The sequence below is a fragment of the Micromonospora sp. NPDC048898 genome, from assembly GCF_043198035.1.
Lineage (GTDB): Bacteria > Actinomycetota > Actinomycetes > Mycobacteriales > Micromonosporaceae > Micromonospora.
The window spans coordinates 57,672-115,342 of record NZ_JBICUF010000015.1 but is presented as its reverse complement, the minus strand read 5'-3'; the positions used below and the strand labels follow the sequence as shown (position 1 = coordinate 115,342).

Annotated in this window: 49 protein-coding genes (2 of these 49 cut by a window edge); 20 read left to right on the top strand and 29 right to left on the bottom strand. The window is 69.6% G+C overall.

What is annotated here, in order from left to right; translation table 11 throughout:
• A protein-coding gene (locus ACGFIQ_RS29245) for a hypothetical protein (RefSeq protein ID WP_393248709.1) crosses the window boundary here: on the top strand, positions 1 to 1,024 show its 3' portion. The gene continues 224 nt to the left of window position 1, outside the view; only the last 1,024 of its 1,248 coding nucleotides appear in the window; the start codon falls outside the window, past its left edge; its stop codon occupies positions 1,022 to 1,024.
• A gap of 490 nt (positions 1,025 to 1,514) precedes the next feature.
• Positions 1,515 to 3,269 carry a family 43 glycosylhydrolase gene (locus ACGFIQ_RS29240; RefSeq protein ID WP_393248708.1) on the top strand — a complete coding sequence of 585 codons (1,755 nt, stop codon included), beginning with the start codon at positions 1,515 to 1,517 and terminating at the stop codon, positions 3,267 to 3,269.
• 70 nt (positions 3,270 to 3,339) lie between these two features.
• On the opposite strand, the gene ACGFIQ_RS29235 is transcribed toward ACGFIQ_RS29240, so the two are convergent.
• Positions 3,340 to 6,372: an immunoglobulin-like domain-containing protein gene (locus tag ACGFIQ_RS29235; RefSeq protein WP_393248707.1), complete on the bottom strand. Its 3,033-nt coding sequence runs from the start codon at positions 6,370 to 6,372 to the stop codon at positions 3,340 to 3,342.
• Between the two features lie 159 nt (positions 6,373 to 6,531).
• Entirely contained in the window at positions 6,532 to 7,992 is a 1,461-nt protein-coding gene (locus ACGFIQ_RS29230) for a DHA2 family efflux MFS transporter permease subunit (protein WP_393248706.1), read from the bottom strand.
• A gap of 93 nt (positions 7,993 to 8,085) precedes the next feature.
• Between ACGFIQ_RS29230 and ACGFIQ_RS29225 the strand changes: the two genes are divergently transcribed.
• The 5 genes from ACGFIQ_RS29225 to ACGFIQ_RS29205 all read left to right on the top strand — a co-directional run bounded on the left by ACGFIQ_RS29225 (position 8,086) and on the right by ACGFIQ_RS29205 (position 14,101).
• Positions 8,086 to 8,685, top strand: coding sequence for a TetR/AcrR family transcriptional regulator (locus tag ACGFIQ_RS29225; protein WP_393248705.1), 600 nt, complete (start codon positions 8,086 to 8,088; stop codon positions 8,683 to 8,685).
• A 178-nt stretch (positions 8,686 to 8,863) separates the two neighbouring features.
• Positions 8,864 to 10,519, top strand: coding sequence for a serine/threonine protein kinase (locus ACGFIQ_RS29220; RefSeq protein ID WP_393248704.1), 1,656 nt, complete (start codon positions 8,864 to 8,866; stop codon positions 10,517 to 10,519).
• Positions 10,520 to 10,705: 186 nt separating this feature from the next.
• Positions 10,706 to 12,211 carry an alpha/beta hydrolase gene (locus tag ACGFIQ_RS29215; RefSeq protein WP_393248703.1) on the top strand — a complete coding sequence of 502 codons (1,506 nt, stop codon included), beginning with the start codon at positions 10,706 to 10,708 and terminating at the stop codon, positions 12,209 to 12,211.
• Between the two features lie 28 nt (positions 12,212 to 12,239).
• Positions 12,240 to 13,451 carry a sensor histidine kinase gene (locus ACGFIQ_RS29210; protein ID WP_393248702.1) on the top strand — a complete coding sequence of 404 codons (1,212 nt, stop codon included), beginning with the start codon at positions 12,240 to 12,242 and terminating at the stop codon, positions 13,449 to 13,451.
• The gene (locus ACGFIQ_RS29205; protein WP_393248701.1) at positions 13,448 to 14,101 is read left to right on the top strand and encodes a response regulator; all 654 of its coding nucleotides are present in this window, start codon (positions 13,448 to 13,450) and stop codon (positions 14,099 to 14,101) included. The genes ACGFIQ_RS29210 and ACGFIQ_RS29205 overlap by 4 nt, the downstream gene beginning before the upstream one ends.
• 198 nt (positions 14,102 to 14,299) lie before the next feature.
• Here ACGFIQ_RS29205 and ACGFIQ_RS29200 read toward each other — a convergent pair whose 3' ends face one another.
• The 6 genes from ACGFIQ_RS29200 to ACGFIQ_RS29175 form a co-directional block, all read right to left on the bottom strand.
• Positions 14,300 to 15,463, bottom strand: coding sequence for an epoxide hydrolase family protein (locus ACGFIQ_RS29200; protein WP_393248700.1), 1,164 nt, complete (start codon positions 15,461 to 15,463; stop codon positions 14,300 to 14,302).
• 74 nt (positions 15,464 to 15,537) lie between these two features.
• Positions 15,538 to 16,230, bottom strand: coding sequence for a DUF998 domain-containing protein (locus tag ACGFIQ_RS29195; protein WP_393248699.1), 693 nt, complete (start codon positions 16,228 to 16,230; stop codon positions 15,538 to 15,540).
• Positions 16,227 to 17,468, bottom strand: a complete 1,242-nt coding sequence (locus ACGFIQ_RS29190) for a low temperature requirement protein A (protein ID WP_393248777.1) — start codon at positions 17,466 to 17,468, stop codon at positions 16,227 to 16,229. Before ACGFIQ_RS29190 ends, ACGFIQ_RS29195 begins: the two co-directional genes overlap by 4 nt.
• A gap of 53 nt (positions 17,469 to 17,521) precedes the next feature.
• Positions 17,522 to 18,109: a TetR/AcrR family transcriptional regulator gene (locus tag ACGFIQ_RS29185; protein WP_393248698.1), complete on the bottom strand. Its 588-nt coding sequence runs from the start codon at positions 18,107 to 18,109 to the stop codon at positions 17,522 to 17,524.
• A complete protein-coding gene (locus ACGFIQ_RS29180) occupies positions 18,102 to 18,938 on the bottom strand; it encodes an alpha/beta fold hydrolase (protein ID WP_393248697.1) in 837 nt (278 codons plus the stop codon). Before ACGFIQ_RS29180 ends, ACGFIQ_RS29185 begins: the two co-directional genes overlap by 8 nt.
• A gap of 132 nt (positions 18,939 to 19,070) precedes the next feature.
• Positions 19,071 to 19,409 carry an ArsR/SmtB family transcription factor gene (locus tag ACGFIQ_RS29175; protein ID WP_393248696.1) on the bottom strand — a complete coding sequence of 113 codons (339 nt, stop codon included), beginning with the start codon at positions 19,407 to 19,409 and terminating at the stop codon, positions 19,071 to 19,073.
• A 65-nt stretch (positions 19,410 to 19,474) separates the two neighbouring features.
• Between ACGFIQ_RS29175 and ACGFIQ_RS29170 the strand changes: the two genes are divergently transcribed.
• Positions 19,475 to 19,759 carry a DUF1330 domain-containing protein gene (locus ACGFIQ_RS29170; protein ID WP_393248695.1) on the top strand — a complete coding sequence of 95 codons (285 nt, stop codon included), beginning with the start codon at positions 19,475 to 19,477 and terminating at the stop codon, positions 19,757 to 19,759.
• A gap of 27 nt (positions 19,760 to 19,786) precedes the next feature.
• On the opposite strand, the gene ACGFIQ_RS29165 is transcribed toward ACGFIQ_RS29170, so the two are convergent.
• Positions 19,787 to 20,440, bottom strand: coding sequence for a TetR/AcrR family transcriptional regulator (locus tag ACGFIQ_RS29165; protein ID WP_393248694.1), 654 nt, complete (start codon positions 20,438 to 20,440; stop codon positions 19,787 to 19,789).
• A gap of 164 nt (positions 20,441 to 20,604) precedes the next feature.
• Between ACGFIQ_RS29165 and ACGFIQ_RS29160 the strand changes: the two genes are divergently transcribed.
• Complete coding sequence (locus tag ACGFIQ_RS29160; protein ID WP_393248693.1) at positions 20,605 to 21,351, top strand: SDR family NAD(P)-dependent oxidoreductase; 747 nt, start codon at positions 20,605 to 20,607, stop codon at positions 21,349 to 21,351.
• 279 nt (positions 21,352 to 21,630) lie between these two features.
• On the opposite strand, the gene ACGFIQ_RS29155 is transcribed toward ACGFIQ_RS29160, so the two are convergent.
• Positions 21,631 to 22,305 carry an NADPH-dependent F420 reductase gene (locus tag ACGFIQ_RS29155; protein ID WP_393248692.1) on the bottom strand — a complete coding sequence of 225 codons (675 nt, stop codon included), beginning with the start codon at positions 22,303 to 22,305 and terminating at the stop codon, positions 21,631 to 21,633.
• Positions 22,306 to 22,562: 257 nt separating this feature from the next.
• Between ACGFIQ_RS29155 and ACGFIQ_RS29150 the strand changes: the two genes are divergently transcribed.
• Positions 22,563 to 23,969, top strand: a complete 1,407-nt coding sequence (locus ACGFIQ_RS29150) for an MFS transporter (RefSeq protein ID WP_393248691.1) — start codon at positions 22,563 to 22,565, stop codon at positions 23,967 to 23,969.
• 100 nt (positions 23,970 to 24,069) lie between these two features.
• On the opposite strand, the gene ACGFIQ_RS29145 is transcribed toward ACGFIQ_RS29150, so the two are convergent.
• The 6 genes from ACGFIQ_RS29145 to ACGFIQ_RS29120 form a co-directional block, all read right to left on the bottom strand.
• On the bottom strand, positions 24,070 to 24,891 hold the full coding sequence (locus tag ACGFIQ_RS29145; protein WP_393248690.1) for an SDR family NAD(P)-dependent oxidoreductase: 822 nt from the start codon (positions 24,889 to 24,891) through the stop codon (positions 24,070 to 24,072).
• A 144-nt stretch (positions 24,892 to 25,035) separates the two neighbouring features.
• Positions 25,036 to 26,823, bottom strand: coding sequence for an alpha-amylase family glycosyl hydrolase (locus tag ACGFIQ_RS29140; RefSeq protein WP_393248689.1), 1,788 nt, complete (start codon positions 26,821 to 26,823; stop codon positions 25,036 to 25,038).
• On the bottom strand, positions 26,820 to 28,205 hold the full coding sequence (locus tag ACGFIQ_RS29135; RefSeq protein WP_393248688.1) for a hypothetical protein: 1,386 nt from the start codon (positions 28,203 to 28,205) through the stop codon (positions 26,820 to 26,822). The genes ACGFIQ_RS29140 and ACGFIQ_RS29135 overlap by 4 nt, the downstream gene beginning before the upstream one ends.
• Positions 28,198 to 29,913: a maltose alpha-D-glucosyltransferase gene (gene treS, locus ACGFIQ_RS29130; RefSeq protein WP_393248687.1), complete on the bottom strand. Its 1,716-nt coding sequence runs from the start codon at positions 29,911 to 29,913 to the stop codon at positions 28,198 to 28,200. Before treS ends, ACGFIQ_RS29135 begins: the two co-directional genes overlap by 8 nt.
• Positions 29,910 to 31,874 (bottom strand): maltotransferase domain-containing protein, encoded by a 1,965-nt coding sequence (locus ACGFIQ_RS29125; RefSeq protein WP_393248686.1) that lies wholly within the window; start codon positions 31,872 to 31,874, stop codon positions 29,910 to 29,912. Before ACGFIQ_RS29125 ends, treS begins: the two co-directional genes overlap by 4 nt.
• A gap of 114 nt (positions 31,875 to 31,988) precedes the next feature.
• A complete protein-coding gene (locus tag ACGFIQ_RS29120) occupies positions 31,989 to 32,822 on the bottom strand; it encodes a helix-turn-helix transcriptional regulator (protein WP_393248685.1) in 834 nt (277 codons plus the stop codon).
• Between the two features lie 373 nt (positions 32,823 to 33,195).
• On the opposite strand from ACGFIQ_RS29120, the gene ACGFIQ_RS29115 reads away from it, so the two are divergent.
• From ACGFIQ_RS29115 to ACGFIQ_RS29075, 9 genes are all read left to right on the top strand, one after another.
• Entirely contained in the window at positions 33,196 to 34,023 is an 828-nt protein-coding gene (locus ACGFIQ_RS29115; RefSeq protein WP_357073741.1) for a type 1 glutamine amidotransferase domain-containing protein, read from the top strand.
• Positions 34,020 to 35,663 carry a thiamine pyrophosphate-binding protein gene (locus tag ACGFIQ_RS29110; protein WP_393248684.1) on the top strand — a complete coding sequence of 548 codons (1,644 nt, stop codon included), beginning with the start codon at positions 34,020 to 34,022 and terminating at the stop codon, positions 35,661 to 35,663. The genes ACGFIQ_RS29115 and ACGFIQ_RS29110 overlap by 4 nt, the downstream gene beginning before the upstream one ends.
• Before the next feature lie 25 nt (positions 35,664 to 35,688).
• Entirely contained in the window at positions 35,689 to 36,123 is a 435-nt protein-coding gene (locus ACGFIQ_RS29105) for a nuclear transport factor 2 family protein (RefSeq protein ID WP_393248683.1), read from the top strand.
• 79 nt (positions 36,124 to 36,202) lie between these two features.
• Positions 36,203 to 36,661 (top strand): nuclear transport factor 2 family protein, encoded by a 459-nt coding sequence (locus tag ACGFIQ_RS29100; protein WP_393248682.1) that lies wholly within the window; start codon positions 36,203 to 36,205, stop codon positions 36,659 to 36,661.
• A gap of 67 nt (positions 36,662 to 36,728) precedes the next feature.
• The gene (locus ACGFIQ_RS29095) at positions 36,729 to 37,343 is read left to right on the top strand and encodes a DJ-1/PfpI family protein (protein WP_393248681.1); all 615 of its coding nucleotides are present in this window, start codon (positions 36,729 to 36,731) and stop codon (positions 37,341 to 37,343) included.
• Positions 37,340 to 37,777, top strand: a complete 438-nt coding sequence (locus tag ACGFIQ_RS29090) for a VOC family protein (protein WP_393248680.1) — start codon at positions 37,340 to 37,342, stop codon at positions 37,775 to 37,777. Before ACGFIQ_RS29095 ends, ACGFIQ_RS29090 begins: the two co-directional genes overlap by 4 nt.
• Positions 37,767 to 39,611 carry an AGE family epimerase/isomerase gene (locus tag ACGFIQ_RS29085; RefSeq protein WP_393248679.1) on the top strand — a complete coding sequence of 615 codons (1,845 nt, stop codon included), beginning with the start codon at positions 37,767 to 37,769 and terminating at the stop codon, positions 39,609 to 39,611. Before ACGFIQ_RS29090 ends, ACGFIQ_RS29085 begins: the two co-directional genes overlap by 11 nt.
• Entirely contained in the window at positions 39,601 to 40,530 is a 930-nt protein-coding gene (locus tag ACGFIQ_RS29080; protein ID WP_393248678.1) for a hypothetical protein, read from the top strand. The genes ACGFIQ_RS29085 and ACGFIQ_RS29080 overlap by 11 nt, the downstream gene beginning before the upstream one ends.
• A 105-nt stretch (positions 40,531 to 40,635) precedes the next feature.
• Positions 40,636 to 41,820, top strand: a complete 1,185-nt coding sequence (locus ACGFIQ_RS29075; protein ID WP_393248677.1) for an IS701 family transposase — start codon at positions 40,636 to 40,638, stop codon at positions 41,818 to 41,820.
• 75 nt (positions 41,821 to 41,895) lie between these two features.
• Here ACGFIQ_RS29075 and ACGFIQ_RS29070 read toward each other — a convergent pair whose 3' ends face one another.
• Positions 41,896 to 42,729, bottom strand: coding sequence for an SDR family NAD(P)-dependent oxidoreductase (locus tag ACGFIQ_RS29070; RefSeq protein ID WP_393248676.1), 834 nt, complete (start codon positions 42,727 to 42,729; stop codon positions 41,896 to 41,898).
• 59 nt (positions 42,730 to 42,788) lie between these two features.
• Complete coding sequence (locus ACGFIQ_RS29065; RefSeq protein WP_357073771.1) at positions 42,789 to 43,175, bottom strand: helix-turn-helix domain-containing protein; 387 nt, start codon at positions 43,173 to 43,175, stop codon at positions 42,789 to 42,791.
• 635 nt (positions 43,176 to 43,810) lie between these two features.
• Here ACGFIQ_RS29065 and ACGFIQ_RS29060 point away from each other — a divergent pair.
• Positions 43,811 to 45,631: a S8 family serine peptidase gene (locus tag ACGFIQ_RS29060; protein ID WP_393248675.1), complete on the top strand. Its 1,821-nt coding sequence runs from the start codon at positions 43,811 to 43,813 to the stop codon at positions 45,629 to 45,631.
• Positions 45,632 to 45,692: 61 nt separating this feature from the next.
• On the opposite strand, the gene ACGFIQ_RS29055 is transcribed toward ACGFIQ_RS29060, so the two are convergent.
• From ACGFIQ_RS29055 to ACGFIQ_RS29005, 11 genes are all read right to left on the bottom strand, one after another.
• Complete coding sequence (locus ACGFIQ_RS29055; RefSeq protein ID WP_393248674.1) at positions 45,693 to 47,000, bottom strand: sulfate adenylyltransferase subunit 1; 1,308 nt, start codon at positions 46,998 to 47,000, stop codon at positions 45,693 to 45,695.
• Positions 47,000 to 47,911 (bottom strand): sulfate adenylyltransferase subunit CysD, encoded by a 912-nt coding sequence (gene cysD / locus ACGFIQ_RS29050; RefSeq protein ID WP_393248776.1) that lies wholly within the window; start codon positions 47,909 to 47,911, stop codon positions 47,000 to 47,002. Before cysD ends, ACGFIQ_RS29055 begins: the two co-directional genes overlap by 1 nt.
• A 20-nt stretch (positions 47,912 to 47,931) precedes the next feature.
• Complete coding sequence (locus ACGFIQ_RS29045; protein WP_393248673.1) at positions 47,932 to 48,789, bottom strand: 3'(2'),5'-bisphosphate nucleotidase CysQ; 858 nt, start codon at positions 48,787 to 48,789, stop codon at positions 47,932 to 47,934.
• Positions 48,790 to 48,826: 37 nt separating this feature from the next.
• On the bottom strand, positions 48,827 to 49,657 hold the full coding sequence (locus ACGFIQ_RS29040) for an ABC transporter permease (RefSeq protein ID WP_393248672.1): 831 nt from the start codon (positions 49,655 to 49,657) through the stop codon (positions 48,827 to 48,829).
• Positions 49,654 to 50,793, bottom strand: coding sequence for an ABC transporter ATP-binding protein (locus ACGFIQ_RS29035; protein WP_393248671.1), 1,140 nt, complete (start codon positions 50,791 to 50,793; stop codon positions 49,654 to 49,656). The genes ACGFIQ_RS29040 and ACGFIQ_RS29035 overlap by 4 nt, the downstream gene beginning before the upstream one ends.
• A gap of 47 nt (positions 50,794 to 50,840) precedes the next feature.
• Positions 50,841 to 51,863 carry an alpha/beta hydrolase family esterase gene (locus tag ACGFIQ_RS29030; protein WP_393248670.1) on the bottom strand — a complete coding sequence of 341 codons (1,023 nt, stop codon included), beginning with the start codon at positions 51,861 to 51,863 and terminating at the stop codon, positions 50,841 to 50,843.
• A 114-nt stretch (positions 51,864 to 51,977) separates the two neighbouring features.
• A complete protein-coding gene (locus tag ACGFIQ_RS29025) occupies positions 51,978 to 53,795 on the bottom strand; it encodes a hypothetical protein (protein ID WP_393248669.1) in 1,818 nt (605 codons plus the stop codon).
• A 54-nt stretch (positions 53,796 to 53,849) separates the two neighbouring features.
• The gene (locus ACGFIQ_RS29020; RefSeq protein WP_393248668.1) at positions 53,850 to 54,812 is read right to left on the bottom strand and encodes a sulfotransferase domain-containing protein; all 963 of its coding nucleotides are present in this window, start codon (positions 54,810 to 54,812) and stop codon (positions 53,850 to 53,852) included.
• A gap of 26 nt (positions 54,813 to 54,838) precedes the next feature.
• Positions 54,839 to 55,678, bottom strand: coding sequence for an alpha/beta fold hydrolase (locus ACGFIQ_RS29015; protein WP_393248775.1), 840 nt, complete (start codon positions 55,676 to 55,678; stop codon positions 54,839 to 54,841).
• A gap of 2 nt (positions 55,679 to 55,680) precedes the next feature.
• Positions 55,681 to 56,025, bottom strand: coding sequence for an acyl carrier protein (locus ACGFIQ_RS29010; RefSeq protein WP_393248667.1), 345 nt, complete (start codon positions 56,023 to 56,025; stop codon positions 55,681 to 55,683).
• Positions 56,026 to 56,063: 38 nt separating this feature from the next.
• Positions 56,064 to 57,671, bottom strand: partial view of a beta-ketoacyl synthase N-terminal-like domain-containing protein gene (locus ACGFIQ_RS29005; protein WP_393248666.1) — the final stretch only. Its footprint extends 3,165 nt past the window's final position; only the last 1,608 of its 4,773 coding nucleotides appear in the window; its start codon lies off the right edge, out of view; it ends in the stop codon at positions 56,064 to 56,066.

Sequence of the window (57,671 nt, the reverse complement as noted above, 5' to 3'; positions counted from 1 at the left end):
CGCCGACAAGCGGGAGAGGATGGGCCTGAAGCCGTCCCTCGCACAGCAGTTGGTCGCGGACGCGATCGACCCGTCGCTCTACCAGTGCCAGGACACCCGGTTCACCACGTACACACAGGGCCTGCTCGAAGGCGTCGACCTGGACACCCTGCTGGTCCTGCTCATCTTTGGCGTCCTGGACTACCCGGCCTACGACGCGCTCATCTACGGCCAGCCCAACAACGAGGCGGACTACGGCCTGCCCGCCAGCCACAAGGGCACGTTGAAGCGGACCTTCAAGGACGCACAGCAGTTCTGGGACGTCAACCTGTTCGACGTCAAGCTCATGGCCATGCAGAACGATATGTTGCAGGATCCCGTGCGAGTAGCTCGGATGGTCTCCTTCATCTGGGGACTGGACGAGGAGCAGGCGGCAGCGACCGCAGCCGAGATCATGGCCATCATCGGCTCCGTCCCCGCGCTCGACGCAGGACGCAACCCGATCTTCACCCTGAACGCCTACGCCTTCACGGCCGAGGGTGCGGCCGACCCGCTGTTGCGTGACGTCCCGGACAAGGTCGTTTTCGGCGAGGGCATGCTCGCCGCGATCGACGCACTCGGCCTGGGAACAGCCGGCGCGCGCGCGATCCTCGCCCACGAGATGGCCCACCACGTTCAATTCGAACAGGGCCTGTTCGACAGCCCGCTGACCGGCGCCGAGGCGACCCGCCGCACCGAACTGATGGCCGACGGCTTCGGCACCTACTTCGCCACCCACCCGCGCGGGCTCAACTTCAACGGGGTCCAAACCCACCGGGCGCAACAGACGTTCTACGAGGTCGGCGACTGCTACTTCGACGACCCCAGCCACCACGGCACCCCAAACCAGCGCCTGCGGGCCTCGGTCTGGGGCGCCCAGGTCGCCCAGCAGGCCACGGGCATCCGGCCCATCCTGCCGTCGATGAACCTCTTCAACCGATTCGAGCGCAAGCTCCCGGCGTTGATCAAGCCAGACGCGCGCCCGGAACCGGCCGGCCGCCTCTGACCTGTCGTACCCCCGGTGGGCCGTCGGAATCCGGACGGCCCACCGGGGCGCTTATGCACGACTTTGGGCCTGGTAGCGCGTGCGGAACAGGCAGAGCAGCTTTTCGCCGCCGCTGCCGTGGTGGCGGTAGCTGGCGATCCGTTCGCGCCGACCGGAGTGGTCGGCTGCACCACCCCACAGCCCGACACCATGATCAGCCTAGCCGTGTCGCATTGATGCTCTTGACATGCTCCAAATAGCACCGTTAACATCACTGAAACGTTGTTAGCGCTAACAGCCGCAGGTCGCTGATCCGTGCCGGACGAGACCGAGTCGATGGGCGTGTGCGCTGGAGCCCACTGGTCGAGCGGAAAGCTCTCTCCCACCCTTCGTGATCACCATCGAACGATGCCGCAGATCCAGCAATTAACACGTCAGGCCGGCTATTCGTAATTCGGACAGTGCTGCCCGCTGTCAGCGCTAGACACGCCCAGACGGAAGGTGGGACCTAATGGTTATCGAGAGGACTGCCGGCAATCGACGTCGAGGTATAGCGGCTATTGTCCTTGCTCTCGCGGTAGGAATGGGCGTGGGTCAACTGACGCCGATCGTGCCGGCCTCGGCGGAGAAGCCCGTGCCGCCGGCTCCACCCGGCGCCGGACCGCAAACCCCGTCCGCCAAGGTGCCACTGGCCGGCGTCGACATGGCTCAGACATACGTGAACCCGATCAATCTGCCCGGGATGGCCGTGCGCAACATCGTAGGGACCATGCCGCCTACGGACGAGAATGTCGCAGACACTTCGCAGATCCCGGCCAGCTTGAACCTGGAGACGTGGACGGCGGCGTCCGGGCGGACTCTCGCGAGCCGATCCACCGTCGGGTTCTCCAGAATTTCCGAGAACTCCGCACGGACCGGGGCGGACTGGTCCGCTCTGAACGTCGACGGGACCATCTATCTCTATGCATCAGGTGCCATGCAGAACGCACCGAACAACAACCGCACTGTCTGGTCCACCACCGACTACCTCACCTGGACGCCCCACGAGATGAACCTGGGCCTGGTCGCACCAACCGTCGTGCAGCTCGGCGACAAGTTCTACATGGCCGGCAACAACACGCCGGTCTATCAGGCGGACTCGCCCACCGGGCCGTGGACCAGCATGGGCAGTTTCCTGCGCCCGAGCGGCCAGACCCTGAGCGTTGGCGACGTGCAGTTCTTCCCGGACACGGACGGCCGGCTGTACCTGACGTACAACATCGGCTCGCCGATCATGGGCGTCGAACTCGACCCGAACAACCCTCGGCAGCTCATCAGCGACCCGGTCGTGCTCTGGACCTTCGACCCGCGCCAGGAGTGGCAGCACATCGGTGACAACAAGGCGACCTACACGCATGGGTACGTGGAGGGTTCGCAGCTGTTCAAGGTGCGGGACACGTACTACCTCTCGGTCGCATCCGGTGGCACGGAGTTCACCACGTACGCGACCGGCGTGATGACGTCAAAGAAGCCACTGTCCGGGTACAAGGTCACTCAGCAGAACCCGATCGGCTACGGAAACAACCACCCAAGTGCGGTATATCCGAACGCTGGGCACGGCAGTTTCGTACTCGACAGGTCCGGCAACCTGGTGTTCTTCTACACCTATGTCATCGCGTACGAGGAGTTCTTCGAGCGGCGACTGGGGATGGACATCTGCAACGTGATTCCCGCCGGTCCGAAACGGGGAGCGATCGATTGCGAGTTGTCCAACACGCCGCAGCTGGCCCCGGGGAAGAAGATCTCGGGCAGGGACGACACCGGACTCTACAACGTGGCCACCAACAGTCAGGCGTACTGGGCGAGCAGCTATGCGCCCGGGCGCAACCCGTACTACGGAAGCGACCGCTCCCTATCCACCTGGTGGGAGCCGGCGGACGGCGATACCGCGCCCACGTACATCAGGGGCTTCGGGACCGTTTTCCACATCTCCGCCGCGCAGATCCAGTGGAAGGAACTCGGACGCACGTTCACCAAGGACAACGCGGTGCGGTACACGCTGGAGTACAAGGACATCCCCACCAACACGTGGCGAACCTTGGTCGACAGGAGTACGAACTCCACCGCGTACACGGCTGACTACGTCACCTTCGATCGGGTGCTGACGAACGCGGTCAGGCTGAAGGTCCTGGGTACGACCGAGAACGTCAAGGTCGGAGTCCACGAACTGAACGTTTTCGGGGAGAACTACAACCTGGCCGTCGAGAAGGGCATGCTCACTCGATAGTCCGGTTGCTGGGCCGTGCAGTAGGAGCGGGCGAGATCAACAGATCTCGCCCGCTCCTACCTGTGCTGCATTAGGGGTGCCCACGCGGCTTGCGCACCGTCAACTTCTGGTAATTGGCGGCGTGGGGCTGGTAGGTCGGGTTGCCGGAGTAGGCAACGTGGACCCGGTAGGCCCCGGGCTGCAGATCGGCGGTCGGCAGTTCGACGACGGCCCTACCGTCCGCCAGTGGCACGACGTGCGCGGTGCCGCCGAAGGTGACGGTGACCTCGCCGGTCGGGGTCGGAGCGTGGTGCTTGCGCCCGCCCGCCGGCCCAACGCTCACGTTCAATCTGAACGTGTCCCCGCGAACGACCGATGCCGGCGCGGCCTTCGCCTGGACCTTGACGGCGGCCGGGCCGGAAGGCACCCCGAACGACGCCGTACCCACCGACGCCTTCAGGTAGTCGAAGCCGAGGTACTCGGCCTTGACCGTCCGGGCACCCGCCGGCAGACCTGTCGGCAGCGTGACCGTGGCTTTGCCGTCGCTCAGGTGGGCGAGCTTCGACCACGAGCCGATGCTGAGCCGCACCTGACCGCCGGTCTCGAACCCGTCAGCCGCGGTGACTGTCACGGTGGCCGTGGTCGTCTGCGCGCCGCTGGCGTACGGCTCGACAGCCACCTCGGTGGTGGTCGTGACGTCGCTGTTCGGGATTCCGCGGATATCGTTCCACTCGCGAACGGTCAGCGGGATCACGGTGCCGTGACGCGGACGGACGACACCCGCGTTGGTCATCGTGATCGCCTTGGCGTTCCAGGTCGGGGCCTCGATGTTCTCGTGACACGCGGCCTGGTATCCGCCACCGTTCGTGTACCGGTCACCCCAGAGGTAGAACTGGCCGGGGCAGGAGGTGTCACCGGGGTTCGCCTTGAAGATGACCGGTCCCTCGTACCCCTGGTTGGCGACCCAGGTCGTGCGCCCCAGAGCCGGCGCGACCAGTGTCCAGTTGTTGATGTTGCTGTCCAGGAAGTCGGTGTGCTTCTCCGAGAAGATGTCCGAGCCCTGGTTGCCAGCCTCGTTCTTGGTCACCCGGTAGTAGTGGTCACCGACCCGGATCGCGGTCGTGTCGATCCGCGACAGCGGGGCCGGATCCTGCCAGACCTGGGGAGCGGAGAACGTCTGGAAGTCTCGCGTCGTGGCATACCACATCTGCGCGTTGCCCTGACCGGTGCGGTTCACCGGGTCGCTCCACAGCGACTGCGCCCAGAACACGACGTAGGCGCCGATCTCCTCGACCCACAGCGACTCTGGTGCGAAGGCGTTGCCCGCGTTGTCGGGCGCGACCTTCACGTGCCGCTGAGGGGTCCAGTTCACCAGATCGTGCGACTCGAACACCTCGATGTACTGGGTGTCGTTGATGGCGTACCCACCCTGGTCGTACCAGTTCAGGTCGGTGGCGATCATATAGAACGTGTCGCCGTCGGGGGAGCGGACGATGTGCGGGTCACGAAGCCCCTGGTCGCCCAGTTGCGAGATGAGCGACGGCCGACCTCCGGTCAGACCGGTCCAGTCCAGAGCGGTGTTTCCGTTGGACGTCGCGAACATGATCTGCTCGCCGTCGGCAATTCCCTCGCCCTTGAAGTACCCCATGAAGTACCGCTCGTACTCCTCGGAACGCGGCATGGCGGCGATGGTCACCGGGAACGACTTCTGCTGCGACGCCGAACCCTTGGTGACGGTCGCCGTCAGGGTGGCGGCAACATCCTCATGGCCGAAGGCCGGGCGGCTGACCACACCCGTCGAGGTGACGAGGCCGCTTGTCGACGTCCAGGTGACCGTGGATCCGAACTCGCCCTTGGCAGCGAGGTCGAGGTTTCCGCGTACCTCGTCGGTGGTGTCCAGGGTCAGGTCGAAGGCGTCCCGGTCGACCGCCTGGGCATCGTCGAACTCGGCCTTCACCACGACGGGGATCTCCCGGGTGGTGACCTCCTGGGCGCCCTTGCGGACGGTCGCCGTGAGCGTGGCTGTCGCGTCGGGCTGTCCCTGCGCGGGTCGGGTGATCCTGCCGGTCACCGCAACCTTGCGTGCGCTGGGGAGGGCTGGCGGGGTGTTCACCTCGACGACCGACGGGTCCGAACTCATCCAGGTGATGGTCGAGCCCGCCACGGAGCCCACCTTGGGCAGAACGATATCGCGTACGACCGCACTGGTCAGGCCGAGGTCGATGGCCGCGGCGTCGGCGCGAACCCCGTCGGAGACGGTCTTCTGGGCCAGGGCGAGTGTCTCGTCGAGACGCACTGCCCGGTCGTACACCCGGAAGTCGCGGATCGTTCCGCGGAACGAGTAGTGGCCCGACGTTTGCGAGCGACCGAGGAAGTTGCAGTTGGTCCCCGCAGCGCTCACCGACGGCGCCGTGGTCAGGTCAGTCGACGTCGCGTGCAGCACGCCGTCGAGGTAGAGCCTGCCGGTCCAGCTCGTGCCGTTCGAGTTCAGTGACTGGGTGTAGGTGACATGAGTCCACGCTCCCTCCAGCATGCGGACCCGGGTCTGTTGGAGGTTCGTCGGACCCACCGCGACGCGGAACCGCTGCGTGTTCGACGCGAAGATGGAGCCCTCGGCACCGGTGTCGACGTCGCACGAGCCGGACTTGCGGCCAAAGCCCCACATCTGGTGCTCGCCGACGTTTGCCGGGTCGACCCACACGTCGTAGTCGACGGTGAGGTTGGACATGCCGGCGGTGATGTCGTTCGGCAGTGCCACGTATGCGCCGTCGAGGGCGCCCTCGTAGGAGTCGGGGTTGAACCTGACTCCTTTGCCGGTCAGGGCCGCCTTCTCGGGATTCACGAGCGTGGCGTTCGCCGCCGCGCCCGCGCTACCCGAGTTGACCAACGTCGTCCCACTGGTCTCGTCGAGGGCGAAGTGGTGCACCAGACCCTCGTCGAGCTGCTTTTCGGCAGCGTGCGTGGGCGTCGCCGCGAACGAGACCGAAAGAAGCGCACCCAGTGCCAGGACCGCGACACCTCTACCCTTGCGACTCAGCCCGAGACGTGGCCTTCGCTGTCGCAGTCTCAACTGATCCTCCTCGATCGGGGTGGGGGTCTCTCTAAGGTGGACGGAACTGTTCACGCTAACTACGGCCTGCTGCCAGGTCAACGCAGCGCGTCGCGGCCCGAGGGTCACGGAGCCCGTGGTTGATGTGCCGGCAACCGGGGGAGCGCCGGCCGCGTGGCGGTGTCCGAGCGCCCGACTCAGTGGGTGTCGGGTGGGCCGGCGTGCTGGTGTCCATCAGCGCCCTCCGCTCACCGTTCCGTTGTCGACCGGGGTGGTGGTTCGGGGTAGCCAGAGTGCGAGTACGGCACCGAGGGCGACCACGGCCGCGCCCACCGCGACCGCCGGCCTCAGGCCGTCCACGAAGGTTGAGCCGGTGCCGTACCCGCCGTGGGCGGCGAAGACCGAGGCGAGGACGGCGACTCCGACGGCTACGCCGAGTTCGCGGACCGAGTTGTTGGTGCCGGAGGCGACGCCCCGGGCGCCTGCCGGCACACTGGCCATGGTCGCGGTGCTGATCGGGGCGAAGGTCAGTCCCATCCCGATGCCAGCCAGCGCCAGTGGCACGGCGAGCACGCCGTAGGCGACGTCGGCCGTGCTGACCAGGGCGAGCCAGCCGAGTGCGCTGGCGAGGGCGCCCTGACCGGCGACGATCAGGTTGCGGACGCCGAGCCTGCCCACCAGGAGCCCGGCCAGCGGGGCAACCACCATCGGCGCCATGGTCCACGGCATCGTGCGTATCCCTGCCTCCAGTGGACTCAGTCCCTGCACCACCTGGAAGAACTGGGCGAGCAGGAACACCGAGCCGAAGACGCCGACCGAGAACGTGAACGCCACCGCGTTGACGAGGCTGAAGGTGCGGGAACGGAAGAGCCGCAGCGGCAGCATCGGGGCCGAGGTTCGCTGCTCCCACCAGAGGAAGCCGCAGATCAGCGCGGTGCCTCCGAGCAGCGCCGCCATCACCCCGGGCGAGGTCCACCCGTGCTCCTCGCCGTGCACCACGCCCCAGACCAGGGCCAGCACGCCGGCGGTGGAGAGGCCCAGGCCGGCCGGGTCCAGCCGGGACGACGGGCCACGTGATTCGCGCAGGGTGATCGCGGCCAGTCCGACGGCGAGCAGTCCGACCGGTAGGTTGAGCCAGAAGATCCACGTCCAGTCCAGCCCTTCGACCACCGCTCCGCCGACCAGTGGGCCGACAGCGACGCCGAGACCGCTGATTCCGCCCCAGATTCCGATGGCGGCGTTGCGGAGTCGCTCGGGGATGGCGGCGGCGAGCAGGGTGAGCGACAGCGGCAGCACGGCCGCTCCGGCCGCTCCCTGGACTGCCCGGGCGGTGATGAGCATCCACGGTTCGGTGGCCAGGGCGCAGGCGGCGGAGGCCAACGTGAACAGGCTGATGCCGGCGAGGAAGAGCCGGCGACGGCCGATCCGCTCGCCGAGCGCGGCGGCGGTGAGCAGCAACGCGGCGAAGGGAAGCGTGTACGCGTTGACGAACCACTGCAGGTCGGTCAGGGAGGCGCCGAGTTCCGTCCTGATCACCGGCAGTGCCGTCGTCACGACGAGATTGTCCAGGGTGACCATGAACATCGGCACGCCGACGGCGGCGAGCACCGCCGCCAGGGATGGGCCGTCGGGCGGGTCGGGCGGGCCGGGAGGAAGCATGGCGGCGCTCTCGGTGACGGCGTCTACACCGGGCATCAGGGGCTCCTTGTTGTTATCGAATGATAACTAGACTCCTGTGAAAATAGTTATCGACTGATAACATGTCAACGTCCCTTTGAAGGAGTGTCGATGACCAGGACCCGGCTGACCGCCAGCGAGCGCGGCGAACAACTGGTGGCCGCAGCGGTCCGGGCGTTCGCCGCCACCGGTTACGCCGGTACCAGCACCGATGACGTGGCTCGGCTGGCCGGTGTCTCGCAGCCGTACGTGGTCCGGTTGTTCGGCTCCAAGCAGCGACTGTTCATCGCCACGGTCGAGCACGCCGCCGGCCGGATCGAGCAGGCATTCCAGCGGGCGGCCGAACGGCGGGGGGACCTGCCGAGCCTGGCCATCGCCTACGACGAACTGCTGACCGAGCATGACCTGCTCGCCGTGCTGCTGCATGGGTACGCGGCCAGCTCCGACCCGACGATCGGCTCCGCCGTACGCGCCTGCTTCGGCCGGATCTACCAGCTGGTCCGGGACCTGACCGGGGCGACCGCCGAGGAGACTCGCGAGTTCCTCGCCACCGGAATGCTGCTCACCGTGATGGCGTCGATCCGCGTCATCGGGCCCGACGCGGTTGCGCCGGAACCGTGGATGTCGGAGATCGCGGAGACCATCTACAAGGCCGATCCGGAAAGCGAGTCCGAACCTGCCGGCAAGGCGGCTGAGCGAGCCGGAAGGTAGTAGCCGATGGCGACACCCGGTGCCAGCGACCGGGCACCCGGGCGCCGCGGCACTCGCCCTCCCGCCGAGCATCCAGTCCGAACTGCTGACCCGCAGGCCAGCCGGAGGGCAGCCGGGCCAGGTACCGGTATCGTCGGCGTTCGATCGGGACGGATCACTGGCGAGGGGGACCGCGGCGATGAGCACACCGCTGAGGCCGCATGATCCACGCGAGGTCGGGCCGTATGAGCTGCTCGGCCGACTCGGCGCGGGCGGCATGGGCACCGTCTACCTCGGCCGAGCCCGCAACGGCCGGCTGGTCGCCATCAAGGTCATCCAAACGGCTCTCACCGACGATCCTGACTATCGCGCCCGGTTCCGCAGCGAGGTCAATCGGGCCCGGCAGGTTCCGCCGTTCTGTACCGCCGAGGTGCTGGACGCCGACGTCGACTGCGACCAGCCCTACCTCGTCGTCGAATACGTGGACGGGCCGACCCTGACGGAGGTCGTCCAGGACAACGGCCCGCTCTCCGCGGGCGCCCTGCAGGGTGTCGCGCTCGGCGTGGCCACCGCTCTGGCCGCCATCCACTCGGCCGGGGTCATCCACCGCGATCTGAAACCGCAGAACGTGCTCTTCGCGCTCGGCAACCCCAAGGTCATCGACTTCGGGATCGCCCGTGCCTACGAGGCGACCAGCCAGCACACCCGCACCGGCGAAATGGTCGGCACCGTGGCGTACATGGCGCCGGAGCGGCTCGACGCGCAGGGCCGTGAGATGAGCTATCCGGCCGACATCTTCTCCTGGGCCGTCGTGGTCGCCTACGCCGCGACCGGACACACGCCGTTCGACGCCGGATCTCCGACCGGGACAGCCATGCGGATCCTCACTCAGCCGCCTGATCTTGACGGCATCCCGATGGCGCTGCGGGAGATCGTCGCGCGGGCGCTGTCGAAGGAGCCGGAAGAACGCCCGACCGCGCGCGAACTGGTGGACTTGCTGGTCAGCAGCGGTTCGACCCCTCCGTCCGACGGTGGCCACGCCCAGCGCACCCGAGCCATGACGTCCACGCCGGTGCCGGCTGACCGGTCCGGCGGGGCCGGTATCCGAGTCGGTCGTCCCCGCCTGCCCGGGACGAGCCGCAGAATCAGGACAGCGGTCAGCCTGGTCGTGCTGGTGGCATTGGGGGCGGTAGGGCTGTACGTGGGCAGCACCGCCCTCAACGGCCGCGACGGGCCGACCCGTGCGGGCGACGCCCGCACCGCAGCCGTCGGCGGTGCCACGCCCGCCGGCCCGAGGACGATCATCCAGGACTCGCTGTCGCCTCCCCAGGTCTGGAAGAACTACGCCAGCAAGACGCTGAAGTGCGCCTTCGACGCCGACGCGAAGCTGTTCATCGTCGGCACCGACAAGAACACCTCTCAGCGGTGCCCGGGCCCCGCCGTCGCGGTGCCCGCCGACCAGGTCATCAGCCTGGAAGTCGGAATGCAGTCCGCCGATTCGTGCGCCTCGATCTGGTGGTTGGACGCCGGCACCGAGAGCTACCAGTTGGTGCTCTGCCCCGACAGCTTTTCCGTGCAACGCAACTTCGGCCCGGACAGCGGCTCCCAGCCACTGGCCGGCGCCCAGCTCAAGACTCCGATCACCGTGGGCACCGCGAACCGCGTCGTGATCACCATCAAGGACTACACCGCTGTGGTCAACGTCAACGGTGCCCTAATCGGCCGCGCGGTCCTCAGCGACCGATCTCGGACCAGCGGGAAGATCTCCCTGGGCATCAACGGGCGCGGCGACGGCAAGGCGGCGGGCGGCTTCGGAGTGATGTTCGGCAACGTCACGGTAGCCACTCCCAGCTGATCTCCCGGGCGGCCGGTCGTGGGTGCCGGTGGCTTCCAGCGAACTCATCGTCACACCGAGGAAGGTCTGCGTCTCACCCGGAGGAGTGAGGAGTCGCTCCCGCCGTCGATGGACGACGTGGCCGCCGTGCGCGCCGAGGATAGATCTCGTCAAGCCGACGGAACACATCGGACGCAGAGGATCCTCATGAAGAAGACACGATTCACCGCCACCCTGGCCGCGGTGACCGCGGTGACCGCCATCGTCACCGGAGGTGCCGCAGTGCCGATGGCCACGGCCGGTGTCCAGCCCACGCTGACGGCCACCACCGAAACCGTGCGGGCCCTGGCCGAGTGCCCGGAGCTGCCCAGCCTCCCGACCGCGCGCTGCGGGCAGATCACCGTGCCCCGCGACCGCGCCAACCCCGCAAAGGGCACGATCGACATCGGTTTCGCGCTGGTGCCGCGTACTGACACGTCGCAGCCGGGACTGGGCACGATCGTGCCGAACCCGGGTGGCCCCGGCTCGTCGACCATCGACCTGACCGGCCATTATTTCGCGGAGTCCCTTGAGCCACTGCTCGACCGTCGTGACCTGCTGCTGATCGACACCCGCGGGGTCGGCCGCTCGACCCCGCTGACCTGCGCGGCGCTCGACGGTCCGAACAAGGTGTTCGTTTCCCTGCCCAAACAGCGTCAGATGATCGGTGAGTGCGGTGAACAGCTCGGCGACAGAGTGTCTGATTACACCAGCAACGCCGTCGCCGACGACGTCGACGCAGTGCGGGCGACGCTGGGCCTGAGCCGCCTCGACCTGCTCGGTGTCTCCTACGGCACCTATCTGATGGCCGGCTACGCTACCCGCTACCCGCAGCACGTGCGTACGGTCACCATGGCCGGCGCGTACGCGATCAATGTCGACACCATCGGCGAGGTCAACGCAGCCGCGTTCCGCCGAGCGGTACGCCTGGTGTGCGAGCGGACCGGCGAATGCGACGGCGACCGGGTGATCTCCGACCTCGCCGCACTGATGAAGCGACTGCGGAAGAATCCGGAGAAGCTCACCGTCACCTACGACGGGGTCAAGCACCGGGTCACCCTGGACGAGTGGCAGATGACCTCCGTCGCCGGCGGGGTCTACGCCAAGCAGCCCGACACCGAGACCCAGCTCGCCCTGGCCGGCGCCGCCGCCGCCGCACGCCGCGGCGATCTCACCCCGGCACGCGCTCTGGTCCGCAAGAGCCTGCTCAAGTCGGCCGAGGACGCCTCCTACGGCGCCCTGGCCAACGACACGCAGTCCTGGGCCGTCACCTGCCACGACTACCTGCGCGACTTCGATTACGCCGACCCGATCGCGAAGCGCACCCGGCAGTACAACGCAGCGGTGGCGAAGCTGAAGAACTCCGACTTCGCGCCGTTCTCCCCCGAAGTGTGGGTCTCCCGGGCCGACTATGACACCGGGGCCTGCCTGCGCTGGCCGGGCGCTGCCACCGCGCAGCCCCCGTTCGAGCCGGGCGCCACGATGCCCGACGTGCCGGTCCTGGTACTCAGCGGTGACCTCGACGCCAACACCCCGATCGAATCCGGTGACGCCGCCGCCGCGCAGTTCCCGCACGCCACCCACAAGGTGATCGAAGGCGCGGGGCACACCCCGGCCACCACCCCCGAGGGCGTCAACGAGATCATCACGTTCATCCGCGACGCGAAGGTCTGACCATCCGATGTGGAGGAGAGGGGGCGTCATGCGTGACGAACACGACGAGAACGCCGCACTGCGCCGGCAGTCGCTGCTGATCGCGATCGGCTGCGTGATCGCCGACGGCGCCCCCTTCCTGCTCAAGGTGTCGCAGCACCCACCGCACCCGGCCCTCTGGATCGCCGGCCTGGCGATCCTGCTGGCCGACCTGGCGCTCGCGCTGCCGGCCCGGACCGCCGGGCCGGTGGCGGTGCTGCACGCCGTCGTCCGGGTGGCGGCCGCCCTCCTCCTGCTCGCCGTCATCGGCGACCGCGACAGCATCGGCAACGCGACAGGTCTGGTCGTCGCCGGGTACCGGGCCGGAGCCTGGGTACCAGGTCGGCGCTCCTGGGCCGCGCTCGCCGCCCTCATCACGGGCATGACCGCGACCCAGGTGATCCAAGGCTTCGACGGAACCGCCGAAAGTCTCCTGATCACCGTCTCCAACACCGTCCTGCCGTGGATGATCGGGCGGCACACCACCGGTCGCAGCGGTTACATCGCAGAAGTTCGCCGCAGGTCCGAGCAGATTCATCGGGAAGCAGAAGAACAACGTCGTGACGCGGACCTCGCGCTGACCCAGGCGGTCGAGACCGAACGCGCGGCGATCGCCCGGGACCTGCACGACACGATCTCGCACCACGTCAGCGCGGTGGGTGTGCACGCAGCTGCGGCCCGCCTCGGTATGAAGTCGGGTCTACCGGCGACCAAGGACCGCACGGTGGCGTCACTGGAGCAGGTCGAGACGTCGAGCCGCGCCGCGCTCGGCGACCTTCGCCGCATGCTCGACCTGTTGCACGGCAACGACTCCGACGGCGTACGTCAGCCCGGTCTCGACGGTCTCGACGACCTCATCGACGGCAGCCGCCGCGCCGGTCTGACCGTGAACCTGACCATGGACGATGAGGCCCCCCGAGCCCTGCCGAAGTCGCTCAACCTCGCTGCCTACCGCATCGTCCAGGAAATTCTCACCAACGCCCTGCGCCACGGCGACGGCACCCTGGACCTCACCCTCACCCACACCGACACCGAACTCCTGATCATCGGAAGCAACACCACCAGCCCGCTGGCCGGCGCGACCTCCGGCACCGGACGAGGCCTGGACGGCATCCGCCACCGGGTCGGCATATTCGGTGGCTCCGTCACGATCGGCCCCCCACCGGAGGCGCCCGGCACCTGGCGCACCGGCATCACCATCCCGCTCCAGGAGTCCCGTTGACCGCGATCCGCGTCCTGCTCGCCGACGACCACGAGTTCTTCCGCTCCGGATTTCGCAATGCCCTGGAGACCCAACCCGACCTCGAATGCGTCGGCGATGTCGGCGACGGGCTGGCCGCCGTGACCGAGATCGAACGGCTACGTCCGGACGTCGCCGTCCTGGACGTACGCATGCCTCGGATGGACGGCCTCACGGCGGCCGAAACCGTCCTGTCGCGCGGCACCGAAACCCGCATCATGCTGCTCACCACCTATGACGACGACAGCTACGTCTACCGGGGCCTACGCGCCGGGACCAGCGGCTTCTGCCTCAAGAGCATGCCCGTCGAGGAACTGCTCGGCGCCATCCGGGTGGTGGCCCGCGGAGACGCGCTCATCGACCCGTCGGTGACGCGCCGCCTGGTAACCCGATTCGCCGACGGCCTCGCCCCGGCAACCATGGGCCAGCCCCTGGCACTCGACCGGCTGACCACGCGGGAGCGCGAGATTCTGCTGGAGGTGGCCCGCGGCTACTCCAACGCCGAGATCGCGAAACGCTTGTACGTCGGGGAACAGACGGTAAAGACACACGTCTCGCACCTACTGACGAAGTTGGAGCTGCGCGATCGGGTCCAGGCCGTCATCTTCGCCTACGAGAACGCGCTGCTCTGACCCGAGGCGGCGGTAGCGGGCGAGTCGGTGGCCCCAGCTCAGGACATGCCGGATGCCACCCTTGGCGTACCGCGCGTCAAGTTGCGCCGGCGGGCACGAAGAAGCGGCCGGTGCTGTCAGGCACCGGCCGCTCGTCGAACAGTGTCTCTGCGGATGTCAGGCAGGGGAGTGCCTTCGACCTGTGCTGATGCGTGGGCGTCAGGAACGAAGGGTACGCAGGCCGGTGCGGATTTCGCTGACCAGGATGTCGGGTTGTTCCAGGGCCGCGAAGTGCCCGCCCCTGGCGGCCTCGCCGTAGTGGATGAGATTGCTGTAGGTGTCTTCGATCCAGCTGCGTGGCAGGAGTGGGATGTCGCTCGGGAAGACGGTCACCGCGACCGGAAGCGTCAGCTTGGGGCCGGCGAACGTGCCTGACTTGTTCTCCCAGTAGATGCGGCCCGACGACGCTGCGCTGTTGGTGAACCAGTACAGGGATATCGTGTCGAGTATGTCGTCGATGCTGAGCGCGTCCTCGGCAAGCCCCTGGTTGTCGGTCTTGGACTGGAACTTTTCGTAGATCCAGGCTGCCTGACCAGCGGGAGAGTCGGCCAGGGCGAATCCGACAGTTTCCGGCTTCGTGCTCTGGAGGTGGTTCGAGCCACCGAGATCGCCGGCGTAGAGGGCGAGGGTCTGCACGGCGTGGCGTTGTTCGGGCGACAGGGTGTCGGGTATTTGTGCGGGGAAAGCGAACTGGGTGTTCAGATGGATGCCCAGCAGCCCTTCGGGTTGCATGGCCCCGAGGGCGGTGGTGACGACGGCACCCCAGTCTCCGCCGTGCGCGGCCCATTTCGGGTAGCCGAGGCGTTTCATCAGCTCCACCCATGCGCTTGCTATGCGGGGTACGGTCCATCCGGTTTCCGTGGGCTTCTGGGAGAACCCGAACCCGGGTAGTGACGGGACGATGACGTCGAAGGAGTCGGCGGCGTCTCCTCCGAACGACACCGGATCGGTGAGTGGGCCGATCAGCTTCAGGAAGTCGACGATCGAGCTCGGCCATCCGTGCGTGAGGATCAGCGGCAACGCGTTGGGATTCTTGGACCTGACGTGGATGAAGTGGATGTCCAGCCCATCGATATTGGTCAGGAACTGGGGCAGACGATTGAGCTCGGACTCGAAGCGCCGCCAGTCGTAGCTGCGCTCCCAGTGGCCGACCAGGGATCTCGCGTTCTCTACGCGAACCCCTTGTGACCAGTCGCCCACCGTTTCCGGATCCGGCCACCGAGTCCTGGCCAGCCGCTGCTTCAGATCGTCGATCTCCGAATCCGAGATCGAGACGGTGAACGGGCGGACGAGGGTCGAGGTCGGCGGCGTCAGTGCATTCATTGACCGTCTCCCGAGCTTCGAGGGTGTCTATTCACGGATGGCCCTGCCGGAGAACGAGATGTGGAGCCGGCGGGTCAGTTGCTTGTGGATGCACTGGTCGCGGCGACGCGGGGGGCGTGAGAATTGGCGCCGGTGCGGAGGAGTGCGACGGCCACGGCGAGTTGCCAGATGACGATGGTGTAGACGGAGCCGCGTTCGATCGCGCCCGAGGGCAGGCCGGCATCGAAGGTGAGGAAGAGAGCGGTTACGGAGACCAGGCCGAATGCTCCGACGACGATGCTGATGAGGCCGATCAGCCGCGTCTGGGGAGCCTTGCGCCAGTGGAGGCCCAGGACGAGGGCAAGCACGTTCCCGCCGAGAATCGCCAGCGTCGCTCCGGTGAAGTGCAGGGCAAGCGTGCCGTTCTGTTGCGCCTGCAGGGAACCGTGGAAGGTTCCGACAAGGATGTAGCCGATCATCGTCACGATCCCCGTCACGGCGGTGAAGGTACGGGACCGCCCGCTGATCGTCCGCGACAGCAGCACTGTGGCGATCCCGAAGAGGATGCCCTGAACGATGAATCCGGAGTTCATGACGACGTGCAGCGGCGAGTCGAGTTCGCGACCTTGGAATACCCCGGCCGTTGCGGATCCGAGGTCGCTGATCCAGTTGTCGGCGTAGCTGTAGCTGGGCGATTTCCACGCCGCCGCTGTGATCGCTTCGGCGGCGAGATAGATCACCGGGCCCAGCAGGAAGGCGGCAGCGGCGAGGGGCCGGAGCTTGCTCATGATGTTTTCCATTTCTGTTTGAGGGGGATTGGTGTCAGTCGTCGTTCGAACCAGAGGTGGGCCAGGACGATCAGAGCCAGGCAGACCACGAGCGTTCGGCCACTGACGGCGGTGGCGAGCAGGCCAAGCAGCAGTGGGGCCGCGATGCCTGTGGTGACCCGCGAGATCGTCCTCGGCAGGTCGGCACTGTGGCTGGCGACGCCGGTGAGCACGCCGAGGGTGAAGTAGGCCGCGACCGCGCCGCACAGCAGCCAGCGGCCTTGGTCGGGCAGTGGGTCGGAACCGTGACTGACCACCAGGGAGAGCGGCACGGCGATGGTGGCGACGACGCCGGTGACCAGGCAGTGCAGGCCGAGGGCGGCGCGGGTGCCGATCCGGCCGGGGCGCAGGTGCGGCAGGCCGGCGTATCCGAAGACGACGGACAGGCCGAACATGCCGGCCAGCAGAACGAAGGACGCGATTGCGGTGGTCAGCAGGCCGATGTCGTACCGCGCCTCGCTTGCGGCGGCGACGACCTGCACCACCGATTCGCCCAGCACGATGATGACGAAGAGTCCCAGTCGCTCGGAGAGGTGGGCCGGATCGACCGATACGCCGTGGATGACCGGGCCTGTGCCGTCGGGGCGGCCTCCGGATCGTGGCCGACGCCGACTTCGTTGTGGCGCGGTGAGGTACGACTGGACGCGTTGGAGCATCCTGCTGCCGGACAGGACCAGGATCAGCAGCAGGTCGAGGCCGACTCCCGCTGCCCAGAGCGCGAGTTTCCAGTGTTCGTCGACCCAGAGCGACGCGACCCAGGGCAGCAGTCCCACCGAGTACTGCACCACCGGGAAGTCCAGCAACACCGCGCCCCGTTGCCACGACTTGGACCCGTAGACGCGCGTGGCGATGTATGCGATCGCGAAGACGTTGAGCGGACGGATGTCGCTGCTGTGCCCGAGCACGGTGTGTGCCACGCCTGGCACGGACGCGGCCATGGTGCCGAGGCCGAACATGCCGACCATCAGCCGCAGCACGCGGGTCTGGCCGGCGGCGACGTTGCCGTACAGCATGAACGTCGTCCAGGACAGCCACAGAGCCAGGAACAGCAGTGCGTAGAGACCGAGCGCCGCGGCGTCCAGTTCAGGCCCGAGCACGTGTGCCAGGGCGGCCACTCCGGCCACCGCCACGAGGTCGAAGAAGAGCTCGGCCCAGCTCGCGTGCCGCTCGACCCTGGTGTCTCTGGACTCTTCGTCGATGCTGATGTCGGACCTCCGGGACGATGTGGTCGGGTCGGTTCGTGGGCGATCCGTCAGCGGGCGAGTGTGCCGCTGCTGGTAGTGGCGCGCAGGCCGCGGTCGAGAAAGCTGATCATCCAGGTGAAGCTGTCGTCGACGGACGCGTCGATCTGGAACCCGCCGGCCGCTTCCAGCGTCGAGAACCCGTGCACGGCGCTGCGGAGCATCCGCAGGGCATGAATCTCCTGAACGGAGTCCAGGTGGTAGCCGCGCAGCATGGCCGCCCAGGACCCGACGACCCGTTCGAGGGCGGGAACGAGCGGGTCGTCGGGCCCGGTCGGGCGGGCGGCATTGCCGGCCGCGTACCGGCCCGGGTGTTCCTGCACGTAGGTCCGCATCGCCTGCGCGCCGGCGGCGAGGGCGTCGCCGCCGGCCCGCCCCTGGATGGCGTCGCGAATGGCGTCAGCGAACTCGGCCATGGCCAGGACAGCTATCCGGTGCGCGAGATCGGCCTGGCTGGCGACGTGTTTGTAGAGCGCGGGGGTCTTGACTCCGAGCCGTTCGGCTACCAGACCCATGCTGAGGTTCTCGAAGCCGATCTCGTCGATCAGGGCGGCACCGGCCTCGGTGACCGACTGCGGGGTGAGCCCGGCCCTAGGCATTCGCCAGCGTCTTGTCGAGGAAGGGCAGGGCCAGCGCGAGGACCTGGTCCGGCGTCTGGACGTGTGCGTAGTGACCGGCACCCTCGATGACGACGAGCTCACCGATGCCCCTGGGCAGGTCAGCGATGATCTTCTCGCCCTCGGCGCGGGGGTCGGCCCAGTCGGGGTCGAGGCTGCCCTCGATGACCAGGACGGGGCAGGTGACGTTGGCCAGCTGCGCGCCGGCGTCGGTCGGGCTGGTCTTGCACATGGCCTGCAGGACCTTCATCCGGCCGGGCTCGCTCAGCTTCGCCTCGATGCGCCTCAGCTCGGCGTCCCAGTCGGCGGGCTTGACCGGGTACGCCGCGTCGAGGTACTTCTTCCAGCTCGCCAGACTTCCCCGGACCAGGACCTGCGCCATCTGGCTGTAACCGGTCCGGAAGCGCTTCACCCGGATCAGCCCGCCGAGATCGAAGGGTTGTACGCGGGTGAACGGCGCCAGCTCGATGACGCCGTTGATCAGATCGGGCGCGGTGGCCGCCGCGATGGTCGCCGCGCCGCCGCTGATCGACTGGCCGATGATCACGGCCGGACCGCCGAGGTGGCGCACGAGAGCGACGAGGTCACCCGCGATGTCGGTGCGGCTGTAGCCGTCCCAGCCCAGGCTGGAGTCGCCGCAGCCGCGGATGTCGACGTTGGCGACCCGGTACCCGGCGCCGGCCAGGGCCGGAGCGAGGAAACGGTAGGAGTGCCGGCTGTCGCCGATGCCGTGCGCCAGGACCACGAGAGGGCCCTGCCCGGACACGTCATAGGCGAGGTTGTTACCGGCGATGCTCAAGGACTCGGTCACGACGACCTCCGCAGAATTGGTTAACGGTGCTTCCTGAAGGTTAATGCGATTAACTAGATGCGTCAAGCGATCTTCTTCGACGGCGCTCGCACCTCGTCTGGGGGCCGGTGTCAGCGCACGGACAGCGTGCGGCTACCGGGTGCCGTGCGCGGCGGGTGAGTGGCCTTCGCTCGCCATGGCGGCGAGGACGGCGTCGAGCAGGCCGGGAAACCTGGCGTCCAGGTCGTCGCGCCGCAGCGAGTGCACGATCACTCGGCCCTGCCTGCGGGCGAACAGCACCCCGCTCTCGCGCAGGACGCGCCAGTGATGGGTGGCTGAGGATGCGGGGACGTCCGGCAGCACCGTGCCGCACGTCAGTTCCTCACCGTCGGCGAGGCGCTGGATGATCTGCAACCGCACCGGGTTGGCCAGGGCGTCCAGGACTCCTTCCAGCCGTAGCTGGGCGCGGTCCGGATGGGTCAGTGTTCGCACCCTTCGACTGTACGATAGATTACGTACAATCGCACCGGCAGTATGACATCGACGAAGGAGAAGCCATGAGCGCGTACCTGGTGATCGAAGCGACTCCGGCGGACGCCGAGCGGTTCGGCGAGTACGAGCGGCAGAGCCTCCCGCTGGTGATCAAGTACGGCGGTGAGCCGCTGGCCCGCGACACCGACACGCTCCCGATCGAGCGCGACGATCGCCCCGCGATCGGCGTCATCATCAAGTTCCCGGACAAGCGGGCCGTCCAGGCGTACTTCGACTCGCCGGAGTACGCACCGCTGCGCGCGTTCCGCCAGACCTTCACGCAAGCTCGCGCCTTGGTCATCGAGGACTGAGCCTGAGTGGGCACGAACCTCGCGCCGTCAGTGGTCGGCCTGATGGTCGGGGCCGAACGGGCGCGGCGTATGCCTGATGCCGTTGAGGACGAGTGTCAGGCCACGCTCGAACTCCTGGCCGCTGAACTGCGCCCCGACCGGGGCCAGCTCGGCGAGGGTCGGTAGTGCGCCCTGCGCAAGTGCTTCGATGCGCGCGGCGGCGGAGGCGGGATCCTTCTCGCGCGTCAGCGCGCCGGCCAGCTCGTTCTGCGCGATGCCCGTGACGAACGCCGAGACGGCGCGGAATGCGACGAAGAGGTCGACGCCCTTCAGGCCGCCGCGAGCGAGTGCTGCCGCGAGCGCCTCGGTGGGGGCGAGGCTGGCGCGGGACGAGGTGCGACGGGTGAGGATGAGCGGAATGACTGCCGGATGGGCGCGGTAGGTGCGCCACAGGGCGGTGGCCACGGCCCGCGTGTCGGCCAGCCAGTCGTCGGTCGGCCCGGGTAACTCGACGCGAGCGGAGACGGCGTCGACCACAAGCTCCTCAAGCGCTTCGCGGCTCTCGACGTAGTTGTAGAGGGTCATGGGGCCGGTCTGCAGCGAGGCCGCGAGGGAGCGCATGGTGAGCCCGGCCAGACCATCCCGGTCGACGATCGCCAGCGCGTGTTGCTGGATGTCCGTGAGGGTGAAGCGTGCTCTCATGCTGGCTGCTCCTGGAGACAGGTACGGCGTACGTGTCTGACGGTACTATACGTACAGCGTACGCATTCCGGTGGCCGTGGCCCACATCACTTGACACGTACAGCGTACGCAAGTCACGCTTACGTACGTCGTACGTATCCGGGTTGGCAGTAGAAGGAGACCCCATGACAACCAAGACCGCTCTCGTCACCGGCTCGACGAGCGGAATCGGCCGCGCCACCGCACTCACACTCGCCCGCGAGGGCGTCCGCGTCATCGTCTCCGGGCGTAATGCCGAACGAGGACTGGAAGTGGTGGAACAGATCCGTGCCGAGGGGGGCGGGGCCGACTTTGTCGCCGCCGACCTCCGCGACGCGCACTCCGCGGTAGAACTCGCGGCCAAGGCCACCCAGGCCGCCGAGTCCGCGGGCGGAACCCTCGACATCCTCGTCAACAACGCGGCCATCGGAGCCGGTGGACCAACCGCGGGCACTGCGGAGTCGACCTTCGACGCGGTACTGGGCACCAACCTGAAGGCACCGTTCTACCTGGTCGCGAACCTTGCACCCGCGATGGCGGCACGAGGCGGTGGAGCGATCGTCAACGTCTCCACCCTCGCCGCCGAAGTCGCCCTACCGGGCCTGTCGGTCTACGGCGCGAGCAAAGCCGCCCTGGACCTGCTGACCAAGAGCTGGGCAGCCGAATTCGGCCCAGCCGGAGTGCGAGTGAACTCCGTGCGTCCCGGCCCGACCCGCACTCCAGGATCCGAAGCCCTGGGGGAGGCTCTGGCGCAGCTCGCCGCACAGGCCCCGCTCGGTTTCATCGCGGATCCGGAGGACATCGCCGCCGTCATCGCGTTCCTCGTCAGTGACGAGGCGCGGTTCGTCACCGGCGTGATCCTGGACGCGAACGGGGGCCGCACGGCCGTCTGAGCCTCGATGGCTCTGACCAGGCCAGTAACCTGCCGCCTATCCCGCCCCGCAGGTGGGTCCGCCAGGTATCGGTGGCTCCCACGGTCGGCCCTCGCACCGGACAGCAGCGTCAGCCTGAACCGGGTCTCGTCCTCGGGGTCCGGAGCCGTCGAGAGTATGACGATCTTGCGGTCGGCGTCGCCCTCCGTCATGCCGCTGCTCGATGGCGCCGCCCGGTGACGCCCCGGCGGTCCTGGCGGATACCAGGACCGCTGGGGCCTGGGTGCCCGGAACGCTTCTTCAGCGCTGCGCAGGCGCCCCGGCCGCCTTCCCCCGGGCTTCGTCAGCAGCCGTGACGAGGTTGAACACCGTGTACGGGTCGTGTCCGCGGAACAGCAGTGAGATGACTAGCGCGGCCATCGCCTCCAGATGCCGGGCGTACGTGACATCGCCGACAGCCAGCGGCGCACAACCCAGATCCTCGATCAGCGCACCGACCGCGGCCCGGGCCTGCTCGTCGTCGCCGCAGAAGGGGACCACCAGCGGCCGGCCGTCGAAGGTGGGCGGGTCGAGCTGCCAGACCTTCGCCTCGCAGAGGTTGAACGCCTTCACCACCCGGGCGCCGGTGCGCTGCTGAATCTGCTCGGCCAGCGAGGTGGCGCCGGAGGTGACCGAGAAACCCGTCAACTCCACCGGGTTGGTGCAGTCGACGACGACCTTGCCGGTCAGTGCACCCCGGCCCGCCCCGGCCGCGTCGAGGACATCCGGCACGGCCGTATACGCCACGGCCAACAGGGTGACGTCCGCCGCCTGCGCCGCGTCGGCGAGCGAACCGCTCCGCGCCCCCAGGGCGGTCGCCAGTTGCTGCGCCTTGGCGGCGCTACGTCCGCCGACCAGCACGTCGTGGCCCGCTGCCGCCCAGCGCCCGCCCAGCGTGCGTGCCATCGTGCCGGTACCCAGGATGCCGATCTTCATCATGTCCTCCGCTGTCTCGGCCGGCCGCGCGGTCCGGCAAGTGGGGAAACGATAGAGGTACCCGCCGGACACCACTGCTGAGTGGTACCACAGCTACCAGCAAATCTGCTGATCTGTTTGCCCAGGCCGCGCCGGCGGACAGTAAGACTCACCTGTCCACTGTCTGCAAGGAGTGTCCCGCGGTGTCCAATCTCGCCGAATCAGCGCCATCGGGTCGGGGAGCGACGGCGGACCTATCGCCGGCGCCTCCGTCGCGCGTGCGCGCCAACCTGCTGCTGCTCCTGCTGTGCATGGCCGAATTCATGATCGTGCTCGACTTCTCCATCACCAACGTGGCGCTGCCGACGATCCAGCGCGAGCTGTCCTTCAGCGACGGCTCGCTGCAGTGGGTGGTCAGCGCCTACGCCCTCGGCTTCGGGGGCTTCCTGCTGCTCGGCGGCCGCATCTCCGACCTGTTCGGGCGCCGCCGGCTGTTCATCATCGGCCTGGTCGCCTTCTCCGTGGTGTCGCTGCTGGCCGGCTTCGCGCAGGACGCCACCCAGCTGATCATCCTGCGCGGGCTGCAGGGCCTCGCCGCCTCCCTGGTCGCGCCGGCCGCCCTCTCCCTGCTGACCACGTCCTTCCCCGAGGGCAAGGAGCGCAACCGGGCGCTCGGCGCGTACGGCGCCGTGCTGTCCTTCGGTTTCGTCGCCGGCGTCATCCTCGGCGGCGTGCTGACCGATGCGCTGAGCTGGGAGTGGGTCTTCTTCGTCAACGTGCCCATCGGCCTCGCCACGGCCCTGTTCGCCCCGGTGCTCGTGCCCCGCCCGACCGCCGCCGCGGGCCCCCGCCCCCGGCTCGACGTGCCCGGCGCGATCACCATCACCGGCGCCGCGGTGAGCATCGTCTACGGCTTCTCGATCGCCAACACCGAGGGCTGGCTGTCGGTGAGCACCCTGGGGTCGTTCGCGCTGGGCCTGGTGCTGCTGGCGCTGTTCGTCCTGGCCGAGCGCCGTTCGGCGGAACCGCTGGTGCCGCTGGAGATCTTCAAGGTACGCAGCATCGTCGGCGCCAACGTGGTCAACGTCCTGTTGATCGGCGCCTTCGTCGGCATCACCTACGTGCTCACCCTCTATCTGCAGCGGATCAAGGACTACAGCCCGCTGGAGACCGGGCTCAGCTTCGCGGTGCTGGGCCTGACCGCCATGGTCGCCGGCTTCACCGGGGCCAAGCTGGCCGGCAAGCTGGGCCTGACCCGGGCCATGCTGCTCGGCGTCCTGCTGCAGGCGGTCGGCGCGTTCGTGGTCGCCACGCTCCCGGCCGAGAACTCCCTGGCCTACATCCTGATCGGCACCGCGCTGATCGGCTTCGGCAACGTCGCCGCGGTCGTCATGATCAGCATCACCGCCACCGCCGGCGTGGCGGACCACCAGCAGGGCCTGGCCGGCGGGCTGCTCAACACCTCGCAGCAGCTCGGCGCGGCGATCGGCGCGGCCGCCTTCGCCGCGATCGCCGCCTCGCGGACGGCGTCGCTGCTGCCGGAGGACACCACCGGCAGCGTCAGCGATCCGGCGGCCCTGCTCTCCGGCTTCCGGTATTCGCTCGTGTGCACCGCGATCGCGGCCGTGATCGCGGCCGTGATCGGCGCCGTGATGCTCCGGACGCGCGCCGACCGCACCTCCTAAGACCGACCGATCCGGCCCTGCCGCCGCCGCCCCCCCCGGCGGGCGGGGCCACCGGATGCGCGGCGCGGCTGCCGGCCGCGCCGCGCATCCGCGCATCCGGTCAGACCGGCGATCGGTTGGTCAGTTCCGCCGAGAGCGACCGCAGGCGGGCCCGGTTGGCCTCGTCGTACGCGGCGGGATGCGCCTGCGCCTCGCGGAGCTGGTCGAAGTAGCGTCCGGTGACGCCATCCAGATCGGCGTCGAGAGCCAGCCGGGACACGGCCTCGACCCCGTCGGCAATGGTGCTGATCGGGGTCGACACAATCTTCGTCGGCATGTACGTCGCCGGGTGTAGGGCGTTGACGGCGACTCCGCTGCCCTGAAGCTCGGCGGCCAGGTCAAAGGTGAACATGATCTGCGCCAGCTTGCTCTGGCAATATGCCCGGCGCCCGCCGTAGCCGCGGGTGAGCATGACGTCGGTGAAGTCGATGGGCGTCTGCCCGGCCGAGCTGACGTTGATGACACGGGCCGGGGCCGAGCGACGCAGCAGGTCCAGCAGCCGGTGCGAGAGCAGATAGGTGGACAGGTAGTTCACGGCGAAGCGCAGTTCGAACCCGTCGGCGCTCTCCAGGCGCGCGGTGCCGCCGGGCACGTCGGCGCCGATGCCGGCATTGTTGATCAGCACGTCCAGCCGGGGCTCGGCCGCGGCGACCTGATCGGCCAGCGCGTGCACCCCGGCCAGCGAGGAGAAGTCCGCCCGGTAGCCGCGCGCCTCGCCAGAGCCGGTCGCCCGCACCTGGCGCACGGTGGCGGCGATGCGCGCGGCCGAGCGGCCGTGCACCAGCACGGTGGCGCCGCGACGGGCGAGGGCGACGGCCAGGCCGTGGCCCAGCCCGTCGGTGGCGCCGGTGATCAGCACGGTCGGCGGCTGGCGCAGTGGCATGATGCTCGCTCCTCAACGGCTCGGCGAAGGATCCGGCGCCGGCGGCGTGCCGGAAACTGGAAGCGGGCGAGCCCCGTCATACCGACGAAGCCCGCCCGCGCGGTTCAGTGTTGCCCGGGGCGGTCCGGCCACCCAGGGCACCGTTCATCCTGGCATTGTGGGTGCCAGGTTGGTGCGTGCGGCGGTGAGCCAGACGACCGCGCCCGGGGCGATCCCGGCCCCTGCGGGCCGTCCCGCGCCCCCGTAGCGCTCGTCCGCCGTGTCCAGCAGCACCGACCACTCCCGCGGGTCGGCGACCGCGTCCCAGCCGAGCGGCCGGTCGGTCAGGTTCGCCACGCAGAGCAGCACGCCGTCGCCGTGGTCGCGGGCGAACGCCAGCAGCGGCTCGCCCGGGCCGGGACGCCGCCACCACCGCACCGGCTCCGGTCCGGCGGCCACCTGCTGGCAGATCCGGTTCAGCCGGGTGACCAGCCGGCCCACCCCCCGATACAGCTCGCCGCCCGGGGCGTCGAGCAACGGCGACGGGTCCACCGGGGCCCACTCCCGCCAGGGTTCGGCGCCGCCGTGCTCCGCGCCCATGAACAGCAGGGGCACCCCGGGCGTGGCGTACTGCAACGCCAGGAGGGCCCGCAGCGCCGCGGCGGCATCCGGGCCGTCGCCGTGCACGCGACGCCACAGCGGCTCGTGCGGCGCGGTGATCTCGTCATGGCTGACCGGCAGCACCACCGGGCGCGCGGCGGCGCGATCCACGGCGGCGGCGAGCGTTTCCCGCAGGTGCGGGCGCTGGTCCGGGCCGGCGGCGAAGTACGTGAAGGTGTCGTGCGCCCAGCCGAGGTCCCAGCACAGGTCGAAGCCGAGGCCACCGGCGTCCACCGGCTCCGTGACCCCGTCGGTCAGCCCTGCTTCCTCGGCGATCAGCAGCGCGCCGGGATGCCGGCGGCGTACCGCGCCGGTCAGCTCGCGCAGGAAGTCGATTCCGGGCCGGTCGAGCACGTCGCCGCCGGCCCACCCTCCCGGTTCGCGCAGGAAGTCGCGGCGGGTGATCGAGCTGACCGCGTCGACGCGCAGCCCGTCGAAGTGGAACTCCTCCAGCCAGTAGAGCGCGCTGGCGACGAGGAAGTCACGCACCTGCGGGCGCTGGTAGTCGAACGTCTTGGTGCCCCAGAGCGGGTGCCATGCCCGGTCCGGGTCGGGCGGCTCATACAGCGCACCGCCGTCGAAGTCGGCCAGCGACCAGTCGTCCGGTGCGAAGTGCGCCGGAACCCAGTCGAGCAGCACGCCGACACCCGCGGCGTGCAGCCGGTCGATCAGGTGGCGCAACTCGTCCGCGCCGCCGAACCGTGCGCTGGGCGCGAAGTACGAACTGACCTGGTAGCCCCAGGACCCGCCGTACGGGTGCTCGGTGACCGGCATCAGCTCCACGTGGGTGAAGCCGTGCCGGCGCACGTACGGCACCAGGTCGTCGGCCAGCCGCCGGAACCCGGCGCCGGGGCGCCAGGATCCGGCGTGCACCTCATACACCGAGACCGGGGCGTGCCGCCGCGGGCGCCCGGCGAGCCAGTCCGCGTCGGTCCACCGGTGCCGCGACGGGGCCGGGACTACCGACGTGTGCGGCTCCCCGGGTACAACCTCGCGGGCCCACGGGTCGGCCTTGTGCCGGACCGTGCCGTCGCGGCCGTGAACCTGGAACCGGTAGTGGACGCCGGGCCGGGCCCGCGGCACCACCGTGTCCCAGCAACCGTCCGCCGAGCGGGTCATCGCCTCTTGGACCGGCCGGACGCCCGGGTGCCACCACACCAGATCGACGGCCTCGGCGGCCGGCGCCCACACCCGGAATCGGGTCGGCCCGCCGGCGACGTCCGGGTGCGCCCCCATCCGGCGCCACAGGGCGTCCGGCTCCGCGCGCACGGCCGGTGTGGTGCCGGCGCTCACCGCGACGTCCCGGTGCCGAGCCGGTCAAGCGTGGCGAGCGGGATGGGCAGCCAGGCGGGCCGGACGGTGGCCTCGTAGACCACCTCGTAGACGATCCGGTCCAGCACGTAACCCTCCAGCAGTTGCCGGCTGTGCCCCGGATCGGTGCCGGTGCTGTCCGCGTACCCGGCGCACAGCGCCTCGCGATTGAGCGCGGACCACTGGCTCAGGCGCCGGACCGCGTCCGCGTCCGGCGCTTCGTCGCGCACCGGATAGTGCGTCGCATAGTCGAGGGACCGCAGCAGCCCGGCGACGTCATACAGCGGTGAGCGCGGCGCGCGGCGCTGCGCGAGAGGCCGGGCGGGTTCACCCTCGAAGTCCAGCAGCCACCAGGTGTGCGAGGTGCGCAGGAGCTGACCCAGGTGCAGGTCGCCGTGCACCCGCTGGATGGGCACCGGCGTGGACAACCCGGCGAGGCGCCGGTACCGGGCGTGCAGGAACGGGGCGTGCGGCCGCAGCGCGGGCACGACAGCGACGGCCTCGTCGAGGTGGGCGGCGAAGCCCGCGGCCACGTCTGCGGGGTCGGCGACGTCGCCACCGAAGGCGGTGCGCAGATCGGCGTGCACCTCCCCGACCGCGGCTCCGATTCGGCGGGCCTCGAACTCGAAGTCGCCGCCCGAGCGCGCCACCACCGCCGGGGCGTCGTCGGCCAGCACGTCGCGGACGCTGGCCAGGGCCATCGCCCAACCGTCCACGGCATGCGGGGCATACCCGCTGAGCATGCCGAGGGTGGTCGGCTCACCCTGCAGCTCGCCCTCCACGGCGCCGAGCAGCGGGGCGACGTGGCCGGAGCCCAGCCGGGTGAGCGCCCGGTGCAGCTCCAGGTCGAGGTTCAGCCCCGGCTCGACCTGGCGGAAGATCTTCAGGATGACCTCGTCGTCAAACACGATCGAGGTGTTGCTCTGCTCGGCGGCCAGGACCCGCACGAGCGACGGCGCCGGCGGCCCGGAGTCCGACAGGGCCGCGGTCAGCCGCGGGCCGAGCCGGTCCGGCAGGCCGGCGCCGGGCTCGGGCCGGAAGCGGGTGGTGCCATGCTCGGCGCCACCGACTATCGCCCGCAGCAAAGCCAGCGCGGCGGCCGGGACGGCGCCCGATGCAGCCGGGTGCGGCGGTACGGCGTCGAGCCCGGGCACCACCTGGTAGTGCTGCGGGGCCCGGTCGTGGAATCGCACCTCGAGCAGGTCGAGCCGGGACGCCGGCCCGTCCCCGTCGCCGCTCAGCGGCACGGAGCCGACCGGCCGCACCTCGCGGACGGCGTGGCCCTTGGCGCGGAACCACCGTTGCTCGGGCAGCCAGGCGGCCAGGTGTGCCGCGTTGACCGGGGTGTGTGTCGGATCAGTCATCTCGACCCTCCTCGGTGGGACGCAGGGCGAACCAGTAGAAGCCGTGTCCGGGCATGGTGAGCAGATAGCTGTCGGTGCCCGGGCTGGGGAACCGCACGCCGCCGATGAGGTCGGTCAGGCGGTATCCGGCGTATGCGGACAGGTCCAGCTCGACCGGCTGGGCGAACCGCGAGAGGTTGTTGACGCACAGCACGACGTCCTCGGTGCCGTCCGCGTGGCGCGACCGGCGCAGGTAGGCGAAGACGCTCGGGTTGGTGGCCTCCAGTTCGTGGAAGTCGCCGACGCCGAAGGTGCTGTGCCGCTTGCGGACGGCGAGCAACTGGCGGGTGAAGTGCAGCAGCGACGAGGTGTGGGCGAGCTGGTTCTCCACGTTGACCGACTGGTAGCTGTTGCCGGGGCTGAGGACCAGCGGCAGGTGCAACTGCCCGGGGTCGCACGAGGAGAAGCCGGCGTTGCGTTCCGGCGTCCACTGCATCGGGGTGCGCACGCTGTCGCGGTCGCCGAGCCAGATGTTGTCGCCCATGCCGATCTCGTCGCCGTAGTAGAGCACCGGCGAGCCGGGCAGCGACAGCAGCAGGGCGGTGAACAGCTCGATCTGGTTGCGGTCGTTCTCCAGCAGCGGCGCCAGGCGGCGGCGGATGCCGATGTTGGCCCGCATCCTCGGGTCCTTGGCGTATTCGGCGTACATGTAGTCGCGTTCCTCGTCGCTGACCATCTCGAGCGTCAGCTCGTCGTGGTTGCGCAGGAAGATGCCCCACTGCGCGCCGGAGGGGATCGCCGGCGTCTGCGCCAGGATCTCCGAGATGGGCAGCCGTGACTCGCGGCGCACCGCCATGAAGATGCGCGGCATCAGCGGGAAGTGGAACGCCATGTGGCACTCGTCGCCGCCGGTCGCCGGGTCGCCGAAATACTCAACCACGTCGGCCGGCCACTGGTTCGCCTCGGCGAGCAGCACCCGGTCCGGGTATTCGTCGTCGACCACCTTGCGCACCAGGCGCAGGAAGGCGTGGGTGGCCGGCAGGTTCTCACCGTTGGTGCCGTCGGCCTCGAACAGGTATGGCACCGCGTCCAGCCGGAAACCGTCGGTGCCCAGGTCGAGCCAGAAGCGCAGGACGTCGAGCATCGCCTCCTGCACGGCCGGGTTGTCATAGTTGAGGTCCGGCTGGTGGCTGAAGAAGCGGTGCCAGTAGAACTGGTGCCGCACCGGGTCGTACGCCCAGTTGGAGGTCTCGGTGTCGACGAAGATGACCCGCGCGTCCGAATACCGGTCGTCGCTGTCGTTCCAGACGTAGAAGTCGCCGTACGGCCCGTCGGGGTCGGTGCGCGACGCCTGGAACCAGGGGTGGCGGTCCGAGGTGTGGTTCATCACCATGTCGATGACCACCCGGATGCCCCGCTTGTGGGCCTCGTCCAGCAGGCGTACGTAGTCGTCGAGGGTGCCCAGCGCGGGGTGCACCCGGCGGAAGTCGCTGATGTCGTAGCCGCCGTCGCGCAGCGGCGAGTGCAGGAACGGCGGCAGCCACAGGCAGTCGATGCCGAGCCACTGGAGATAGTCCAGCCGCTCGGTCAGCCCGCGCAGGTCGCCCAGCCCGTCCCCGTTGCTGTCCTGGAAGGCGCGCACCAGGACCTCATAGAAGACGGCACTGCGATACCACTCGGGTTCGGGGGCGACCATGGACACCTGCGCGGCCGGTGACGTGGTGTTCATGCTTGTTCCAGGGTGAAGAATCGGGCGACCGCCACGGCGGGATCGATGCGCACGGCTGCGCTGTCGTGCCAGGTGCGGCTCCGGCCGGTGGCCAGATCCCGCAGGCGCAGTGGCCGGTCGGGTGACAAACCCAGAGCCTGGGCGTCCAGCCGCAGCGGCGCCTGCCGGCGGCGGACGGGATCGAGGGTGACGACGCACAGGACGATCTCGCCGGTGCGGTCGTCCACCTTGGAATAGGCGAGGAGTTGGTCGTCCGCCACGTCGTGGAAGACCAGTCCGCGCTGCCGGCCGAGGGCGCGGTGCCGGTGCCGCAGCCGGTTCAGCCGGGTGATCCACGGCCGCAGCGAGGGCCGGGAATCGGCGCCGGCGGGCGGGCGGTAGTGCAGTTCGTACTTCTCGCTGTGCAGATAGTCCTCCCGGCCGGGACTGGTCGGGGTGTTCTCGTACAGCTCGAAGCCCGCATACATGCCCCAGGACGGACCGAGGGTGGCGGCCAGGGCCGCGCGGATGGCGAACACGGCCGGTGGCGCGCCGGCCAGGTGCCCCGGCAGGATGTCCGGGGTGTTGACCCACAGGTTGGGCCGCAGGTGGTCGGCGTCCGCGGTGAGCTCGCGCAGGTAGCCGGTCAGCTCCGCCTTGGTGGTCCGCCAGGTGAAGTAGGTGTAGGACTGGCTGAAGCCGACCTTGGCGAGCCCGTGCAGCACGGCGGGGCGGGTGAAGGCCTCGGAGAGGAAGACGACATCCGGGTCGGCCTGCTTGACCCGCTCGATCAGCCACTGCCAAAAGTCAAGCGGCTTGGTGTGCGGGTTGTCGACCCGGAAGATCCGGACGCCCTCGCCCACCCAGTGCAGCACCACCCGCAGGATCTCGGCGCGCAGCCCGGCCGGGTCGTTGTCGAAGTTGAGCGGGTAGATGTCCTGGTACTTCTTCGGCGGGTTCTCCGCGTAGGCGATGCTGCCGTCGGCGCGGGTGGTGAACCATTCGGGATGCTCGGTGACCCAGGGATGGTCCGGGGCGCACTGCAGGGCGAGGTCCAACGCGACCTCCAGTTTCTGGTCGGCGGCGGCACGGACGAAGGCCCGGAAGTCCGCGGCCGAGCCGAGGCGGGGGTGGATCGCGTCGTGGCCACCCTCCCGGGCCCCGATCGCCCACGGGGAGCCGACGTCGCCGGGGGCGGCGGTCGCGGCGTTGTCCCGGCCCTTGCGCGCCATCCGGCCGATCGGGTGGATTGGTGGCAGATAGAGGACGTCGAAGCCCATCGCCGCGATGCCGGGCAGGTGGGCGGCGGCGGTGCGCAGGTCGCCATGCACCGGGCGGCCGTCCGGGCCGAGACCGCCGGTGGAGCGCGGGAACAGCTCGTACCACGCGCCGGTCAGCGCCCGCTCCCGCTCGACCAGCAGCCGCCGGGTGGGCCCGCGGGTGAGCAGCTCGCGCAGTGGGCGGGTGTCCATGATGTGCCGCACGGCGGCGTCCAGGGCGGGCTCGGTCCGCTGCGGCAGCGCGGCGTGCCGGTCCCGCAGGGCCCGCGCCGCCGCGCGCAGACGACGGCCGTCCGCGCCCGGTACCCGGCGTGCCGCCCGCAGCAGCAGCCTTTCCCCCTCGGCCAGCTCGTTGGCCAGCTCGCCGGCCGGGAAGCCGGCGGCCAGCTTCGCGGTCAGCGCGTCGCGCCAGGTGTGCCAGGGTGCGCTGTAGGCATCCACCCGGTAGGTCCAGTAGCCGCTGCGGTCCGGGACCAGGGCACCCGACCAGCGGTCCAGACCCGCGTCGGTCAGTTCCATCGGCCGGCGGTGCTCGCCGCGTTCGCCGGGGCGGCGCCACACCAGTTCGGCGCGGACCGCGTCGTGGCCCTCCCGGTAGACGGTCGCTCCCACGTCGACCCGTTCGCCGACGACTGCCTTGGCCGGGAAGCGGCCGGCCCCCACGGCCGGGACGATGTCCTCAATGGCCAGTCTCAGACTCACGTCTGCTCCTTCGCTGTCGGTGTGTCACCGACAGTGCGGAGCGGCGCGGGGTCGCGGCCAATAACAGGTGCGCGTTGTGTCGACTACCGACACGTGTAACCGGGGCCGGGCGGGTCAGGTCGCGGCGGCCAGGAGGTCGCTCAGCGCCCGCGCGTCCGCCTCGTGCACCGGGGTCTGCAGCACCATGCAGAACTGTGGGTGATCCACCAGCCGCAGGTGGGACAGGTCCAGCTCCAACGCGCCGGCCCGGGGGTGCGCGAGCCGGTTTACCGCCATGCTGAACTCCGCCACCGGATAGGACTCCCACCAGCCCAGGAAGTCGGTGCTGTCGCGGGACAACCGGTCGACGACCTGGGCGAAGCGAGGGTCGCCCGGGTATTGCCCGGCGGCGGCCCGGAACTGCGCCACGATCATGCGGGCGGTCTCGTCCCAGTCGAGCAGCAGCCGGCGTACGCCCGGATCGCGGAACAGCAGCAGCACCAGGTTGCGCTCGTCCTCCGGGATCTCGGCGAAGTCGAGCCACAGTGCGGACTGGGCGGCGTTCCAGGCCAGCACGTCAAACCGATGGTCGATGATGTAGGCCGGGTTGGGCGTGACCGCGTCCAGCATGCGCTGCACCGCCGCCAGCACCGGCTTGTCGTCGCCCGGTGCGGGCGGCAGCGACAGGCTGGCCAGCACGAACAGGTGCCGGCGGTGCTCGTCGCCCAGCCGCAGCGCCGTCGCCAGCGCGTCGATGACCTGACGCGAGGCGGGGATGGCACGGCCCTGCTCGAGCCACGTATACCAGGTCAGGCCCACACCGGACAGCTGCGCCACCTCCTCGCGGCGCAGCCCTGGGGTCCGGCGCCGGTTGACGCCTTCGGGCAGACCCACGTCACCCGGCTTGAGCTCCGCCCGCCGTGCCCGCAGAAAGGCCGCCAGCTCCTTGCGGCGTGCCGCGTCGTCCATTGTCCTGGCCCCCATCATCGACCCACGCAGGCTTTTCCCCTGCTACTAGCAAGGCTGATACCAGTATAACTGGCCCCTTGTTACAGATCGGTACCGCAATGTATATGCGGGTTTCGCCCGTAGCAAGCGCCACGACCGGCCCTAATAGATGATTTGGCAGTTCCTGGCGTGAATGCGCAAGTGCTTCACCGGCTCCGTGAGTCCCGTTCAACTGCGATTCCGTGTAGTCGCTGAACTTGTTCGCGGAAGGGGCCGCAGTCATGGCTTCCGGCGCAGTCCGTCGCTTAACTCGGAAGGGCAAGGCGAACAACAGAGCCGCTGACGAACGCAGCGGCGAGGTTGTCCAGTTCGCACAAACCCAAAGGGAGCTCTAATGAGCAGACGGATTCTCGTCGTACTCTCCGAGTACGGCTACTGGGCGGAGGAACTGGTCGGGCCGGTCGAGGCATTCGACAGCGCCGGCTACCAGGTCACCTTCGCCACGGCGAACGGGCGCCGGGCGCACGCACTGCCGCCGAGCCTGGACCCCGACTACATCGACCCTCCGCTGGGCCGCTCGGTCACCACTGTGGACATGGCGAACCGTGGTCGCCGGCTGGACGAGTCGTCCCGGCTGGACAACCCGCTGAGCATCGCGGATCTGATCCCCGAACGCCCGTATCTCAGCTCGCTCAACCCGCTGCGCCGGCTCGAGGAATACTACCGCGAGCTCAGTGCCTCGGTCGGTGACCTGGTCGCCAGCTTCGACGCCCTAGTGCTGGTCGGCGGCAGCGGACCGATCGTCGACATGGCCAACAACGAACGCCTGCACGAGGCCGTACTCGGTTTCGTGGCCGCGGACAAGCCCATTCTCGCGGAATGCTACGGCGTTACGGTGCTCGCCTTCGCCCGGGACCTGGAGACGCGGGCCAGCATCATCGCGGGCAAGCATGTGACCGGGCACCCCAAGGAGTACGACTACAAGGACGGGACCGGCTTTCTGGGCGTCGACTTCAACATGGGCCCGCCGCCGTACCCGCTGGAGTACATCCTGCGCGACGCCACCGGACCGGACGGACAATTCCACGGCAACGTCGGCAAGGAACTGTCGGTCATCGTCGACTACCCCTTCATCACCGCGCGTTCGACGCCGGACTCGGCGCTGGCCGGCGCCAAGCTGGTCGAGACGCTGGAGCAGGGATTGCGGCGGGACGGCTGGTGAGCACGGCGGGCACGGGCCACGGTCCGGCCGGACGGCCGCGGACCGGCAAGGCGGCCCTGGTGGAGCAGTTCGCCGCGGACGGCCTGACCTACATGTTCGGCAATCCGGGCACCGTGGAACAGGGGCTGATCGACGAGATCGCCAACTCGGAGATCGACTACCTGCTCACTCTGCACGAGTCGGTGGCGGTGGGCATGGCCGACGGGTACGCCCGAGCCACCCAGCGCCCCGCGCTGGTCCAGCTCCACAGCGGCGTCGGGCTCGGTAACGGCATCGGCATGCTCTACCAGGCCAAGCGGGGAGGATCGCCGCTGGTGGTGCTAGCCGGCGAGGCCGGAGTGCGGTACGACGCGATGGACTCGCAGATGGCCGCCGACCTGGTCGCCATGGCCCGTCCGGTCACCAAGTACGCGACCCGGGTGATCGACCCGGCCTCGCTGCTGCGGGTGATGCGGCGGGCCGTGAAGATCGCGATGACCCCGCCCCGGGGCCCGGTGCTGGTCGTGGTGCCGGCCGACGTGCTGGACGCCATCGTCACCGATCCCGTGGTGCCGACGGTCATCCCGGACACCCGGGTGCTGCCCGAGCCCGCCGTGCTCGCCGCGGCCGCCGAGATCCTGGCCGCCGGCCGCCGGCCGCTCGTGCTCTTCGGCGACGGCGTCGCCACCAGCGGCGCCCAACGGGAGCTGGCCGCGGTCGCCGAGCTGCTCGGCGCGCCCATGTGGGGAGTGAACTCCTCGGAGGTCAACGTCGACAGTCGGCATCCGCTGTACGGCGGGCAGCTCGGGCACATGTTCGGCGCGGACAGTGCCCGGACGGTGGCGGACGCCGACACGGTGCTCATCGTCGGCACCTACGTCTTTCCCGAGGTGTTCCCGGAGCTGACGAGCCCGTTCGCGCCGGACGCCCGGATCGTGCACGTCGACCTGGACGCGTACGAGATCGCCAAGAACCACCCGGTCGAGCTCGGTGTCGTGGCCGACCCGAGGCTCACCCTCGCCGGCCTCGCCGCCCGGTTGGACCGGCCGGGCCGGCAGCGACCACCGCGCTGGGACGGCGCGGCGCCGCCCGGCGACCAACCGGGCGCCGGCACGGGACTGATGAACCGGTTCGTCGAGACGCTGGTCCGCCGAGCGCCGGACGACCTGGTGATCTTCGACGAGGCGCTGACCGAGTCGGGCCCGCTGGCGGTGCACGCACCGCCGCGGGTGCCGGGCCGGTTCTTCCAGACCCGGGGCGGTTCGCTCGGGGTCGGTATCCCCGGTGCGCTCGGCGTCAAGCTGGCCCGCCCGGGTCAGCAGGTGGTCGGCTTCACCGGCGACGGCGGCAGCATGTACACGATCCAGGCGCTGTGGACGGCCGCTCGGCACGACATCGCCGCCAAGTTCGTGATCTGCAACAACCGTCGCTACCGCCTGCTCGACCTCAACATCGAGCAGTACTGGCGGGATGAGGGCATCCCCGCCCATCTACACCCGGCGGCGTTCGACCTGTCCCGGCCCGCCATCGACTTCGCCGCGCTCTCCCGCTCGCTCGGGGTGCCCGCTCAGCGGGTGAGCACCCCGCAAGAGGTGCCGGCCGCGGTCGAGGAACTGCTCGCCACCCCCGGCCCGTTCCTCATCGATCTGGTCACCGACTGACCACCAGCACCCGAAGGAGCAGACCATGCCCGACGCCCTGAGCGTCGAATCCGTCCGCCGGCTCGTCCAGGAGTGGTACGACGCCCTGGACCGGCACGACCCGCTCGATGCCGTGTTGCCGTACCTGGCCGACAACGGCCTCACCATGCAGTTCCCAGAGGCGACCCTGCGCACCGCGGACGACTTCGGCGGCTGGTACGACACCGTCACCCACCGGTTCTTCGACGAGATCCACGAGGTCAAGCGGGTCGACGTCGAGCTGCTCTCGCCGCTGCACGCCGACGTCTCGGTCCTGGTCAACTGGCAGGCCCGGGTGTGGAACCCGCCCGCGGCGACCAGCGAGTGGCTCGGCTTCGACGCCAGCCAGACCTGGTCGGTTGTCCTGCAGGACGGCCAGCCCCGGATCCGTTCCTACGCGGTGGACGACCTGGCCCCGATGCCGGGTTCCGCCGAGCTCTGACCGCCGCGCCCGCGGCGGCACCCCTTCCGGTACCCGCGCACCGCGGGACCACCGAGCACCACGAGACAAGGAGACCACCATGTCCGAACTCACCCCGCAGCGCGTCAAGGACGCCTACGACGCACTGATGTCCGGCGACCGCGCCCGGGCCGCCGAGTACTGGGACCCGGAGGTCCGCTTCCTGACCCCCGGCAACCACCAGTACGCCGGCTGGCACGAGGGCCTCGAGACCTTCCTCGACTTCATCGACAAGGTGCAGGAGGCCTCCGGCGGCTCGTTCGTCATCGACCCGGTCACCATCCTGGTGAACGACGAGGGCTACTCCATCGACGTGAACCGGACCTCCGGCACCCGGGCGCACGCCGCGGCCGGTGTCGAGTCGCCGTACGAGCGGCTGCAGATCGAGGGCCTGCACCTGCTCAAGTGGGTCAACGGGCGGATCGTCGAGGGCCGCGGCGCCATCTTCGGCGACGGCGTGACCAACTTCAACCAGTGGTGGTCGCCGGTCGGCTCGGACGGCCGCCGGGTCACCGTCTGATCTCCTCCCGCACAGCCGGGCCGGCCGCCGGACGGCGGCCGGCCCGGCCCTTCCCCGAAAGATCACGATGACCACACACGGATACCACCCGCAACGCGGTCGCCTCGCCGGGCGCCGAATCGGCATCCTGCTCGAAAGCGACTACGTCGAGCCGGAGATCTCCTACTACCGCCTGCGATTCGCCGAGGAGGGCGCCGAGGTCGTCCTGCTCACCCGGCTGTGGGGCAACGACTCGCTGACCTTCACCGGTCACGAATACCGGGCGCCGCTGACCGTCGACGGCGACCTGGAACGCCTCGACTTCGCCGAGATCGCCCGGCTCTCCGCGCTGATCGTGCCGGCCGGCATGGTCGCGGACCGGCTCCGCTACACCGAGGACGTCGATCGCCCGGCACCGGCCGTGCAGTTGCTGCGCCGCGCGTTCCGGCTCCCCCACCTGGTCAAGGGCTTCATCTGCCACGGCCTCTGGCTGATGTCGACCGCCCCCGAGCTGATCGAGGACCGCTCCGTCACCTGCCACAACAACCTGGTCGGCGACGTACGCAACATGGGCGCGAACTACGTCGGCAGCGACGTGGTCGTCGACGGCGACCTGGTGACCGGTCGCACCGTCGAGCAGGCCCACGTCTTCGCCCGCACCGTCATCGAACGCATTCTCGCGACCGAGGAGATCCTGCCGTGACCCGCTTTTCGCACGTGGCCCTGAACTGCCGCCGGCTCGGCGACACCGAGGAGTTCTACACCCGGTGGTTCGGCTTCCGGCGCACCCAGCACTTCGACCTCGGCGGCAGCCAGATCGTCTTCCTGCGCTCCGGCGACGTCTACCTGGAGCTGTTCGGCCCGAGCGAGCCGGTGCAAGAGGCGGGACAGCCCACGGCCGACGGGCCGCCGGCTCCCGGGACGGTGCGCCACATCGCGTTCCAGACCGCGGACGTCGACGAGTTCGTGCGGGCGATGGGCCCCGCCGCCCGGATCACCCTGGGGCCGCTGGACTTCGACGGCTTCATCCCCGGTTGGCGTACCGTCTGGCTCGCCGACCCGGACGGCGTCGTGGTCGAGGTCAGTCAGGGCTACCGGGACCCTCAGCCGGGCCAAGGCGGTCACGGTGAGCGCTGAGCCACTCGCCACGCGCACCATGTCCGACACCGTCGGCGGGTACGTCGTGGCCGGTGACGGCAGCCGGATCCGGGTGCGCACGTTCGGCGGCGACGTCGTATCGCTGCACCTGACCGACACCACAGATGCCCGGTTGCTACACAACCTGGGCTCCGAACGGGTCTCGGTCACCGGGCGGCTCGGCGACGAGCTGGTGCCGGGCCGGCTGATCTTCGCCTACGGCCCGGCGTACGTCGAGGCCGGCTCGGTGCGCCACACTCCACAGGAGATCGTGGTGGTCGGTAGCGCCACCGAGCCGTACCTGTTCGAGCGGCCCGGGTGGTGGGTCGGCCAGCTCCGGTCACTGGCCGAGTTCTACCGGCGGGCGCAGTTCGGGACGGGGCCGGCCGACTTCGCCGCCTACCGCACCGGCGTCGACCTGGCCGGGGCCCGGCTGATCGGGGACCGCCAGGAGACCGACACGCTCGCCCGCCTGGTGTACGGGATGGCGACCGCCTACCTGCTCACCGGGGACGCCGACTTCCTGGACGTGGCCGAGCGCGGCGCTGAATACCAGCAGCGGCACCTGCGGGTGGTGGATCCCGTGCGTGCCGTCACCTACTGGCAGCACGCGTTGGACGTGGGTCCCGGGCCACGCCGCACCGTGCTTGCCTCCGAGTTCGGCGACGACGCCGGCGCCTTGGCCGCCTACGAGCAGATCTACGCGCTCGTCGGGCTGGTGCAGACCTACCGGGTCACCGGCGATCCGGCGCTGCTGGCCGATATCGAGGGCACAGTCCGGCTCTTCGAGACGGTCTACGCCGACCCCCGACGAGGTGGTTACTACTCGCATGTGGACCCGGTGGATCTGGACCCGCACGCCGCCTCGCTGGGGCCGAATCGGTCCCGGAAGAACTGGAACTCCGTCGGCGACCACGCACCCGCCTACCTGTTCAACCTCTACCTGGCGACCGGCGAGGAACGCTACCGGCGGATGCTGGAACACACCTTCGACATGATCGTGGAGCACTTCCCCGATCCGGCGGGGCTGCCGCTGGTCCGGGAACGCTTCCATGAGGACTGGACGCCGGACACCGGGTGGGGATGGCAACAGGACCACGGCGTGGTCGGCCACAACCTGAAGATCGTCTGGAATCTTCACCGGATGCAGGCGCTGGTGGGCAAGGCCGAATACCGGGCGGTTGCCGCCCGGCTCGCGGCGGACCTGCCGGCGATCGGCCGAGACCCCTACCGCGGCGGCTGGTACGACGTGCTGCACCGCCGGCCACACCGCGGCCGGCACGAGTTCGTCTGGCACGACCGCAAGGCGTGGTGGCAGCAGGAACAGGCCATCCTCGCGTACCTCAGCGGCGCCGCACACCACGGGCCGGTCGGGCCGGACGGCCTCGACCACCTGCGGCACGCACGCGAGGCCGCAGCGTTCTACAACGCCTTCTTTCTCGATCAGGAGGCCGGCGGCGTGTATTTCGCGGTGCAGGCCGGGGGCATCCCGTATCTGCGGAGCGGCGACGAGCGCGCCAAGGGCAGCCACTCGATGAGCATGTATCACTCGGCCGAACTGGCCTATCTGGCCACCGTGTACGGCGACCTGCTGGTGCGTGGGGAACCGCTCAACCTGTGGTTCAACCCGCGACCCGACGCCCGCTTCCCGGACGGATTGCTGCGGGTGGCCCCAGATGTGCTGCCCCGGGGCCGGGTGCGGCTGGAGCGGGTGCGGATCGACGGCACCGACTTCACCGACTTCGACCCCTCGGCGCTGCTCGTGCGGCTGCCCCGCTCCGCGCACCGGCTCACCGTGCAAGCCACCCTGCGAGCGGTCGACCGTGGCCGGTGACGGGGGCCTGCGGTCGCGGCCCGGCACCGCGGGCTTCGGTGGCACCCGGCTGCTGGCCGGGGGCGTGGAGTTCACCGTGCCGGCCGGCGCCGCCCGGCAGACCTCGCTGGTCCTGGTGGACCCGGACGAGGGACGCCGGCTGACCGAGGTGCCGATGCCGGACGTCCGCCACGACGGCGGCCTGCTCAGTGTCGTCGTCCTCGGGCTGGCCCCGGACCTGGTCGACTACCACTACGTCCAGGACGGCCGGGCGGTGCTCGACCCGTACGCCCGGGTCCTGCTGCGGAGCCCGGACGGCCCGGACGGATGGCGCTGCCGGATCACGCCGGGGCGTGCCCCGGCCCTGCCCGGTGCCGGCAGGCCGGTGCCGGACGGTCCGGTGGCCACGGCGGCGCTGAGCACCGGTGGGTATCGGGCGCTCGCGGACCGGATCCCGGAGTTCCTCCGCGACGGCGTCCGAGCGGTGGTGCTCAGCGGTGTGCTCGCCGCCGACCATCACCGCTTCGCGCCCGGCGCCGGCGGGCTCCCGGTGGGCCTGTTCGCCGCCGCCGGCCCGGGTAACCGGCCGGACGGGGAGTGCCGGGCGCTGATCCGCCACCTGCGCGATGCCGGACTGGCAGTGCTGCTCGACATCAGCTCGGCGGCGCGCATCGCGGAGGGTGACGGGTGGTTCCTGCGGGAGGCGCTGCGGTGTTGGGTGCAGGACTACGGAGTGGATGGATTGCATCTGCCGGACAGTGTCGTCCCGGCCGGTCGGGAGCGGGACGTGGCCGAGGTGGTGCGGTCGGACCGGCTTCTCGCCGACCGGATGTCGCTGGGTGCCCTTCGCGACGACGACGGCCGCACCGGTGCGACAGGCCAGGCAGGCGATGACGGGGGCGCCCTTGCGGAGCGTGACAACAGGCATCGCCGGCGGTGACGAAGAGACGCGGCCATGGAACGCCGACAACATTTTGTAATCATTGCGCCTCACGCTGCCATATCGATGAACATTGTGACCGGCGAACGAGAGACAGGTACCACGATGCCCTACCATCCATGGACCGAGACGGCCCTGTTACCGGCGCGCGACGGTCTCACCCGGTTCGCGCACCAGATCATGGCCGAGATGCCCCGCGCGGACCAGCGCCGCTGGGGCGAGACGTACATACGCGGCCTGCTGCTGGGCAACGGCCGGCGTTCGGTCCGAAGCATCGCGGAGGGTGCTGACACCCCGGACGCCGTCCAGTCTCTGCAGCAGTTCGTGAACCAGAGCCCCTGGGACTGGGCCCCGGTCCGCCGCCGGACAGCCCGCTACGTCGACGAGCGCATGACCGCGCACGCGTGGCTCATCCGCCCCATATACATCCCCAAGCGGGGTGGCCAGACAGCCGGTGTCGCCCGCCGCTACGTCCCCCAGACCGGCCGCACCCTCAACTGCCAGTACGGCCTGGGCCTGTTCTTATCGGACGCCGAGACGAGCGCGCCCGTCGACTGGCGGCTGGTGCTGCCTTCACCGGCCGGGACCGGGGCGCGCTCGTGGCTCCCTGGCCGCAGAGAGGCGGGCCCGAGCGAGCAGACCGAGTGGGGCCACGTGCTCGCGATGGCCGACGACGTGGCGGCGGCGGTACCGGTGCGTCCACTGCTGGTCGGGCTGCGGCACGTCACCGGCGTGGAACGACTGTTACAGGGCTTGCGGCAGCGCGGCCTGCCGTTCGTTGTCGAAGTCAACGGCAGCATGCCGGTGCTCCGCCAGCAGGCCCAGCCGTCGCTCCCGGGCGGGGCGAGGCTCGGGCTGACCCAGATCCGCTCGCTGGTGCAGGAGACGACCGCGCGCCGGCAACCGATCATGTGGCGGCAACTGCACGACGCCGCCCTGCGCCGCTCGTATGTCACCACCGTGCCGGTCCGGCTGCCGGGCACCGTGGCCGGCTCCGGCGGCGGGGTCGACTGCCTGCTCGTGGCCGTCTGGTCAGCGGCGGCATCGGGCGCGGCCAACTTCTGGCTGACCGGCCTGCCGGAGTCGCAGGTGGGTCACGTGCTCACCCTGGCCCAGCTCGCCGCGCGCCGCGAGCAGGATGTCGACACGCTGAGCGAAGGGTACGGCCTGCTGGACTTCGAGGGCCGCTCGTCGCGCGGCTGGCACCACCACATGACGCTCGTGTCGGCCGCCTACGCCTTCGCCCAGCTGGAGATCCGCTCCCAGCAGCAGGAGCAGCAGGCCGGCTGAGCGCGGGCGCCCGGGCGCCCGGGCGCCGCGACCGGACCGGACCGGCAAACGCCGGTCGCGGCGTCCGAGGCCAGCTCATCCGAAGGACAAGACCGTCCGGTGCTGCACCAGCTCGCCGGCCGGCGGCGTGCTGCCGGCCGGCCGGGTGGCCAGCCAGACGACGTCACGGGCCGCCTCGTCCGGGCTCTGCGCCGACGACATGTCATCGAACCAGGGGCGGGAGGCATCGGTGTCGACCAGGCCGGGACACACCGCGCCGACGTAGACGTCGCGCCCGGGCCGGTCGCGCTCCACCATCCGAGCGGCCACCCGGGCCGACGCCACCTGGCCGACCTTCGACGGAATGTTGATCCAGCCCGGCCAGCCCCGGGCGTCGGCCTCGCCCTTCTGCACCAGGCGGACGTATTCGTCCATCACGTCCTCGACGTCCTCCAGGCTCATCCGGTCGGTGTCAAAGGCGCTCCACAGCGGTCTGGGCAGGTGCCGCCGCGAGCCGAACGAGCTGGCCACCACGAGCAGCCGGGCGTGCTCGTTGAGGATCGGCAGGAAGTGGTGGAGCATGCGATATGTGCCATGGTTGTTGGTGTCCACGAACTCGGCCACCTGCTCGGCAGGGGGCAGGTCCCGCGAGATCCGGGCCGCGGCATTGGAGATCAGCACGTCCAGCCCGCCGTGCCGCTCACGAATCATGTCGGCCGCCGCCGCGACGCTGGCCTCCACCGTCACGTCCAGCGGGTGCAGCCGCGGGGCGAGACCCTCGGCACGCAACAGCTCCACCGCCTGCTCACCACGCGCCGGGTCGCGAGCCGTCAGGTAGACCTGCGCCTCGGGCCCCAACTCCCGGCACAGCCCTCGCACCAGGGCCAGGCCCAGCCCTTGATTGCCGCCCGTCACCAACGCGACTGCCATCTGCCGCTCTCTCCCATCGCGCCGCCACATCCGTCTCTTCCACGGTAGACGGCGTGCGATTACTCCGAGGTAACCGCGACGGCCCCGGCCTGCTCCCCCTGGGCCTGCAGCACGTCCGATCCGTGCTGCTCGGCCCAGCGAGACAGCATCTCCACCGGCTCGACCAGGGTCTGCCCCAGCGGGGTCAGCTCGTATTGCGCGATTGACGGCTGCTCGGGCAAGGCCGAGCGTCCGACCAATCCGTGCCGCTGCAGTCGCCGCATCGTCTGGGCGAGCACCTTGGACGACACGCCACCGATCAGCGCCTTCAACTCGTTGTGCCGCCGGGGACCCTGACTGAGCCCGTAGATGACCACTACGGACCACTTGTCCGCCACCAGCTCGATAGCCAGCCGTGCCGGGCAGTCCGCCAGGAAGACGTCGCCCGGCCGCATGAATACGCCCACGCAGGCATAGTACCCGCAGCCCGAGAAAAGCGTGTTGCCAAAGTCACTCTCCGGAGTGGAGGGGGGCCCGCCTCGGCCATGCTTGGTCGGGCAGCGGTCGTGCCGTGGACCCGGCGCAGCATCGAGCCGATATTCACAAAGGCCAGCACGCCGTCGCCGGCCAGGGCCGGTGTCCGGGCCGCCAGCCCGACGACGGTGCCCCGGGCCGCGGCCTGCAACTGCCGCACATGGCCATGGGTGAAGGTCCGCAGGAACGAGCCGAGCACGGTCCTGGCGTGGGTCAAACCTGCCAGTCGGCTCTGTCCCCTTGCCCCTGCCGCCTCGCCTGCCGCGGGTGAGGCTGAGGCGGCGGAGGTTGTGAACACCGCGATCGGGGCGGCCTTGACCGGTCGTCGGCTTTGACCGCCGATCACTAATCCCGGTGCCGTGGAATGAATTTGTTCCATACCTTGGACCCCATCTCTCGAATGATATAGACGATTCGACACCTGTCTTTTGTCGCCCTCCTTGAGTAATCTCTTACTAATCGGCAACTATTGATCTCTCGTCGTGGGCGAGTGGACGAACGAGTGCCGATCGAAGGGAGGGGGAGAGTGAATCTCCCGAGGAAAGTGGCTGTGGTGGGCGCTGCCGCGATGCTGCTACTGACGGCCGCCACGCCGGCCGTGGCGGCCGAGCCGGAGGGCGTCATCCGCAGTGCCGGCGGTGCCACGGCTGTCACCGACAGCTACATCGTGGTGTTCAAGGAGAGCGCGGTGAGCCGGGCGCAGGTCGGTGCCACCGCCAGCAGGCTGGCTGTCCAGCACGGCGGAGCGGTCGCTCGGACCTACTCCACGGCGCTACGCGGCTTCGAGATCACGGCGGGCGCCAAGACGGCGGCCAGGATCGCCGCGCACCCCGACGTCGCGTACGTCGAGCAGAACCACACGGTCCGGATCTCCGGCACTCAGCCGAACCCCCCGTCCTGGGGTCTGGACCGGGTCGACCAGCGCAACCTGCCGGTCGACAGCTCGTACACCTATCCGAACACAGCGACCAACGTGCACGCGTACATCATCGACACCGGCATCCTGTTCTCCCACAACGACTTCGGCGGCCGGGCCACCAGCGGCTACGACGCGGTCGACGGCGGCTCCGCCGACGACTGCAACGGGCACGGCACGCACGTCGCCGGCACCGTCGGCGGTTCCTCCTACGGCCTGGCCAAGGGCGTGCAACTGGTCGGCGTACGGGTGCTCAACTGCTCCGGCAGCGGCACCAACGCCGGTGTGATCGGCGGCGTCGACTGGGTCACCGCGAACGCGATCAAGCCGGCCGTGGCGAACATGAGCCTCGGCGGCGGTGCGAACGCGTCGCTCGACACGGCGGTCCGCAATTCGATCAACTCGGGCGTCACCTACGGTCTCGCCGCGGGCAACGACAACGGCGCCAACGCCTGCAACACCTCGCCGGCCCGGACGACGGAGGCGATCACGGTCGGCTCGACCACCAGCACCGACGCCCGGTCGTCATTCTCCAACATCGGCACCTGCCTGGACATCTTCGCGCCCGGCTCGTCGATCACGTCGGCCTGGCACAACAGCAACACCGCGACCAACACGATCAGCGGCACCTCGATGGCCACCCCGCACGTGGTCGGCGCCGCAGCCCTGGTCGCCTCCGCCAACCCCACCTGGACCCCCCAGCAGGTCCGGGACTACCTGGTGAACAACGCGACGAACAACGTGGTGACCAACCCCGGCACCGGTTCCCCCAACAAGCTGCTCTACGTGGTCAACGACGGCACTCCACCGGCCAACGACTTCTCCGTCGGGGTGTCGCCGACAGCCGGGTCGACCGCGCCGGGCGGTTCGGTCAGTGCCACCGTGAGCACCGCGACCACCAGCGGCTCGGCGCAGTCGGTGAGCCTGTCGGCAAGCGGTCTGCCGAGCGGCGCCACCGCCTCGTTCAGTCCAACCACTGTCACCTCCGGCGGCTCGTCCGCGCTCACCATCGCCACCTCGGCGAGCACTCCCTCCGGCACCTACAGCGTCAGTGTCACCGGTACCGGCACCGCGGGTACGCGCAGCGCCACGTACTCGTTGACGGTGACCGGCACGGGTGGCGGCGGCTGCTCGGGCACCAACGGCACCGACGTGGCGATTCCGGACACCAACACGGCGGTGACCAGCAGCATTGTCATCGCCGGCTGCAACCGTAACGCCTCCTCGGCGTCCACGATCGCGGTCAATATCGTGCACACCTTCCGCGGCGACCTGATCATCGATCTGGTGGCACCGGACGGTACGGCCTACCGGCTGAAGAACCAGGGCTTCTTCGACGGTGCCGACAACGTCAACACCACCTACACCGCGAATCTCTCCACCGAAACGGCGAACGGCACCTGGCTGCTTCGAGTGCGAGACGTCTTTTCCGGTGACACCGGCTACATCAACACCTGGACCCTTACGCTCTGAGACGTGACAAAGGGCCCTTTCCGCTCCGATTTCCGGTAGCGGGAAGGGCCCTTTTCGTAGGTCAGTTGGCGTCGACGATCATCCCGGCGGCGATGGTGCGGTTGGTGGTTTCGTCGATCAGGATGAAACCGCCGGTGGTGCGGTTACGCCGGTATTCGTCGGCGAAGAGCGGGACAGTCGTACGCAGGCGGACGCGGCCGATTTCGTTGAGCCCGAGTTCGGTGGCGGCCTCGTCACGATGCAGCGAGTTCACCTCGAGTCGGTAGTGCAGTTCGCGGATCACGGCCCGGGCGGTGCGGGTGGTGTGCTTGATGGCGTACTTCGCGCCGGGACGCAGCGGGGTGCTCTCGTCCATCCAGCAGATCATCGCCTCGATGTCCTGCGCGACCGACGGGCCATTGTTCGGCCGGCAGATCAGGTCTCCCCGGGAAATGTCGATCTCGTCGGTCAACCGGACCGTGACGGACATCGGCGGATACGCCTCGGTGACCGGTCCGTCCGCCGTCTCGATTCCCGCGATCCGGGAGGTGAACCCGGAGGGGAGGACCAGAACATCGTCCCCCGGCTTCAGCACACCCGAAGCGACCTGGCCGGCGTAACCCCGGTAGTCGGTGAACGTGGTCGACTGCGGGCGGATCACATACTGCACCGGGAACCGGACGTCGACCAGGTTGCGGTCACTCGCGATGTGCACCCGCTCCAGGTGGTGCAGCAGCGACGGGCCCTCGTACCACGGAGTGTGCTCCGAGCGGGTCACGATGTTGTCGCCGTGCAACGCCGACACCGGGACGACGGCGAGGTCCGGAACCTCCAACTTCGCCGCGAAGGCGGTGAACTCGTCCGAGATCCGCTCGAACACCTCCTGCGACCAGTCGACCAGGTCCATCTTGTTGACACACAACACCAGGTGCGGCACCCGTAGCAACGAACACAGGAACGTGTGCCGGCGGGACTGCTCGACCAGACCCTTACGGGCGTCGACCAGGATCAACGCCAGGTCGGCGGTGGAGGCACCGGTGACCATGTTCCGGGTGTACTGGGTGTGGCCCGGGGTGTCGGCGATGATGAACTTCCGCCGGGGGGTGGCGAAATACCGGTACGCCACGTCGATCGTGATGCCCTGCTCCCGCTCCGCACGCAGGCCGTCGGTCAGCAACGCCAGGTTCGTGTACTCGTCGCCCCGGGCCGCGCTGACCGCCTCCACCGCCGCCAACTGGTCGGTGAACAACGACTTCGTGTCGTAGAGCAACCGGCCGATCAGCGTCGACTTACCGTCGTCGACGCTGCCCGCCGTCGCGAACCGCAACAGGTCCATCGCCCGCCCCTCGGGCGTCACGTCCTCGGCCACCGGAACCGCAGTCACGCCCATCAGAAGTAGCCTTCCCGTTTGCGGTCTTCCATCGCGGCCTCACTCACCCGGTCGTCACCCCGTGTCGCACCCCGCTCGGTGATCCGGGTCGCCCCGACCTCCTCGATCACCAGGTCCACCGTGTCCGCCTCGGACAGCACCGCCGCCGTGCACGAGGCGTCGCCGACGGTCCGGTACCGCACCCGCGCCTTGAACGGCTCCTCCGACCCCCGGGGGGCGATGAACTCGTTCACCGCGTAGAGCATCCCGTCGCGTTCGATGACCGTACGTTCGTGGGCGTAGTAGATCGACGGCAACGCCAACCGCTGCCGGGCGATGTAGTGCCAGATGTCGAGCTCGGTCCAGTTCGACAACGGGAACACCCGGATCGACTCACCCGGGTGGTGACGCCCGTTGTACAACGACCACAACTCCGGCCGCTGGTTCTTCGGATCCCACTGACCGAAGTCGTCCCGGAAGCTGAACATCCGCTCCTTGGCCCGGGCCTTCTCCTCGTCCCGCCGCGCCCCGCCGAACGCCGCGTCGAACCGGTACTTCTCCAGCGCGGCCAACAACACAGGCGTCTGGATCCGGTTGCGCGTTCCGTCAGCGGGCTCGCGGACCAGGCCCGCCTCCAGCGCCTCCGGCACGCTCGCCACCACCAACTGCAGGCCGAGTTCGGCCACCTGCTGGTCCCGGTAGTCCAACACCTCGTCGAAGTTGTGCCCGGTGTCGACGTGCATCACCGGGAACGGGATCCGGGCTGGTGCGAACGCCTTCTGCGCCAACCGCAGCATGACGATCGAGTCCTTGCCACCCGAGAACAGCAGCACCGGGCGTTCCAGCTCGGCCACCACCTCGCGGATGACGAAGATGCTCTCCGCCTCGAGCGCGTCCAGATGCGACACCCGGTACGCCGCCGGAGTGGTCATGTCCACCGTCTCCATCGGGGTCAGCCGACTGCCGTGGCCGGCGTGCGGGTCAGGTGTTGCCGCAGCGCGGCGAGGAGTGGGGCGGCCAGTTCCGGCCGGCAGACCACCAGGTCCGGCAGCCGCGGATCAGCCTCGTTGTAGCTCAACGCAGATCCGTCGATTCGGGAGGCGTGCAATCCCGTGGCCGTCGCCACCGCCACCGGCGCCGCCGAATCCCACTCGTACTGACCGCCCGCGTGCACGTACGCGTCGACCTCACCACTGATCACCGCGGCGATCTTCGCCCCGGCCGACCCCATCGGGACCAACTCGGCACCGACCTGGGCCGCCAAGTCGGTCAGGAACGCCGGCGGCCGACTCCGACTCGCCGCCAACCGGATCGTCCGACCGCTGAGCGTCGTCGGCGGGGGTGGGGGTGTCTCGGTGCCGAGGGTACGGTGCTGGGCCGGCAGGGCGATGGCGCCCGCGACGAGGCGGTGCTCCGTCGGCGCGTTCCGTTGCCAGAGTGCGACGTGCACCGCCCAGTCCGTCCGGCCCGGCTCGGAGAACTCGCGGGTCCCGTCCAACGGGTCGATGATCCACACCCGATTGGCGGCCAGCCGCTCCGGCGGGGAGCCGGCCGCATCCGTGGCCCAGGCCTGCCGTGCGCCGTCGTCCTCCTCCGAGAGCACGGCGTCGGCGCTCCTGCATCGGGCCAGCTCATCGCGCAGCAGTTGGTGCGACGCCCGGTCACCCGCGCGCTTCAACGCGGCCGGGTCGGCGTGACCGTGTTCGGTGCGGACGCGCAGCAGCAACCGGCCGGCCCGGTCGGCCAACCAGGCGGCGAAAGCGCCATCCGACGCGGGGGCTTCGGACCTGGGGGGTTCCAGCACGTTCATCGACGAGCACCTCCGGTAGACGCGTGGACCGTGCCGTTCACTGGACGGCACGCCGACTGAAGCTTCGTACGCTGGTGACCGTGACCATCGCGGCCACCCCGGTCAGGACCAGCAGACAGACCCAGGCCGGGATGTGCGCGACGCCGGGCAACATGGCCCCGCGTACGCCCTCGGAGACGTAGGTCATCGGGTTGAGGGCGGTGACCGTCTGGAACCAGGGCATCGAGGAGAGCCGTGGCCACGGGTAGTGGATGCACCCGGTCCAGATGATCGGGGTCACGACCAGCGAGAACGTGATGTTGATCCGTTGGATGGGCAGAATCGTCGCCAGCGTCATGCCGATGCCGCCCCCGATCCAACCGCCGAGCAGGACCGTCAGCAGGACCATCGGCAGCCGTCCGGGCTCCCAGGGTGCCGAGCCGACCATCAGTGCGCCCAGCGGGTAGATGAGGGCTGCGGCGATGAGCCCGCGCAGCATCGCGACCACGAGCTTGCCGACGGCGACCAGGTTCGTCGACAGCGGGGCGAGAAGCCGGTCCTCGATCTCCCGGGTGAAGCCGAACTCCTTCACCAGTGGCAGTGCGACGCTCTGCAACGCGGTGGTGAGCGCGGCGAGCGCGATGATGCCGGGCAGGAAAAGGTCGGCGAAGTTCCCGGCGACGACGCCCTGCCCGCCGAGCACCTTGACGAAGACGAAGAGCATGAACAGCGGGGTGAGGCCGACCTGGACCAGGATGACCCAGAGTTCCTTGCCGGTGACCAGCATGTCCCGGCGCAGGATGGCCAGGAAGACCCGGTGCGCGCTGGGTCTCGGAGGTGTCGCCGTGGTGCTCGTCGCCGCTGCCGGCGGAGCGTCGAGGTCGGTCACCGTGGGTCCCTTCCGGTCAGTCCGATGAAGACGTCTTCGAGGCTCGGCTCGGCGATGTGTACGTCGGTGAGGGTCGCCGACCGTGTGGTCACGATGGCGAGCGCCGGCCCGAGCACGGCTGCGGGGTCGGTGGCGAGATGCAGCCGGAACCGGACGCGCTGACGCCCGCCGGGGTCGGGGGTGAGCGTGGCGACCGCCCGTTCCCGGCGGGCCAGCGCGGCCAGTGCGGCAGCCGGAGTGCCCGCGCCGAACCCCGCGCCGCCCCCGAGTCCGAGGCCGGAGCGGAGGTTGGCGGCCCCACCGCCCGGCGGTGGAGCCGCGGCGAGCCGTTCACCCTTGCGTACGCCGGCGACCTCGGAAAGCGCCCGCAACAGCTCGTCCGGTTCGTCATGCGCGGCCGGGGTGACAGTCAGGTCGAGGATCGATCGTCCGGCGAGCCCTCTGACCAGGTTGCCCGGCGTGTCCAGGGTGAGCAGCCGGCCCTGGTCGACGATGCCGACCCGGTCGATCAGGGCGGCGGCCGCGTTCATCTGGTGCGTGGTCAGCACGACAGTCACGCCGCGTCCGCGCATCTCACGGATCTGGCCCCAGATCGACCGCCGGGACTGCGGGTCAAGCCCGTTGGTGGGCTCGTCGAGGAAGAGCACCGCCGGTTCGTGGATCAGCGCCCGGGCGATCATGAGTCGTTGCGCCATGCCGCCCGAGTACGCCTCGATCCGCTTGTCCGCCCGATCCGTCAGGCCGAAACGGTCCAGCAGCGCGTCGGCCCGGGCGTTGCGTTCGGCGCGGCCGACACCGTGGTACGCGGCGTGGTACAGCAGGTTCTGTCGTGGAGTCAGGGAGCGGTCCAGGTTGTTGTGCTGGGGTACGACGGCCAACTGGGCCCGGGCGCCGACCGGGTCGCCGACCACGTCGACCCCGCCGACCAGCGCCCGGCCCGCGGACGCCCGCAGCCGGGTGGTGAGGATGCCGATCGTGGTCGACTTGCCGGCACCGTTCGGTCCCAGCAGCCCGAAGATCTCGCCGGGGGCCACGGTGAAGGACAGCCCGTCCACGGCTGCGGTCGTGCTCCCGGGATAGCGTTTGACGAGGTCGGCGACCTCGACCGCGGCCGGGCTGCCACCACTGCTGGGCATCTGCTGCTCCCTGTCCTGAACTGTCGGGTGGATGGGCTCCGGTCGGGTCAGCCGCCGGTTCGTGCGTGTGTGTCGAAGAAACGCCAGATGGTCTCTGTCGCGTCCAGCGCGGTCGCGGGTGGATCCAGGCCGAGAAGGCGTTGCGCCTCCGGTCTGGGGCCGGCGGCGCCGGGCCACTGGTGGCCGGCGTCGTCGACGGTGACCAACTCGACCGCCCGTCCCCCGGGGCAGGTGGCGGTCGAGGTGCTGACCAGGCCCGAGGCGGTGGTCACCGGCGCGTCGCAACCGTCGGTCTTCCGCCACTGGCCGAGCAGGTCGGGGATGGGCGGGCCGTCGATCTTGACCGGATTGCGTCCGGTCCCGTCGTTGTCCCGTTTGCCCGGACCACCGTCGAACGGCACCGTCTGGTCCGCCTTCCCGTGGATGTGGATCACGGAGGTCGGTGCGGGGGATGAACAGGGGCCGAGTTGGGTCGCCGCCACCGGTCCGATCGCGGCGAACAGCTTCGTGTCGCACGCCAGGCGGTATGCGAGCATCCCGCCGTTGGAGATCCCGGTGGCGTAGACGCGGGCGCGGTCCACCGGGAGTTGGTCGGCTACGGTGGAGACCAGTTGTTGGATGAAGGCCACGTCGTCCACGCCGTCGCGGGCGGGCGGGCCGCAGCAGTCCGGGCTCACCGCCCAGGAACGGCTCAACCCGTCGGGGTACGCGACGACAAAGCCCTCGCGGTCCGCCATCGCGTTCCAGCCGTACGCGGTCTCGGCCTGACTGCCCGTGCCCAGCGCGCCGTGCAGCATGACCACCAACGGAACCGCGGTCGACCGGGCGAGGTTCGCCGGCAGGTAGAGGCGGAAGCCGCGCTCCTGCCCGTCGATCACGAGGGTGTGCGTCGAGGTGCCACTCGGCATGGTGGACACCGGTCCGACGTCGTGCGGCTTCGGGTCGTCCCGGAACATCCCGCAACCGGCCAGCAGGGTGAGCGCTCCGACGAGCGGCAGGACCGCGAGCAGGTGTCGCCACCGGCCGTACCGAGCCGGGCGGCGACTCCAAGATCTACTAATTTGCATCATATTCGCACCCTGGCATAGGGATGTTCGGGATTTGTAAGGATTTGTACTGGATGGTGTATCCGTGCGGTCGGCCCCGCCCGTGGCTGTCCACGACGCACGGGCGGGGCCAACCGGCTAACAGTGCTTCACACTGAGTTGGATCAGTTCCCAGCCGCCCTCGGGAACGTCGTCGTCGGGGTCCGTACGCAGGTTCATCGGATTGGCCATGCCCAGGTAGAGGGTCGACCCGTCGGCGACCATGTTGCGGATCCCGTAGTTCAGGTAGTTGCCGAGCCCGCTGTTGTCCACCACCGTGGCCGGCTTGCTGGTCGAGTCGAACACGAAGAGGTCGCCGCCGTAGACCGGTGCCGGCGGGGGGTCGTCGGCCAACACGGAGGCGTCGCCGAGCTCGGCCGCGGCCGGACCGGTGACACCCAACAGCCGGGCGGTCTCCTGGCCCAGATCCTTGGAGATGTAGCTCCAGTCCATGGTGCCCACGTAGAGTTTCCCGCCGGCCACCGCCATCTTCCAGGTGTAGTTGTTGTACGGGTTGCCCATGCCCGAGGGGCCGTACAGCGGGGTGTAGCCGGTCGAGGCGGCGGCCCACAGGCCCGCGCCGCCGTTGCCCGCCGGATCGTAGGCGGGCAACTGGGGTGCGCCGTACAACAGGTCCACCTTCTGGTGGCTGCCGCCGAAGCTCTTACCTCGGAAGATGCTGATCGCCCGCTGCGTGCCGCGTACCGTCGTGCCCAGCGCGGTCTCGTCCGCCGGTGGGTAGGTCGCGATGTGCACGGTGGTCGCCTTCATCGGCACGTGCATCGTGCCCCAGTAGAGATAGCCGTTGAAGGAGGCGAGCCCACCCAGCGCGTAGGTGCGGGCCACGACCGGGTCGGGCTCGTACCCGTCGACCGACCAGACCTGGGTCCAGCTGTCGGCGTCGGCCGGTGTGAGACCGCGTTCCCCCTGCGACAGCTTCGGGCTCATCCACACCCCCGCGACCCCGGACAGCGGCTCGTCGGCCGTGCCGGGCACGGCCGCCGCCAGGGCGTCGTCACCGGAACCCGTCCAGGTCGTCACGAAGATCCGCCCCTCGTGCACGGTGAGATCCGCGGCCTGGGCCGGCAGGTTCGCGACCTCGACGAAACTGAACGGGTTGCTCCGGGAACCGGTCCAACGCAGCACGTGCCCCCGGTTGCCGCCGTTCGCGCCCACCCCGACACCCGCGTAGAGCGCGCCGTCGGCCACCACGAAGTGGCGGATGTTGCCGTACTCCAGCAGGTTGACCGAGCCGAGGAAGGCGCCGGTGCCGGTGTCGAAGGCGAACAGGTTGATGCTCTCGCCCAGGGCGGGCCCACCCAGGAACGCCACCCCCTGATGGGTGCCGGCGGCCCGGATTCCGGCAGTCGTGCTCAGCCGGTTGGCGTCGGTGGTGGAGGCGTTCTTCACCGCGTCGGTCTTCTCCGTCAACCGCCGCGAACGTTTGTCGTACGTGTACAGCCGGGGCGGGCGATGGTCGCCGAGAGTGGGGGGCAGGGTCGGGTTGCGTTTCGCGATCTGGCTCTCGCCGTACTCGCACACCCAGTCGTCGTTCAGGTTCGGCGTCGTGTTGCGCAGGTTGCGCCCGCTGGTCAGGCAGTTGACGTTCGCTCCGGTGCCGAACCACAGGCTCTGCGCGGTCTGGGTCATGCCCCACAGGTAGGACTGGTTCACCTTCGACTGACCGGTGGCACACGGAGGACCGGTTGGATAGGCCACACCGACACCGGCGAAGCACTCGTCCGGGGTGCCCTTCCCGATCAGCTTCCGCTCGTACCTCGGCTGATGTCCGGCCGCACCCGGCGCATCCGCCTCGATCGCCGCGGCGGCCGACGCCGGTGCCGCGAGCACGAACAGCAGTCCCAGCACGGCGGCCGCGGCGAGCGGTCGCCGGCCCGACATCCGGAATGGTTTCACTAATGGTTCCTCTCGTTCGACGGATCATGACGGTCGGTGGGGCACTGTTGCGGGTCAGGCCGCGGCGACCTCGCGGGACCGAGCGGGACCGACCACCCGTCCGGCGACCCGCTGTGCCCAGTCCGCCCCGTCCTCGAACTCCAGGAACCGGGCCAACAGGTCGAGCTGCCCGACCGGGTCGGCGACCAGGTCCTCGTAGCTCATCCGGTGCAGATGTCGCGGAGGCAGGTCGGTGAGCGCCTGCTCGGCCTGGCTGGTCAGGAACGCGCTCAGACCGAGATAGCGGCGCAGGTCCTGACCCCGATCCCGGAGCAGGTCGGCGGTGAGGCGGTCCGGCAGGTACCGCTCCAGATCCTCGGGCACCGACTGGCCGGGCTCGATCCGGAACGGATCCAACCCGCACCGGCCGAGGAACTCCACCCGCAGCTGGATCAGCTGGAACGACGAGTGCTGGCTCATCGAGCGGGCGGTCGCCTCCCGGTCGCGGGTCAGGTACACCACCTTCGCCTCGGGAAATGCCCGCAACAGGTACGGAGCGACATGGCTCGACCCGCCGGAACGCTCGACCCAGCGCCGCTTGCCGGTCACCACGGCCAGCAGGTCGAGGAACATCCGGTGGTGGTCGCCGACCGACTGCGTCGGGAAGTCCGGCACCCGCTCGGCGAGCTGGTCGAAGAGCCGGTCCGGGTCGGCGGTCAGCTTCGACAGGGTGATGGCGAGGATCCGCGGCAGCTCGGTCATCCGGTCCGCCCACCGACCGGTCGGCGGATAGCGCACCTCCTTCGGCGGCAGCCCGATCCGGAAGAGGGTGGCGAGCTCCGCCTTGGGGCTGCTCAGCACCGCCCAGTACGCGGCCCCGGTAAGGATCTCGGAACTGCGCGCCCAGGGTGCGACGGACATGAAGAACTCCTGCGCCGAGAGCGTCTCGGGCTGCTCGGCGATCAGGTCCGAGAGCAGCGTCGAGCCGCACCGGCCGTTGCTGATGATGATCGACCTGCCGGGGACCGGGGTGTCCATCCGAGGACCTCCTGCACGATGGGTTGTCACGGGGCGGTGGCCACCTCGGCCACCTCAACGGAGCACTCCTCGCGGAGCCAGGCCAGGACGAGCCGGCGGACCGCCTCCGGCCGGTCGACCAGGACCGTGTGTTTCTCGCCGGGTAGGACCACGGACCGCGTCTGCGGTAGCAGCCGGACCACGGCCGGTGCCAGCTCGACGACAGCGGAGTTCGCCCCGTAGAGGCAGAGCACCGGTACGCCGATCGCGCTGATCTGCGCGGAACTGGGCAGGGCACTGGCCGGAAGGTCCCTGGCCAGCGTGGTCGTCGCCAGCATCTCGCCGGTGGCCCGTGCCCGGCGGGCCACCCGTTCCCCCCGACCGGCGCTGATCTGTGCCAACGCCTCCGGCCGGGGCAGGAGATCGGTGGCCCGGTCCAGCCGGCGCGCGACCCGGGACATCCAGGCCCTGGTCGGTGGTGACGATTCGATCGCCGCGACGGAGGCGACCCGGTCCGGGTGGCGGATCGCGTAGCCGAACGCGATCGTGCCGCCGAACGAGTTGCCGAGCAGGTGCACCGGATCGGTGACGTCGAGTTCGGTCAGCATCGCCGACAGGTCGTCGACGAAGTCGTCGAGGGCGTAGCCGGTGGGCGGGCGCTCGCTGTGGCCGTGCCCCCGCAGGTCGTACATGAGGACCCGCAGCCCGGCATCGGCCAGGGGCTTGGCCAGCGTGAAATACCAGCTCGCGAGGCTGTCGGAGGCCATACCGTGGATCATCACCAGGGTGGCCGGTCGATCACCCCGCCCGGCGCTGCCCCCGCCCGGCCCGTCGGCCGGTGGATCGAGGCGCTCGATGTGCACCTCGATCCCGTTGGCCCGGATCATCGTCACGACCGGACCGCCTCGACGGCGGTGAGGCCGGCGTCGGTCGGCACGTCCCCGCCGGACCCGTCCGCGTCGAGGGAGCGGGTGATGTGCTCGACCAACTGCCCGACCCGCAACTCACCCACGGTCTCCAGGTCCAGCTTGGCGACGAAATGCGCGAAGTTGACGGTGTTGCCGTACCGGGCCTGCAGCCGGCCGGCGAGGGAGACGACATCGATGCTCTCCATGCCGAGGTCGTCGCGGAAGGTGGTGTCCATCGTGATGGGTTCATCGGCGGCGAAGTCCCCGAGGACCGCGTGGATGATCTCCGTGAGTTCGGCGAGGATGTCGGCGTGCGAGGCGGCCATGGGGCGTACTCCTTCGAATGGTCGGGAATGGGTGCCGGTCACGGCTGATCAGCCAGAGCGCCGGTCTGCGGGCCCCAGGTCCAGGCGACGACGTACCGTCGGGGCGTCAGGTCGTCAGGGTTGCCGACCTCGCGGTGCTCAACCAGGTAGTTCCGCTCGTCGATCTGGACGGTCAGCACCGTGTCCGTGGCGTTCCGCACGGTGAAGCGGCGAGGGCGCCCGTCGAGTCCGGTCCCCTCCGCCTTGCCGACCGCCTCCTTGGCCGCCCAGAACCGGGTGAACCACCGCCGCCGGCCCTCGGCGTCGCCGCCGAGCGAGTCCAGCAGTGCCGTCTCCGCATCGGACAGGGCGAAGTGCACGGTGCTCTCGGGGTGGTCGGCGATCTCGGCGACGTCGATGCCGACGCCCGGCGCGTCGGGTGGCGACGCCGGGTCGCGGGGTTTCGCGATGGCAACCCCGATCTCGGCGCAGTGAGCCAGCGAGACGTCGCAGTCGCGCAGGTTGCGGCCCGGACGTCCGTCGACCCGGGGCCGCCCGCTCGGATCGTTGCCCACCGTCAGCTCGATCGGGTAGATGTCGCTGTGGCCGTCCTCCCACAGTCGGAACCGGACGGCGTCCTTCGCCGCGATCCGGCCCAGCAGCCACTGTTTGCGGGATCGGGCCGGTTGCCGCTCGTAGTCCGCGTACGCGGCCGAGCCCAGGATGCCGCGGGCGGCCATGCCCTGGGTGACCAGGTCGGTCCAGCAGTCGAAGGCCATCGTCCAACCCTCGGGTTGGATCAGCGACATCGGATGCCGCTCGGGGAACCGTTCCGCCGGCCGAGCCTGCGGATGGCTGTCGAAGCGCCGGTCCACCGCGCCGTCGATCTGTGCCCACACCCGGCCGTCGACCACCAGTTGGGTGTCCGCGACAAGTTGCGCGTCGTCGATCGAGCGCACCCGGGCGACACACTCGAAGGCCGTACCGGGTGCCGGCGGGGGACCGAAGTAGCGGATGTGGCCCAGACCCACGGGCAACGCGACGGTACGGAACGGCTGTGTGGTGATGAGCCAGTTGCCGATCAGCTGCAGCGCGTTGTCCAACAGGGCCCCCGGCGGCACGGGTGCGGTGACGATGCCCCGCACGTGCATGTCTCCGAGGGCGTGTACGGCGGTGACGCCCTGGAACTGGGGGCCGTGGAACATCAGCCGCTCGGCGTACATCTCCTCGGCGCTGATCCGGGGCGGCTGCTCGGTCGCGGGATCGTGCCGCCACACCTCGGGCGTGTCCGCCGGATAGTCCGCGGCGAGTTCCACGGTCGACCGGGCATACGGGCCGAGGGTGACCGAGACCCTGCCGTCACCGGACGGCTTCACCGTGATCTCGACGTCCTGCGCCGGCTCGGCGATCAGCCAACGGTTGAACCTGGCGTCGCGTACGGCCACCGCCCGCATGCCCGGCACGGCCTGCTCCGCCGCGTCGACCATGTGCTGGACCAGGGTGGTCGCCGGCACCACCGGCCACCGGTCCTCCACGTTCGGCCAGTCCGGCGGTTGGACGAAGAAGCAGTGATCGCGCAGGTACGGCATGGTCTCGACGGAGACTCGCAACGTGATCCGCTGGACCGTACCCGTGTTGCCGTTGCCGTTGCCGTTGCCGTTGCCGTT

Bases quoted from the DNA above. Each gene is read 5' to 3' on its own strand.
- ACGFIQ_RS29240 (WP_393248708.1), top strand. From the start codon at position 1,515: ATGGTTATCGAGAGGACTGCCGGCAATCGACGTCGAGGTATAGCGGCT.
- ACGFIQ_RS29230 (WP_393248706.1), bottom strand. From the start codon at position 7,992: ATGCCCGGTGTAGACGCCGTCACCGAGAGCGCCGCCATGCTTCCTCCC.
- ACGFIQ_RS29225 (WP_393248705.1), top strand. From the start codon at position 8,086: ATGACCAGGACCCGGCTGACCGCCAGCGAGCGCGGCGAACAACTGGTG.
- ACGFIQ_RS29220 (WP_393248704.1), top strand. From the start codon at position 8,864: ATGAGCACACCGCTGAGGCCGCATGATCCACGCGAGGTCGGGCCGTAT.
- ACGFIQ_RS29215 (WP_393248703.1), top strand. From the start codon at position 10,706: ATGAAGAAGACACGATTCACCGCCACCCTGGCCGCGGTGACCGCGGTG.
- ACGFIQ_RS29210 (WP_393248702.1), top strand. From the start codon at position 12,240: ATGCGTGACGAACACGACGAGAACGCCGCACTGCGCCGGCAGTCGCTG.
- ACGFIQ_RS29200 (WP_393248700.1), bottom strand. From the start codon at position 15,463: ATGAATGCACTGACGCCGCCGACCTCGACCCTCGTCCGCCCGTTCACC.
- ACGFIQ_RS29195 (WP_393248699.1), bottom strand. From the start codon at position 16,230: ATGAGCAAGCTCCGGCCCCTCGCCGCTGCCGCCTTCCTGCTGGGCCCG.
- ACGFIQ_RS29185 (WP_393248698.1), bottom strand. From the start codon at position 18,109: ATGCCTAGGGCCGGGCTCACCCCGCAGTCGGTCACCGAGGCCGGTGCC.
- ACGFIQ_RS29170 (WP_393248695.1), top strand. From the start codon at position 19,475: ATGAGCGCGTACCTGGTGATCGAAGCGACTCCGGCGGACGCCGAGCGG.
- ACGFIQ_RS29165 (WP_393248694.1), bottom strand. From the start codon at position 20,440: ATGAGAGCACGCTTCACCCTCACGGACATCCAGCAACACGCGCTGGCG.
- ACGFIQ_RS29160 (WP_393248693.1), top strand. From the start codon at position 20,605: ATGACAACCAAGACCGCTCTCGTCACCGGCTCGACGAGCGGAATCGGC.
- ACGFIQ_RS29155 (WP_393248692.1), bottom strand. From the start codon at position 22,305: ATGAAGATCGGCATCCTGGGTACCGGCACGATGGCACGCACGCTGGGC.
- ACGFIQ_RS29145 (WP_393248690.1), bottom strand. From the start codon at position 24,891: ATGCCACTGCGCCAGCCGCCGACCGTGCTGATCACCGGCGCCACCGAC.
- ACGFIQ_RS29135 (WP_393248688.1), bottom strand. From the start codon at position 28,205: ATGACTGATCCGACACACACCCCGGTCAACGCGGCACACCTGGCCGCC.
- treS (WP_393248687.1), bottom strand. From the start codon at position 29,913: ATGAACACCACGTCACCGGCCGCGCAGGTGTCCATGGTCGCCCCCGAA.
- ACGFIQ_RS29120 (WP_393248685.1), bottom strand. From the start codon at position 32,822: ATGGACGACGCGGCACGCCGCAAGGAGCTGGCGGCCTTTCTGCGGGCA.
- ACGFIQ_RS29115 (WP_357073741.1), top strand. From the start codon at position 33,196: ATGAGCAGACGGATTCTCGTCGTACTCTCCGAGTACGGCTACTGGGCG.
- ACGFIQ_RS29105 (WP_393248683.1), top strand. From the start codon at position 35,689: ATGCCCGACGCCCTGAGCGTCGAATCCGTCCGCCGGCTCGTCCAGGAG.
- ACGFIQ_RS29100 (WP_393248682.1), top strand. From the start codon at position 36,203: ATGTCCGAACTCACCCCGCAGCGCGTCAAGGACGCCTACGACGCACTG.
- ACGFIQ_RS29095 (WP_393248681.1), top strand. From the start codon at position 36,729: ATGACCACACACGGATACCACCCGCAACGCGGTCGCCTCGCCGGGCGC.
- ACGFIQ_RS29075 (WP_393248677.1), top strand. From the start codon at position 40,636: ATGCCCTACCATCCATGGACCGAGACGGCCCTGTTACCGGCGCGCGAC.
- ACGFIQ_RS29070 (WP_393248676.1), bottom strand. From the start codon at position 42,729: ATGGCAGTCGCGTTGGTGACGGGCGGCAATCAAGGGCTGGGCCTGGCC.
- ACGFIQ_RS29060 (WP_393248675.1), top strand. From the start codon at position 43,811: ATGCTGCTACTGACGGCCGCCACGCCGGCCGTGGCGGCCGAGCCGGAG.
- ACGFIQ_RS29055 (WP_393248674.1), bottom strand. From the start codon at position 47,000: ATGGGCGTGACTGCGGTTCCGGTGGCCGAGGACGTGACGCCCGAGGGG.
- cysD (WP_393248776.1), bottom strand. From the start codon at position 47,911: ATGACCACTCCGGCGGCGTACCGGGTGTCGCATCTGGACGCGCTCGAG.
- ACGFIQ_RS29045 (WP_393248673.1), bottom strand. From the start codon at position 48,789: ATGAACGTGCTGGAACCCCCCAGGTCCGAAGCCCCCGCGTCGGATGGC.
- ACGFIQ_RS29035 (WP_393248671.1), bottom strand. From the start codon at position 50,793: ATGCCCAGCAGTGGTGGCAGCCCGGCCGCGGTCGAGGTCGCCGACCTC.
- ACGFIQ_RS29030 (WP_393248670.1), bottom strand. From the start codon at position 51,863: ATGATGCAAATTAGTAGATCTTGGAGTCGCCGCCCGGCTCGGTACGGC.
- ACGFIQ_RS29020 (WP_393248668.1), bottom strand. From the start codon at position 54,812: ATGGACACCCCGGTCCCCGGCAGGTCGATCATCATCAGCAACGGCCGG.
- ACGFIQ_RS29015 (WP_393248775.1), bottom strand. From the start codon at position 55,678: ATGATCCGGGCCAACGGGATCGAGGTGCACATCGAGCGCCTCGATCCA.
- ACGFIQ_RS29010 (WP_393248667.1), bottom strand. From the start codon at position 56,025: ATGGCCGCCTCGCACGCCGACATCCTCGCCGAACTCACGGAGATCATC.